This window comes from Streptomyces sp. DSM 42067, from assembly GCF_055792885.1.
Genome location: NZ_CM147706.1, coordinates 221,967 through 277,375 on the forward strand (window position 1 = coordinate 221,967; position 55,409 = coordinate 277,375).

57 protein-coding genes and 5 pseudogenes (2 of these 62 cut by a window edge) are annotated in these 55,409 nt (G+C 68.6%); 31 read left to right on the forward strand and 31 right to left on the reverse strand.

Features of this window, described 5'->3' with window-relative positions:
* The 3 genes from ACSMXV_RS01195 to ACSMXV_RS01205 form a co-directional block, all read right to left on the reverse strand.
* Positions 1–239, reverse strand: the 5' portion of a protein-coding gene (locus tag ACSMXV_RS01195; RefSeq protein WP_473175825.1) for a DUF1062 domain-containing protein. It extends 310 nt beyond the left edge of the window; the window shows 239 of its 549 coding nt (coding positions 1–239); the start codon lies at positions 237–239; its stop codon lies off the left edge, out of view.
* A 286-nt stretch (positions 240–525) separates the two neighbouring features.
* A complete protein-coding gene (locus ACSMXV_RS01200; protein WP_473175826.1) occupies positions 526–822 on the reverse strand; it encodes a transposase in 297 nt (98 codons plus the stop codon).
* Positions 823–1,254: 432 nt separating this feature from the next.
* Positions 1,255–2,433, reverse strand: coding sequence for a M14 family zinc carboxypeptidase (locus tag ACSMXV_RS01205; RefSeq protein ID WP_473175827.1), 1,179 nt, complete (start codon positions 2,431–2,433; stop codon positions 1,255–1,257).
* A gap of 516 nt (positions 2,434–2,949) precedes the next feature.
* Here ACSMXV_RS01205 and ACSMXV_RS01210 point away from each other — a divergent pair.
* From ACSMXV_RS01210 to ACSMXV_RS01230, 5 genes are all read left to right on the forward strand, one after another.
* Positions 2,950–4,845, forward strand: coding sequence for a CocE/NonD family hydrolase (locus tag ACSMXV_RS01210; RefSeq protein WP_473175828.1), 1,896 nt, complete (start codon positions 2,950–2,952; stop codon positions 4,843–4,845).
* Positions 4,846–5,045: 200 nt separating this feature from the next.
* Positions 5,046–6,086 (forward strand): M14 family zinc carboxypeptidase, encoded by a 1,041-nt coding sequence (locus ACSMXV_RS01215; RefSeq protein ID WP_473175829.1) that lies wholly within the window; start codon positions 5,046–5,048, stop codon positions 6,084–6,086.
* A 358-nt stretch (positions 6,087–6,444) separates the two neighbouring features.
* On the forward strand, positions 6,445–6,567 hold the full coding sequence (locus tag ACSMXV_RS01220) for a hypothetical protein (RefSeq protein WP_473175830.1): 123 nt from the start codon (positions 6,445–6,447) through the stop codon (positions 6,565–6,567).
* Between the two features lie 377 nt (positions 6,568–6,944).
* Entirely contained in the window at positions 6,945–7,580 is a 636-nt protein-coding gene (locus ACSMXV_RS01225; RefSeq protein ID WP_473175831.1) for a BlaI/MecI/CopY family transcriptional regulator, read from the forward strand.
* 1,547 nt (positions 7,581–9,127) lie between these two features.
* Complete coding sequence (locus ACSMXV_RS01230; RefSeq protein ID WP_473175832.1) at positions 9,128–9,994, forward strand: hypothetical protein; 867 nt, start codon at positions 9,128–9,130, stop codon at positions 9,992–9,994.
* A gap of 13 nt (positions 9,995–10,007) precedes the next feature.
* Here the strand turns inward: ACSMXV_RS01230 and ACSMXV_RS01235 are convergent, their stop codons facing one another.
* Both ACSMXV_RS01235 and ACSMXV_RS01240 read right to left on the reverse strand, forming a co-directional pair.
* Positions 10,008–10,421: a hypothetical protein gene (locus tag ACSMXV_RS01235; protein ID WP_473175833.1), complete on the reverse strand. Its 414-nt coding sequence runs from the start codon at positions 10,419–10,421 to the stop codon at positions 10,008–10,010.
* A 92-nt stretch (positions 10,422–10,513) separates the two neighbouring features.
* Complete coding sequence (locus tag ACSMXV_RS01240; protein WP_473175834.1) at positions 10,514–11,209, reverse strand: DUF899 domain-containing protein; 696 nt, start codon at positions 11,207–11,209, stop codon at positions 10,514–10,516.
* Between the two features lie 339 nt (positions 11,210–11,548).
* Here ACSMXV_RS01240 and ACSMXV_RS01245 point away from each other — a divergent pair, with 339 nt between their 5' ends.
* The 3 genes from ACSMXV_RS01245 (at position 11,549) to ACSMXV_RS01255 (ending at position 14,098) form a co-directional block, all read left to right on the forward strand.
* Positions 11,549–12,688 carry a protein kinase family protein gene (locus ACSMXV_RS01245; RefSeq protein WP_473175835.1) on the forward strand — a complete coding sequence of 380 codons (1,140 nt, stop codon included), beginning with the start codon at positions 11,549–11,551 and terminating at the stop codon, positions 12,686–12,688.
* Positions 12,689–12,830: 142 nt separating this feature from the next.
* Positions 12,831–13,511: a helix-turn-helix transcriptional regulator gene (locus tag ACSMXV_RS01250; protein WP_473175836.1), complete on the forward strand. Its 681-nt coding sequence runs from the start codon at positions 12,831–12,833 to the stop codon at positions 13,509–13,511.
* A 32-nt stretch (positions 13,512–13,543) separates the two neighbouring features.
* Positions 13,544–14,098, forward strand: coding sequence for a DUF3291 domain-containing protein (locus tag ACSMXV_RS01255; RefSeq protein WP_473175837.1), 555 nt, complete (start codon positions 13,544–13,546; stop codon positions 14,096–14,098).
* Positions 14,099–14,496: 398 nt separating this feature from the next.
* On the opposite strand, the gene ACSMXV_RS01260 is transcribed toward ACSMXV_RS01255, so the two are convergent.
* The 13 genes from ACSMXV_RS01260 to ACSMXV_RS01320 all read right to left on the reverse strand — a co-directional run bounded on the left by ACSMXV_RS01260 (position 14,497) and on the right by ACSMXV_RS01320 (position 25,047).
* Positions 14,497–14,637 carry a hypothetical protein gene (locus ACSMXV_RS01260; protein ID WP_473175838.1) on the reverse strand — a complete coding sequence of 47 codons (141 nt, stop codon included), beginning with the start codon at positions 14,635–14,637 and terminating at the stop codon, positions 14,497–14,499.
* A gap of 150 nt (positions 14,638–14,787) precedes the next feature.
* Positions 14,788–15,288, reverse strand: a complete 501-nt coding sequence (locus tag ACSMXV_RS01265; protein ID WP_473175839.1) for a flavin reductase family protein — start codon at positions 15,286–15,288, stop codon at positions 14,788–14,790.
* Positions 15,285–15,785 (reverse strand): NADPH-dependent FMN reductase, encoded by a 501-nt coding sequence (locus tag ACSMXV_RS01270; RefSeq protein ID WP_473175840.1) that lies wholly within the window; start codon positions 15,783–15,785, stop codon positions 15,285–15,287. Before ACSMXV_RS01270 ends, ACSMXV_RS01265 begins: the two co-directional genes overlap by 4 nt.
* The gene (locus ACSMXV_RS01275) at positions 15,785–17,191 is read right to left on the reverse strand and encodes an MFS transporter (RefSeq protein WP_473175841.1); all 1,407 of its coding nucleotides are present in this window, start codon (positions 17,189–17,191) and stop codon (positions 15,785–15,787) included. The genes ACSMXV_RS01270 and ACSMXV_RS01275 overlap by 1 nt, the downstream gene beginning before the upstream one ends.
* Before the next feature lies 1 nt (position 17,192).
* A complete protein-coding gene (locus ACSMXV_RS01280) occupies positions 17,193–18,518 on the reverse strand; it encodes an NtaA/DmoA family FMN-dependent monooxygenase (RefSeq protein ID WP_473179205.1) in 1,326 nt (441 codons plus the stop codon).
* A gap of 5 nt (positions 18,519–18,523) precedes the next feature.
* Positions 18,524–19,183: a cysteine hydrolase family protein gene (locus tag ACSMXV_RS01285; protein ID WP_473175842.1), complete on the reverse strand. Its 660-nt coding sequence runs from the start codon at positions 19,181–19,183 to the stop codon at positions 18,524–18,526.
* Complete coding sequence (locus tag ACSMXV_RS01290) at positions 19,183–20,244, reverse strand: LLM class flavin-dependent oxidoreductase (RefSeq protein WP_473175843.1); 1,062 nt, start codon at positions 20,242–20,244, stop codon at positions 19,183–19,185. The genes ACSMXV_RS01285 and ACSMXV_RS01290 overlap by 1 nt, the downstream gene beginning before the upstream one ends.
* Positions 20,245–20,433: 189 nt before the next feature.
* Positions 20,434–21,558 carry an ABC transporter substrate-binding protein gene (locus ACSMXV_RS01295; protein ID WP_473175844.1) on the reverse strand — a complete coding sequence of 375 codons (1,125 nt, stop codon included), beginning with the start codon at positions 21,556–21,558 and terminating at the stop codon, positions 20,434–20,436.
* Positions 21,559–21,684: 126 nt separating this feature from the next.
* A complete protein-coding gene (locus ACSMXV_RS01300; RefSeq protein ID WP_473175845.1) occupies positions 21,685–22,539 on the reverse strand; it encodes an ABC transporter permease in 855 nt (284 codons plus the stop codon).
* A gap of 14 nt (positions 22,540–22,553) precedes the next feature.
* On the reverse strand, positions 22,554–23,384 hold the full coding sequence (locus tag ACSMXV_RS01305; protein ID WP_473175846.1) for an ABC transporter ATP-binding protein: 831 nt from the start codon (positions 23,382–23,384) through the stop codon (positions 22,554–22,556).
* Positions 23,385–23,550: 166 nt separating this feature from the next.
* The gene (locus ACSMXV_RS01310) at positions 23,551–23,970 is read right to left on the reverse strand and encodes a hypothetical protein (RefSeq protein WP_473175847.1); all 420 of its coding nucleotides are present in this window, start codon (positions 23,968–23,970) and stop codon (positions 23,551–23,553) included.
* Positions 23,971–24,338: 368 nt separating this feature from the next.
* Positions 24,339–24,548 (reverse strand): proprotein convertase P-domain-containing protein, encoded by a 210-nt coding sequence (locus ACSMXV_RS01315; protein WP_473175848.1) that lies wholly within the window; start codon positions 24,546–24,548, stop codon positions 24,339–24,341.
* A gap of 97 nt (positions 24,549–24,645) precedes the next feature.
* Positions 24,646–25,047 (reverse strand): DUF2267 domain-containing protein, encoded by a 402-nt coding sequence (locus ACSMXV_RS01320; RefSeq protein ID WP_473175849.1) that lies wholly within the window; start codon positions 25,045–25,047, stop codon positions 24,646–24,648.
* Positions 25,048–25,418: 371 nt separating this feature from the next.
* Between ACSMXV_RS01320 and ACSMXV_RS01325 the strand changes: the two genes are divergently transcribed.
* A complete protein-coding gene (locus ACSMXV_RS01325) occupies positions 25,419–25,694 on the forward strand; it encodes a hypothetical protein (protein ID WP_473179252.1) in 276 nt (91 codons plus the stop codon).
* On the opposite strand, the gene ACSMXV_RS01330 is transcribed toward ACSMXV_RS01325, so the two are convergent.
* Both ACSMXV_RS01330 and ACSMXV_RS01335 read right to left on the reverse strand, forming a co-directional pair.
* Positions 25,582–25,881, reverse strand: coding sequence for a transposase family protein (locus ACSMXV_RS01330; RefSeq protein WP_473175850.1), 300 nt, complete (start codon positions 25,879–25,881; stop codon positions 25,582–25,584). The two genes, ACSMXV_RS01325 and ACSMXV_RS01330, sit on opposite strands and share 113 nt — an antisense overlap.
* Before the next feature lie 251 nt (positions 25,882–26,132).
* Entirely contained in the window at positions 26,133–27,047 is a 915-nt protein-coding gene (locus tag ACSMXV_RS01335; RefSeq protein WP_473175851.1) for an SDR family NAD(P)-dependent oxidoreductase, read from the reverse strand.
* 147 nt (positions 27,048–27,194) lie between these two features.
* On the opposite strand from ACSMXV_RS01335, the gene ACSMXV_RS01340 reads away from it, so the two are divergent.
* A complete protein-coding gene (locus ACSMXV_RS01340; RefSeq protein ID WP_473175852.1) occupies positions 27,195–28,073 on the forward strand; it encodes a helix-turn-helix transcriptional regulator in 879 nt (292 codons plus the stop codon).
* A gap of 197 nt (positions 28,074–28,270) precedes the next feature.
* Positions 28,271–28,684 (forward strand): hypothetical protein, encoded by a 414-nt coding sequence (locus tag ACSMXV_RS01345; RefSeq protein ID WP_473175853.1) that lies wholly within the window; start codon positions 28,271–28,273, stop codon positions 28,682–28,684.
* 215 nt (positions 28,685–28,899) lie between these two features.
* On the opposite strand, the pseudogene ACSMXV_RS01350 reads toward ACSMXV_RS01345, so the two are convergent.
* Both ACSMXV_RS01350 and ACSMXV_RS01355 read right to left on the reverse strand, forming a co-directional pair.
* Positions 28,900–29,100 (reverse strand): annotated as a pseudogene (locus ACSMXV_RS01350) (ISKra4 family transposase); the annotation flags it as partial.
* Positions 29,101–29,522: 422 nt separating this feature from the next.
* Entirely contained in the window at positions 29,523–29,945 is a 423-nt protein-coding gene (locus tag ACSMXV_RS01355) for a hypothetical protein (protein ID WP_473175854.1), read from the reverse strand.
* Positions 29,946–30,155: 210 nt separating this feature from the next.
* Between ACSMXV_RS01355 and ACSMXV_RS01360 the strand changes: the two genes are divergently transcribed.
* Complete coding sequence (locus tag ACSMXV_RS01360) at positions 30,156–30,452, forward strand: hypothetical protein (RefSeq protein ID WP_473175855.1); 297 nt, start codon at positions 30,156–30,158, stop codon at positions 30,450–30,452.
* A gap of 430 nt (positions 30,453–30,882) precedes the next feature.
* Here ACSMXV_RS01360 and ACSMXV_RS01365 read toward each other — a convergent pair whose 3' ends face one another.
* Positions 30,883–31,398: a YceI family protein gene (locus tag ACSMXV_RS01365; RefSeq protein WP_473175856.1), complete on the reverse strand. Its 516-nt coding sequence runs from the start codon at positions 31,396–31,398 to the stop codon at positions 30,883–30,885.
* A gap of 131 nt (positions 31,399–31,529) precedes the next feature.
* Between ACSMXV_RS01365 and ACSMXV_RS01370 the strand changes: the two genes are divergently transcribed.
* The 8 genes and pseudogenes from ACSMXV_RS01370 to ACSMXV_RS01405 all read left to right on the forward strand — a co-directional run bounded on the left by ACSMXV_RS01370 (position 31,530) and on the right by ACSMXV_RS01405 (position 37,570).
* Entirely contained in the window at positions 31,530–32,030 is a 501-nt protein-coding gene (locus ACSMXV_RS01370) for a MarR family winged helix-turn-helix transcriptional regulator (protein ID WP_473175857.1), read from the forward strand.
* A gap of 250 nt (positions 32,031–32,280) precedes the next feature.
* Positions 32,281–32,641: pseudogene (locus tag ACSMXV_RS01375) on the forward strand (transposase); the annotation flags it as partial.
* Between the two features lie 320 nt (positions 32,642–32,961).
* Entirely contained in the window at positions 32,962–34,011 is a 1,050-nt protein-coding gene (locus ACSMXV_RS01380) for an endonuclease/exonuclease/phosphatase family protein (protein WP_473175858.1), read from the forward strand.
* 384 nt (positions 34,012–34,395) lie between these two features.
* The gene (locus ACSMXV_RS01385; protein ID WP_473175859.1) at positions 34,396–34,647 is read left to right on the forward strand and encodes a hypothetical protein; all 252 of its coding nucleotides are present in this window, start codon (positions 34,396–34,398) and stop codon (positions 34,645–34,647) included.
* 3 nt (positions 34,648–34,650) lie between these two features.
* A complete protein-coding gene (locus tag ACSMXV_RS01390; RefSeq protein WP_473175860.1) occupies positions 34,651–35,028 on the forward strand; it encodes a toxin Doc in 378 nt (125 codons plus the stop codon).
* Between the two features lie 55 nt (positions 35,029–35,083).
* Positions 35,084–35,767 (forward strand): hypothetical protein, encoded by a 684-nt coding sequence (locus ACSMXV_RS01395; RefSeq protein WP_473175861.1) that lies wholly within the window; start codon positions 35,084–35,086, stop codon positions 35,765–35,767.
* The gene (locus ACSMXV_RS01400) at positions 35,731–36,021 is read left to right on the forward strand and encodes a DUF1232 domain-containing protein (protein ID WP_473175862.1); all 291 of its coding nucleotides are present in this window, start codon (positions 35,731–35,733) and stop codon (positions 36,019–36,021) included. The genes ACSMXV_RS01395 and ACSMXV_RS01400 overlap by 37 nt, the downstream gene beginning before the upstream one ends.
* A gap of 40 nt (positions 36,022–36,061) precedes the next feature.
* Entirely contained in the window at positions 36,062–37,570 is a 1,509-nt protein-coding gene (locus ACSMXV_RS01405) for a CAP domain-containing protein (RefSeq protein ID WP_473175863.1), read from the forward strand.
* Between the two features lie 1,108 nt (positions 37,571–38,678).
* On the opposite strand, the gene ACSMXV_RS01410 is transcribed toward ACSMXV_RS01405, so the two are convergent.
* The 4 genes from ACSMXV_RS01410 to ACSMXV_RS01425 form a co-directional block, all read right to left on the reverse strand.
* The gene (locus ACSMXV_RS01410) at positions 38,679–39,212 is read right to left on the reverse strand and encodes a DUF4396 domain-containing protein (protein WP_473175864.1); all 534 of its coding nucleotides are present in this window, start codon (positions 39,210–39,212) and stop codon (positions 38,679–38,681) included.
* 486 nt (positions 39,213–39,698) lie between these two features.
* The gene (locus ACSMXV_RS01415; protein ID WP_473175865.1) at positions 39,699–40,325 is read right to left on the reverse strand and encodes a DUF305 domain-containing protein; all 627 of its coding nucleotides are present in this window, start codon (positions 40,323–40,325) and stop codon (positions 39,699–39,701) included.
* A gap of 122 nt (positions 40,326–40,447) precedes the next feature.
* The gene (locus tag ACSMXV_RS01420; protein WP_473175866.1) at positions 40,448–40,849 is read right to left on the reverse strand and encodes a DUF6153 family protein; all 402 of its coding nucleotides are present in this window, start codon (positions 40,847–40,849) and stop codon (positions 40,448–40,450) included.
* Positions 40,850–41,023: 174 nt separating this feature from the next.
* On the reverse strand, positions 41,024–41,533 hold the full coding sequence (locus ACSMXV_RS01425) for an aspartate carbamoyltransferase (RefSeq protein ID WP_473175867.1): 510 nt from the start codon (positions 41,531–41,533) through the stop codon (positions 41,024–41,026).
* A gap of 124 nt (positions 41,534–41,657) precedes the next feature.
* Here ACSMXV_RS01425 and ACSMXV_RS01430 point away from each other — a divergent pair.
* Both ACSMXV_RS01430 and ACSMXV_RS01435 read left to right on the forward strand, forming a co-directional pair.
* A pseudogene (locus ACSMXV_RS01430) lies at positions 41,658–42,109 on the forward strand (RNA-guided endonuclease InsQ/TnpB family protein); the annotation flags it as partial.
* Positions 42,110–42,458: 349 nt separating this feature from the next.
* Positions 42,459–42,560: pseudogene (locus ACSMXV_RS01435) on the forward strand (VOC family protein); the annotation flags it as partial.
* Positions 42,561–42,616: 56 nt separating this feature from the next.
* Here ACSMXV_RS01435 and ACSMXV_RS01440 read toward each other — a convergent pair.
* The 3 genes from ACSMXV_RS01440 to ACSMXV_RS01450 form a co-directional block, all read right to left on the reverse strand.
* The gene (locus ACSMXV_RS01440; protein ID WP_473175868.1) at positions 42,617–43,576 is read right to left on the reverse strand and encodes a DUF5996 family protein; all 960 of its coding nucleotides are present in this window, start codon (positions 43,574–43,576) and stop codon (positions 42,617–42,619) included.
* A 621-nt stretch (positions 43,577–44,197) separates the two neighbouring features.
* Positions 44,198–45,136 (reverse strand): MerR family transcriptional regulator, encoded by a 939-nt coding sequence (locus ACSMXV_RS01445; protein ID WP_473175869.1) that lies wholly within the window; start codon positions 45,134–45,136, stop codon positions 44,198–44,200.
* A 325-nt stretch (positions 45,137–45,461) separates the two neighbouring features.
* On the reverse strand, positions 45,462–45,833 hold the full coding sequence (locus ACSMXV_RS01450; RefSeq protein ID WP_473175870.1) for an iron chaperone: 372 nt from the start codon (positions 45,831–45,833) through the stop codon (positions 45,462–45,464).
* Between the two features lie 377 nt (positions 45,834–46,210).
* Here ACSMXV_RS01450 and ACSMXV_RS01455 point away from each other — a divergent pair, with 377 nt between their 5' ends.
* Together ACSMXV_RS01455 and ACSMXV_RS01460 are read left to right on the forward strand one after the other, a co-directional pair.
* Positions 46,211–47,452, forward strand: a complete 1,242-nt coding sequence (locus ACSMXV_RS01455; RefSeq protein ID WP_473175871.1) for a PP2C family protein-serine/threonine phosphatase — start codon at positions 46,211–46,213, stop codon at positions 47,450–47,452.
* Between the two features lie 523 nt (positions 47,453–47,975).
* On the forward strand, positions 47,976–48,956 hold the full coding sequence (locus ACSMXV_RS01460) for a phosphotransferase family protein (RefSeq protein WP_473179206.1): 981 nt from the start codon (positions 47,976–47,978) through the stop codon (positions 48,954–48,956).
* Positions 48,957–49,198: 242 nt separating this feature from the next.
* Here the strand turns inward: ACSMXV_RS01460 and ACSMXV_RS01465 are convergent, their stop codons facing one another.
* A complete protein-coding gene (locus ACSMXV_RS01465) occupies positions 49,199–50,128 on the reverse strand; it encodes a helix-turn-helix transcriptional regulator (RefSeq protein WP_473175872.1) in 930 nt (309 codons plus the stop codon).
* Positions 50,129–50,280: 152 nt separating this feature from the next.
* Here ACSMXV_RS01465 and ACSMXV_RS01470 point away from each other — a divergent pair, with 152 nt between their 5' ends.
* The 7 genes and pseudogenes from ACSMXV_RS01470 to ACSMXV_RS01500 all read left to right on the forward strand — a co-directional run.
* Positions 50,281–51,162 (forward strand): aldo/keto reductase, encoded by an 882-nt coding sequence (locus tag ACSMXV_RS01470; RefSeq protein ID WP_473175873.1) that lies wholly within the window; start codon positions 50,281–50,283, stop codon positions 51,160–51,162.
* A 13-nt stretch (positions 51,163–51,175) separates the two neighbouring features.
* Entirely contained in the window at positions 51,176–51,376 is a 201-nt protein-coding gene (locus tag ACSMXV_RS01475) for a hypothetical protein (protein WP_473175874.1), read from the forward strand.
* A 53-nt stretch (positions 51,377–51,429) separates the two neighbouring features.
* Complete coding sequence (locus ACSMXV_RS01480; protein WP_473175875.1) at positions 51,430–52,464, forward strand: zinc-binding dehydrogenase; 1,035 nt, start codon at positions 51,430–51,432, stop codon at positions 52,462–52,464.
* Between the two features lie 42 nt (positions 52,465–52,506).
* Entirely contained in the window at positions 52,507–53,358 is an 852-nt protein-coding gene (locus ACSMXV_RS01485) for an aldo/keto reductase (RefSeq protein ID WP_473175876.1), read from the forward strand.
* A gap of 137 nt (positions 53,359–53,495) precedes the next feature.
* The gene (locus ACSMXV_RS01490) at positions 53,496–54,482 is read left to right on the forward strand and encodes an aldo/keto reductase (protein WP_473175877.1); all 987 of its coding nucleotides are present in this window, start codon (positions 53,496–53,498) and stop codon (positions 54,480–54,482) included.
* A gap of 100 nt (positions 54,483–54,582) precedes the next feature.
* Positions 54,583–55,206: a flavodoxin gene (locus tag ACSMXV_RS01495; protein ID WP_473175878.1), complete on the forward strand. Its 624-nt coding sequence runs from the start codon at positions 54,583–54,585 to the stop codon at positions 55,204–55,206.
* A gap of 179 nt (positions 55,207–55,385) precedes the next feature.
* Positions 55,386–55,409: pseudogene (locus tag ACSMXV_RS01500) on the forward strand (2Fe-2S iron-sulfur cluster-binding protein) (its annotated part continues 85 nt past the right edge of the window); the annotation flags it as partial.

Consider the following 55,409-nt stretch of genomic DNA (forward strand, 5'->3'; position numbering starts at 1 on the left):
TCATGCAGCCGGTCCAGCAGCTCAGGTCGTACGGAGCGCACATTCATCCGCTCCAGGACCGTGAGCTTTGCAGTTTCCCCGCAAGCGGTACAGAGCGCGAGGAGCCAGGCGTCGATGAGCTTGTGGTTTGCGTTGACGCGAAATTTGCCGCTTGCCCGGAAGCGCTCGGACGCGCACGCGTGGCAACGGCGGAGAACGAGCGGCAGGCAGGTGGGCACGACCACCCAGTTTTCGAGCACAGAAGTACACCGGTTTCAGTGAGAAGTCCGCAGCAAAAGGAGCGCGGCGCACACGCGCGACGCGCGACAAATCAGCGCTCGGGAGGTCTCACAGGGTGTACAACGGCCCGTCCTTGACTAGACGACTTGGTTCGGCAGCACGGTAGTGGCGCACAGCGGCGCTGCTCCACTGGTTTTCGAGCGCCTCACCGCCGGGTTCCATCCGGCGGATCATGGACGAAGCCAGAGCCAGATCGCGGCGACGGTGACGGTGCCGTGGAAGACGCAGGGCCCGCTTGATGCGATGTCAACTTGTTGTGTTCTGCCCTGCACTTGGCTGGCGTGATCGTCTGGTAGATCTCTCGTGCGACGTAGCGCGTGAGGCAGCGGATGGCTTCACCGCGGGTCTTGCCCTCGGCGATGCGACGCTCGACGTAGCCGCGGGTGCGGGTGTCCCACGCAGGCGGGCCAGCACGATGGCGTAGAGGGCGGAGTTGGCCTGGCGGTCGCCGCCTCGGTTCAGCCTGCGTCGCTGGGTCTTGCCAGAGGATGCCTCTACCGGACTGACGCCGCAGAGTGCGGCGAAGGATGCCTCGCTGCCCATCCGGGCCGGGTTGTCGCCGGCCGCTATCAGCGAGGCGGCCGGGTGTCCGGGCCGACGTCGTAGCGGTTCAGCAGCCGCGGTGCGCAGGCGGCGATTGCGGTGGTGATCCGCGCGGTGAGGTCGTTGATCTCCTCGGTGAGTAGCTGGATTCGTCTGGCCAGCAGCCGAAGTGTGTGACAGGCCGCCGCTGCCGGGACAGTGTCGTCGGCGATTTCCAGCTCGGAGCACTTCCGGATGCGTTTGGGATTGCTCAGGCCGGTCAGCGCCTCGCGCAGGGCGGGGTCGGAGGCGACCAGACGGCCTTGAGCTGGTTGATCGCCTGCGAACGGGACTTGACCGCGGAGGCCTTGGCCACTGTGAACATGCAGGGGCTTCGATGCGGGCTCCGCAGCCCGCGGGCTGCGGAGCCCGACGGGTTCGGGCTTCGATGCCTCAGTCGGCGGGCAGGTAGACCCGCTGCGGGATGGTGTCGTACAGGCTCTCGTCAAGGGCGTCGATCGAGCTGTCCGCGACGGCGTCCACGAGACCGCCGAGGCCGGTCTCGATCTGCTGGGTGAGCATGCCGTTGCGCTTCATGCCGTCGTACTGGGTCTGGGAAGAGGTCTCGAACAGGACGACGGCGGAGCCGCGCAGCTGGTAGGAACCCAGCGCGGTGCCCGGCAGGTTGGTGTCCTGCGGGTACAGGGTCAGGTCACCGAAGCCGGACTCACCCCGCTCCTGCAGGGCCTGGTGGACGGCCACGTTCGCCCGTTTTGATGCGTTCATGTCAAACTTGGGCCAGTTGCCGAACTCGGCGGGGTTGTCGATGAACTTCGCCGATATCGACAGGGGAGACATATTCTCCAGGTCGTCGGTGGCGTAGCAGGACCACTGGTTGTGGAGGTCCACGAAGTAGTCGACGGTGCCGAACTCCTCCTCGAGCGCCTTGTAGACGTCCCGGGAGGTCTGCGCCTCGGGGGTGATGTACCAGCCGGTGTCCGCGCTGGTGCCGGGGAAGTCCTCCGGGGCGGGGATGTAGTCCAGGTCGGGGTTGAAGTCGCGGTTGACGTCGAAGCCGCCGACGCGCGTGTTGTAGTTCCACGCCGGGGCCACGCCCTCGAGCTGCGGGAAGTCGGCGACGGCTTCGTCCCACGTCATCGCGTTCTGCCGCTGGTCGAGCTCGCCGCCGTCGACGTTCAGACGGGGGATGACGACCACGGTGACGTTCTGGCGCAGCTCGCGCGCGGCCGGGCTGTCTGAGCCCCACTGCTTGAGCAGTTCGAGGGCGGCCTCGGTGCCGTGCATCTCGTTGCCGTGGATCTGCGTCTGCACGAACACGACCTTGTCGCCCTCGCCGACGCGCGCGATATGGATCTCACGGCCCTGGTTGGAGTACCCGGCGACGTCGACGTCGACGGTGCCGCCAGTGCTGGTCTCCAACTGCTGTAGTGCAGTGGTCAGTTGGTCGTGGTTCACGAACCCGTTACTGCCGGAGCCCGAGGCTTCGGTGCCGCAGTGGGAGACGGGCGGGATCGCGGCCGCGCTGGTGGCGGTAGCGGTGACGGCGGCGGTAGCGAGTCCGGCTGTCAGAGCCGTACTCGCCAGCGTGGCGATCCATCTGCGTGCAGACAATTCACTACTCCTCAGGTGTCGCTCAGAACTTCCCAGGGGTGGTGCATGCGTCACCCTAGATGCCCGTGGGACACCTGTGAACAGCGCTGTTCCGAAACCGCATACCGCCCTCACCACGGAATCCGGCGCGCTCGCCGGTACGCACACGCGCAGTTCACGCGGTGGTAGCCGGGCGCCGGCCACCCCTCTCGCCCGGGTTCCCATGCCTTCCGGTCGGACATACGCGCATCCCTCACGCCCACAAGGACCGCCCCGACCATCATCTGCCGCGAAGCCCGGTCCCACCCCATGAGTAACACGCCTGTCACGCGGCGGCGTTGACGCGCTTTCATGATGATCATAGGCTCGCCCGCCATCGGCTCCAGCCCGCGCCCGTGGTCAAGCTGCTGCCCCTGCTACTCCAGCGCTCCGCGGGCGCGCGACCGCCCGTCGTCACCCTCGGCGGCGGCAGGCGCACAGCTGCTGCTCGACCGGCACCACCTGCACCACCCCGCACCGACCACTTCGGAGGAGCATGTGAGAGCACGCCGCTCGGCCACCCGGGCCGCCTTAGTCCTCGTCACCACCCTCGCGTTGACCGGCACGCTCGCCGGCCCCGTCGCCGCGGCGCCCGACGCGGGGTCCGAACCCGCCGCCGCGGCGCAGTCCCAGACGGGGGCGGTCGCCACCGCGACCGACCCCGTCACGCACGAGGAGAACGACCGCGTCCCCAAGGGCTCGGTCTGGACGCAGCACTACTTCCCGTCCTCGGACGACTCCGGCACCGAACTCCACGCCGACGTCCTGCTGCCCGAGGGACTGGGCGAGGGCGAGCGGGTACCCGTCATCCTGTCGGTCGGCCCCTACTTCGGACACGCGGGGCAGACCGGTCCCGAGGATTGGACGCACACCGGCCCCTCGTCCCGCTTCCAGGACTTCATCGAGGGCACCGATCTGTTCGACCAGGGCTACGCCTTCGTCATGGTGGACCTGCGCGGTTTCGGCGGCTCCACCGGCTGCCTCGACTGGGCAGGGCCCGGCGAGCAGGCCGACGTCAAGGCCGCGGTCGACTGGGCCGCGAGCCGTCCGTGGTCGACCGGCGCGGTGGGCATGTACGGCAAGTCGTACGACGCCGTCACTGGCCTCATCGGCAACAACCTGGACCAGGACGCGCTCAAGGCCGTCGTCGCCCAGGAGCCCGTCTGGGACATGTACCAGTACATCTACTCCAACGGCGTGCCCCGCCCGAATGTCACCGGCACGGCGAACGCGTACAACGGCATCGCCACGTTCGACCAGCTGCCGGACGACGACGCGCACTACCTGGCCAACGCCGCGTACGAGGACGCCCACCCGGAGTGCCTCACCGAGAACTCGGCCGGGTACCGGATAGCCGACCAGTGGGGCGAGCACTGGGCCTCCCGCGACCTGGCGAAGATGGCCGAGGGATCCGACACCCCGCTGTTCGTCACCCAGGGCTTCATCGAGAACAACACCAAGCCCGAGGAGATGCAGGAGTACCTCGACAACCACACGGGTCCCGAGCGCGGGTGGCTCGGCCAGTGGGACCACGTGCGCGGCGGCGACCGCGTCTCCGACGGGCGCCTGGCCATGGGCCGCGAGGGCTGGTACGAGGAGACCCTCTCCTTCTACGACCAGTACCTCAAGGGCATCGAGCCGACGGTCGACTACCCGGCCTACTCCATGGAGGACAACACCGGCGCCTGGCGTGCCCAGGACACCTGGCCGGTCGTGGAGCGTTCCGTCACCCTTCCCCTCGGCGGGGGCAGTTACGTGGACGACGGCGGCGCCTTGGCCCGCGCGGCCCTGACCGCCTCCGGCGAGCTCGCCCCGCAGGCTCCCGCGCAACCGTCCGGCGAGTGGGACATGGAGAACGCGCCCGCGACCGAGCAGCCCGCCCCGAAGGGCCTGGCCAAGGGCATTGCGAAGCAGCAGGCTTCCGGTGAGGTCACGTCGAGCTTCTTCCTCTGGTCGAAGCCGGTCGAGCAGGCTGTGCGCATCACCGGGACCCCGCAGGTCTCCCTGACCGCCCAGGGTCAGGGCAATGTCATGCTCAAGCTGTACGACGTCACCCCCGACGGCACCGCCGTCATGTTCGACGAGCAGGTCTCCCTGCTGGACTCGGGCCGGCTGACCGTCGACCTCAAGTCGACCGACTGGACCCTGGCGGCCGGACACGTCCTGGCCGTGGAGATCGGCTCCATCCAGACCGGCTCGTGGCGCGACACGCCGTCCGGCGAGACGATCGAGGTGAAGGGCGCGCAGCTCAAGCTGGCCCTGGACGACCCGGCCGACGACGTCCCCACCGCCGGTGCCCGTTCGCCGTTCCTGGACACCTACCTGCGCCAGTACACGGTGAACCTGCCGGCCGGGCCTGCGACGTTCACGGTGAGCCCCGGCTCCCACATCTGACCCCCGCGCGCCGGCACCGGCCACCGGGCTTTTCGGGCACACCCCCGGACGCCGGCCGGTGCCGGACCACCCACCGGCCGCGCGGACCAGGCCAAGCATCTGTCAGGTGCATGATCGTGACGGGGGGCACTTTTCCAGTCCTCTGAAGGAAGATCGGCCCGCGGCCGCCGCGGGCCGACATGACGAGACAAGGATTCGAAATGCGCAGCATCGCCAGATCCGCTTGTACCACCGCCCTCGCCGGGGCGCTTCTGCTGACCGGCACCGTGTTCACCGGTAACGCCGCGGCCGTCGGCGAAGGCCCCGACTATCAGGGCAACGAGACGATCAGGACGTCGATCCTGTCGACCTACGACGAGGTCGTGGACTTCCTGGAGACCCAGGACGCCCGGCAGGACGCCATGGAGCTCGAGGTCATCGGCCAGACCGTCAAGGGCCGCGACATCCACCTCGTCAAGTACGTGAGCGATCCCGGGAACCCGACGATCCTGTACCTGGCACAGCAGCACGGCAACGAGCAGCTGACCACCGAGGCGATGCTGCACACCATCAAGTCGCTCGGCTCGCCCTCCGAGGAGTCGCTCCTCGAGGACGTCAACGTCCTGTTCATCCCCATGTTCAACGCCGACGGCGCCATGGGCGACGTCAACTTCCCCCTCGACGACTACCTCGCCGCCGGGGAGCGTCACCTGACCCGCTACAACGCCAACGAGGTCGACCTCAACCGCGACCACGTCGCCAAGGCCGAGCCCGAGACGCGGGCGCTGCACGAGAACGTGCTGAGCGTATACGACATCGACTACGCGATCGACCTGCACCACCAGGGCACCCAGTCCCGCGTGAACGGGGACCTGGTGTCCGGCTCCATCCTGTACCCGACGACCCCGGACGTCTCGCCCGAACTCGTGGAAAAGTCCAAGCAGTTGGGCGCCGTCGTCTACCAGAACGTCGACCGTACCGGATGGGGCCACATCGGCCGGTACGACGGCGGTTCGGCCAACACGATCGGCCGCAACGGCATGGCCGCCGAGTACGGGATCGCCACTCTCCTCTTCGAGATGCGGGGCATGAGCGACCACGAGTACGCGCCCTATGTGCTCGGCCAGAAGTCCAACGGGTACCTGATCCACCAGTCCGTCGTCACCATGGAGGCCACGATCGCAGCCGTCGCCGACGGATCGATCAGCAAGGCCGACACCTCCTTCTGGGACACCCTGCCCCAGCAGTGCGACACCTGCTGATTCCGGCGTCTCACCGAGTCCCGGGTCGCCGTCCTGCACAGGACGCCGACCCGGGGTTTCTCACACGCCCCCGAAACGCACAGGCGGCCCTGGCAACAGCCGAGTTCACCGTGCCGATGCTGGCCGCCCGAACGGCACGCGGATCAGCTGAGTGAAAAGCCGCTGGGCCGCGTCCCCAAGGATCCGGGGCGGGTCGGCAGCCGGTCGACGGCCAGTCCGAAGAAGAAGCCTTCCCCAGCAGGAAATCCACGCGTCCGACTCCTCCTACTGGTCGAGTTCGTGGACGGCGTCAAACAGGTCGGCACACAGGTCGACGCGGCTGCGCAGCGTAACCCCGTCCGGGGACCACCTGATCAACGTGCCCACCCAGCTGGCCCGTTCGGCGCAGAGACTCACCCTCCACCTGCCCGAACGCTGGCCCTGGCAGGACGCCTTCGAGTCCCTGTTCGCCACTCTGCACGCGCCGCCACCTGCCGCCTGAGCCGTCATCCGACCCGCCCGCGCGGGCCCGAGACCTGTGGCCACGTGGAAAAACTGGGCAGACCAGCGGCCACCCCATGCCCGCAACCGGAACCATCGACCCGACTACCGAAAACGATCACTCACGAAACGAACCGGTGGATCCAGGTTCAGACTGCCCGTAATACTCACCCTGAAGATGGGATTGAGACACCACTCGATAGGGGCATGCCAACGCCACTCGACGCAGTCGTCTCGAGGCTTATACAGCACGGAATTTACGGTCCGGGCGGCAAAACTCCCAGACAGCAGCCTGGGTATACGCATAGCTCATGGCCAGCTGATGTGGGTACGATCCGCCCCCAGTACTACACCGTGCACCAAGGAGAGGTAACCGCCATGACCGAAGTCCAGTCAGAGACCACGGAGCTGAAATCGCACTACGCCGCTCAATTGGCAGCGGACCTCGAGCGGAACGCCAAGGAACAGGAACGTATCGGTGCCGAGGTAGTCGACCTCACGGAGCAGCTGCGCGCCCTGCAGCATGACCAGGCCCTGCTGGTGAGCATGCAGCAGGCCCTCGGCGGCGTGAGTCCCGCAGCGACCGGTCCCGATCAGGAATCGAGTGATACCGCGGTTGCGTCGGTGCCCCGGCAAGCCGTGGCCGAACCCAAGCCGGCCAAGCAGAATAAAGCCGCTGCAACAAAACCGAAGGCCAAGAAGACCGCCGCCAAGGCGGCGGACAGTAAGGCGGCCACAGCAGCCGCAGCGCCCACGCTCGTCGAGCTCATCCGCAACCACCTCGGCCAGCAGTCCGAACCCCGCTCCGCCGCGGACATCGCCACCGCACTCGCCGAGGCTCATCCCGACCGCACTATCAAGGCCACGGTCGTGCGGACCACCGTGGAAGGGCTGGTCGCCAAGGGCGTCGCCGAACGTGTCAAGCGGGGCGCATCCGTGTTCTACACAGCAGCTGCCAGCCAGGACGAGCTGCCGACTCAGCCCACCTCACATCAGGACGACACTGCGAATTGAACCATTCCCTGGAGCAGCACAAACCGTCAGCGATTTAAGGGTGATGTGCTGAGAAGAAATAGAGCCGCTCGTCGGCCAACTGGGCCGCGCAGTCCCATGAGTTGGGATTGCGCGCTTCAGATGGCGGGCTCCGCCAACGACAGCGCTCGGTAATATGCGAGTTTTGGATCTACCCTGGATCGGCTCAAGCCGAGCCATACGCCCCCCGCCGCCTTCAACCGCTGCATGGCCGTCAACCGGACAACGAAGCGCACCACGGCCGCCGCCGCGGCGTGTCTTAGGATGTCGGCCACCATCACCTGGAGCACGGCGTCCCGGACCTCTCCGAGGGGTTCGGCGTACTCGTAACGCTGCCCGGCGCGCCGGTTCCGCCACCCGCTCAGCACTCCAGCTGTAGATCGCTGCCCGCAGTTTCGGGTTGCCGCCCGTAGACCTGGTCCCCGGCGATCCCTCAGGCCATCGAACGCCTCCCTCCAACGGGCGGGATCCATGCTGTGGCCTGCGGCCACCGTCTCATCGTCAGTCCACACAGCTCATGATGATCAACGGTGGCCGCAGGCCTTCCGTACCGGCTCCCGCCAGCAAGATCACGCTCTAGGCGGGTTCCGTGAGCAACTTCGCCAGGCGGTCAGCGAATTCGGTGAGCCAGTCCAACCGTGATCCACTGCGGGCAATCCGGATGGCCATCTCGCACGAGGCGTGATGGCTCCGGCTCCGGTCCCGGAGGCCACAACCATCGCAGCCCGCCATGGACGGTTCCTGTGCATAGCTGTCAACCAACCAATGCTCCTCTGGCATGGGGCGACACCTGCAACGACACCTGCAACGACACCCCCGTCGCTTCCCCCGCGTCCCGACTCGGCGAAAGCGCGATTCCCCGGGCCGCACGCAACCGATGAAATCGGCGCACAGAGCAGGCAGCGATATCCACGAACCGTGGTTCCTCCGCGATCCAGGTGGCTCCCGGCACAGCGGCATCCGCCTTCATGGAGCAGCGGCCCAACAGTCCACATTCGACAAACAGGTGGTGAACGTGTGAGTCGGCAACGCAGACCTTCGATGCTTCGCGCCGCACATCGTCATGGTCTTCTTGTTCCGCTGGCAGTGGCCGCAGGGTTGGTCATGCCCCTGGTTGCGGCGCAGGAGACCACGGCCGCAGATATCGTCGTGCATCCGGACGACTTGGGGCCTGCCGGCCCCTGGTACCGGCTCCAGGACGATCCTTCCAACGCGGGCAAGGCATACGGAACGCAAGAGGTCGCCCCGTTCGCCGATGCCGAATGGCTCGACGGCAGTCTTCACCTGGGTCTTGAGGCGGGCGAGCAGTCGCAGGCCGCGCATCCCTTCTCGGCTCCGATCCCGTTGAGCACCCTGCTGTCCACGGGCATCTCCTATTCCGCGTACCAGAACTCGGCGGCTTCCACGGCGGGGAACACGGGGGCCAACCTGCAGTTCCCCATGATCTGCGGGGGAACCTTCACCACCATCTCTTTCGAGCCCGGCCGCAATGTCGACTCCGAGGGGAGGACCGGCGTCGTACCGGATACGTGGCAGCATTTCGTGGCCACAGCATCCAGCTCCTGGCGGACCTCACAAGCGGCGGCGGGGTCCCGGCCCAGGGCGACGCCACGTTGCAGACGTTCGCCGACGCATGCGCGGCTCCGAGGGACGGGGCTCTCGGTGTCATCGCCAAAATCGGTCAGTTGGGCTCCCCCACGGCAACCCTGGACACCTACGTGGATGGCATCACCGTCGCTGGGAACACCTACAACTTCGCCGTCACAGGGAAAGCGACAGCGAAACTGTCGGCTCCGGCGAACCTCGTCGCCGGCGGACCCGCGGGGCAGGGCACGGTCACCTTTACCAATCCGGCCGACGGTCCGGAGTACCCCGATATCGGCACCGAGCTGACGCTGACAGGCCCCTCCGGACTGCGTCCCGAGGACGTTACCGTGATGGTGGCCGGTCGACGCGTGCCGCTCACACTCAAGGCCGACGGCACGCTGGTGGGGGCCCTCCCGAAGGGGACCACTCTGGCGCCGGCCGACTCGTCCACGACTCAGTTCTCGATCGCCATGGCAGCAGGTGCGCCTCCGGGCCGGCTGACGCTCAACGCCGAACTCACCGCGGCCGCGTCCGGCGGTTCCCGCAAGCCGGTCGGCGTCGTGGCCCTCGGCGCCTTGGAGATCAAGGCTCAGCCGTCACCGAGCCCGTCTCCGACCGAGCCGTCCCCTTCCCCGTCCACCGAGCCGACGCCGACTCCCTCCCGCACGGCCCCGCCGCCTGCGCCGACGGGACCAGAGCTTGCCGACACTGGAGTGGCGGATCACCGCCTCGCGCTGGGTGTGACCGCGCTTCTCGGCATGGCAGGGGGCTTTGGATCGCTGCTGTGGGCAAGGCGGAGGCGCGTGTGAACGGATGATCTGGCTACCGCGTCAGTGGGCCAAGGTCGACACGACACCGCGCGGCTGGTTCCTGTGCTCCGACGACGACCTGGCCGCTACTGCCCACCAACTGCACCCAGTGGCGCAACGCGGTACGGCACTCCCACAGAGTCTGCGGGTCGCCCGACGGCTCAGTGCACTGCGCGCGTTGTTCCCGTGCGCGCTGTACCGCCGCCGAGTGGATCGCGGCATCCTGCGCCCGGGCTCGCGAGTTCTTCGCCCGCAGCTCATCGACGACCTCGTCGGCGAACGCCTTTTCCCTCTGCCGCAGCAGGGCACGGGTCTGCCGGTCGTAGGCCGCCTGGATCGAAGGGGCCGCAGGATGTCCGCGCCGGGCGGCCTGGTGCGCGGCAAGTGCCCGGCAGTAGCCGGCCGAGGCGGTCTCGGGCGTCTTCACCCGCGTCTCGCCCTCCCGGCCGCCTGCACCGGGCCCGCCGGCGGGCCGCGCCGCCCGGCGCCGCCGGCGAGGTGCCAGGCCATGCAGGTCGTTCAGCCGCCGCCAGAGCCCGAGCCATAGAGCGCCGCGATGTCTTTGGACGTCGCCCACCGGCTGTAGGTGGGCGACTGAGGCCAGCCCTCGGGCGAGTCCTGCCACTCCTCCTGCCGTCCGTACGGCAGGACATCGATCAGCGCGAAGGTGTGACTGAGCTGCTCGGTACCCCGACCGTTGGTGTGCCAGGTGCGATAGACAGTGTCGCCGTCGCGCAGGAACACATTGACCGCGAATCCTCCGCCGGGCGGTGCGCCGACATCGGCCCCGAATGAGCTGTTGGCAGTCGAGTACCACGTCATCCGGTTGCCGACCCGCTGCTTGTAGGCGAGGACCTCTTTGATCGGGCCCTGGGTGATGATGACGAATCGCGCATCGTAGTTGTCCAAGAACTCCAGGCGGGTGTAGTGCGAGGTGAACCCCGTGCAGCCCGGGCACTGCCATTCCTTGCCCTCGAACCACATGTGGTTGTAGACGATCAGTTGCCTCTTGCCTTCGAAGACGTCCGCCAGCCGAACGGGGCCGTCCTCGCCCTCGAGGGTGTAGTCGGGCATCTCGACCATCGGCAGGCGACGACGCTCGGCGGCGATGGCGTCAAGCTCCCGCGTCGCGGCCTTCTCCCGGGCTCGCAGCGCCTGGAGTTGGCGCTCCCACGTTGCGGCGTCGACGACGGGTGGTAGTGCGTGGGTGGTCATGGTCCCCTCACAGAACTCGTGCGCAGCTTTCGCTTGTGCAGAGGCAGACCCCACCGGGCCCCGGAACTCATCGGTCGCCACAGGGGAATGCGGCTGACGTGGTGGACCCGCCGACGCACTCTCGCCGAGATCAGCACTGGGGTTGTAGCGTCAGCCAGCCGGCACCGCCTCCAGGCCACGCAGCCTCGCCGTACCAGTGGCGGCCTCAGCCGCACCACGTTGATGCCGGATCATCGCCCTCAACGTGAGAGGGTGGCGGCAGCTCCTGCCCGGGTGTTCGTTGAAGTGGTTGCACGGGAGGCGGGTGCCCGGCTGGAGGCATAGGTGAAGAGCCCTGACATGTCCCGCGGTGCTCGTCTGGCCTCCCACGGTGCCGTTTCCACATCGCTGGCGCTATGCAGTGATCGCAGACTGCACGAGCTCGTGGACGCCGCCACACCGATCGGTTCCGGCATCGGCGGGAAGACAGTACTGCTGGAGGTCGACGGAACCTCGGTCTTCGTCAAGCAGGTACGCCTGACCGATCTGGAGCGACGGCCGCAGAACGTTCACTCCACGGCGAATCTGTTCGGACTGCCCGTCTTCTGCCAGTACGGTATCGGCAGTATCGGCGGCCCGGGGTTCGGAGCCTGGCGGGAGCTGGCCGTGCACACCATGACGACGAACTGGGTGATCGCGGGAGGCTACGAGGGTTTCCCCCTGATGTACCACTGGCGGGTGCTACAAGACCCTGGCCAGCCACTTCCCGAGGAACTGGCCGATGTGGAACGAGCTTTCGCCTACTGGGGAGGCGGATCGGGGATACGCCGCCGGATCGAGGCTCTCCAGCAGTCCTCGGCGAGCCTCATGCTGTTCCTGGAGTACATCCCGCAGAACCTGCACGACTGGTTGGCCGTCCAGATCGGGGCCGGTGACGAGGTGGCCGAGCGGGCCTGCGCCATGGTGGACAACGAATTGAAAGCCGGCATCTCGTTCATGAACGCCCGCGGGCTGCTGCACTTCGACGCCCACTTCGAGAACATCCTGACCGACGGCCGGCGGCTCTTCTTCGCCGACTACGGCCTCGCGATTTCCTCGCGCTTCGAGCTCACACAGGACGAGGCCGACTTCTTCGACGAGCACCGCACCTACGACCGGTGCTACACCGTCACGCATCTGGTGAACTGGCTGGCCGTCGCTCTGTACGGGTACGAACCGGAAGAACGCAAGGCGTTTGTGCGCGCATGCGCCCAGGGGGTGTCCCCGGAGGAGATTCCAGCGGCGGTCGCGGCAGTCCTGATCCGTTACGCGCCGGTCGCCGCAGTGATGGGGGACTTCTATCGCCAATTCCAGCAGGAGAGCCGGGCAACCCCCTACCCGCTGGAGGCGATCCGCCGGATCGGACAGCAGGACAGCCCGCCTGATGCGGCGACGGGGTCATCGGGAGGCAAGCCGCGCGACTCGTGCACAGGCTCGCGTCTCACTCGAACGTGCGAGTGAGGAAGTTCGAAAGCTGGTGGAGCTGCTGGACGGGGTCTTCGACGAGGGTCAGGGCGCGGCTGGGGGGTGTTCTCGGGGTGCACTAGCCGGGGCCGCGGCCCGCACTTCTATCTCCAACCTGTGTTGTTCCTAGAATGGCCGGGTGGAGGACATCGACGCGATCGCGGCGTTGCAGGATCCGGTGCGGCGCCGCCTGTACGAGTACGTGGCGGCGCAGGGCCGCGAGGTCGGCCGTAACGAGGCCGCCGAGGCGGCCGGGGTGGCGCGCACGCTCGCTGCGCACCATCTGGACAGGCTGGCCGAGGCCGGGCTGCTGGAGAGCGGCAGCCGCCGCCTGACGGGCCGCTCGGGGCCGGGGGCGGGCCGCCCCGCCAAGGTGTACACGCGGGCGCGGGCCGAGCGGGCGGTGTCGTTGCCCGCCCGCGACTACCGCACCGCCGCCGAGCTGCTCGCCGAGGCCGCCGAGCAGGCCGGGCTGGACGCCGGGCTCCGCGCAGCCGCGCTCCGCCGGGGCGAGGCCCTGCGCGGCTCGGCGGCGCCCTGCGGCGGCCTCGAAGAGGCCATGGAGATGCTCGCCGCCCGCGGCTACGAACCGCACCTGGAAGGCGCCGAGGGGACGACCGGGGCAGCCGCGCGCGTGGTCCGTATGCGCAACTGCCCCTTCCATGCCGTCGCCGAACGCTTTCCGCCGCTCGTCTGCGGCATGAATCTCGCGCTGCTGGAGGGGCTGCTCGGCACGGACGGTCCCGTCCGCGCCCGCATGGACGCCCGGCCTGGGGAGTGCTGCGTGGTGGTCGAGACTTCTAAAAACCATCTTGATTGACATAGAAAAGCGGGCCGTGCTGGGATGTGGCCATGACCGCATCCGCGCATGCCGCCCACCTCGCCCAGCTCAACGTCGCCACGCTCCGCCACCCCCTCGACGACCCGCGCATGGCGCCGTTCGTCGAGATGCTCGACCCGGTCAACGCTGACGCCGACGGCGCGCCCGGCTTCGTGTGGCGGCTCGTGGAGGAAGGGGCGGCCGACGCCACCGGCCTGCGCCCGGCCGGCGAGGACGTCATCGTCAACCTGACGGTGTGGGAGACCCAGGAGACCCTGTGGGACTTCGCCTACCGCAGCCGACACCTGGAGGTGATGCGGCGGCGCCGCGAATGGTTCGAGCGGCACGCCGAGGCGCACCTGGTGCTCTGGTGGGTCCCCGCCGGTCACCTCCCGACCGTCGGCGAGGCCCTGGAGCGGCTGGCGGACCTGCGGGCGCACGGGCCGTCCCCGCGCGCGTTCACCTTCACCTCCTCCTACACCGCCGCCGAGGCCGCCGAGCACCTTCAGGCCGTGCCGCCGGCGCAGCCTGAGCCGACCGCCCGCAGCACGCGGCCGACGCCGGCTGGGGACGCGGCGGCGATGTAGGGGATGGGATGCTCAGCCCGGCAGGGCGGCGCGGCGGCAGCGCTCCTTTGCGTGACTGCCCGGCCCCGGCGGCTCCGGGGCACTCCGAGCCCCGGGCCGCTGCCCGGCCCAGCACGGCTGGTGAGCGGAGGGCACAATCATTCCACGCCCCCCGGAAGGCTCACCTCCTCCGCGGGCGGCCCGGATAGGACCCTGCAGGTCGGAGCTGAGCACCGTTCTTCAGCAGTGCGAGACGGACGGGTGGCGAGGCTGGCTCTCTCTCCGTTCGCGATGGCCTGCAGCGATAGGCCGCCCCGTTCATACCAAGTGCGCCACTGCCCCACGCGGGTGGCGATGTGCTGAGTGCGACGGAATCGTGGCGGGCTCCAGTCGACGGGCTGCTGGGCGTTCATGCGGACCTAGCCGAGCATGCGCCAGTTCTCGAGGTCTGCGAAGCCGTGCTCGACGGCATCCCGTTCGCAATGGACCAGCCGGATGGCTTCCTTCTGGGTGACGGTCAGCGGCTTGCTGCGGGCCACCCGGCGACCGGTGATGATCACGGGTCGTTGTCGGGTTCGTCGTCCAACTTCAACCAGCCGCGCCAACTGCCGAACCCGCAGCCCGGGGAACACCTCGACCCACACCGGGTCAGCCCGTAAGGCCCCAGCCATACAAGGAAAGTGCCCAAGCCACAGCTTCTGGAACAGGCTTTAGTCGGCCAGCATCTTGAACGTCCGTTGGTGCCAGACGAGCGGATTGCGGTCGTCGTCGGTCATCATGGCGAGCACACGCAGCACGATGATGTCGTGATCGCCGGCTGGATAGGTGTGCTCGATCGTGCACTCGAGCCAGACCGGCGCGCCCTCCAGGAAGATCGCGCCGGATGCCCCTTCCACCGTCCCGATGCCGGTGAACCGGCCTTCCTTGCTGGGGGACGCGAGTTGTCTGGCCTTGTCGCTGTGTTCCTCGCCCAGGACGGACACTCCGATCGTCTGAGCGCGGGACAGGACCGGCCAGGTCGTCGACGTGTGCTGCACGGCGAAAGAGACCAGGGGCGGGTCGGCGGAGATCCCGACGGCGAACGACGAGGCGATCAGGACGGTCGGGTCGCCGTGGACGCGTGCCGAGAGGGCGGCGACTCCTGACGGGAATGCGGCGAACGCCCTCTTCAGCTCGCCGAGGTCCGAGGTGAGGGCTTCCATGGTCGTCATCGTGTGGTCCTCGTCTTCGCGGTGTCGAGCACGGTCTGACCCCACCGCCCGACCCAGCGGGCGAGTGAGTCATCCGTCGTGTAGGTGGAGTCGAGGTGGTAGAGACCCTGCGCGGGGCAGGTCGCGCCCAGTTCGACGAGTACTGGTTTGAGGGTGAGTTCGGGTGCGAGCGCGTGCGCGGGTCCTGCGCCGAGCATGAGGGGCAGCGCCACTTGGTCGGCAAGGCCGGTCGCCGTGGGGAACTGGTCGAGGAAGATTTTGAGCAGGCCGGTGTAGGTGCCCTTGTAGGTGGGGGATGCGGCGATCACGATGTCGGCGGACCGCACCCGCTCGACAGCCGCGGTGACGTCCGGGTCGCCCCAGCCGAGCAGGCCGGCGCCGAGCGGGGCTACTTCGATGACCTCGCAGTCCAGATCGAGGGCTGCGGCGAGGCGTTCGGCGGCATCGCGGGTGCGCGAGCCGGCCTTGGGGTTTCCGATGACGGCGACAGCCTTCATCAGGCGACTCCTGTGGGTAGCTGGGGCGGGGCGGCGGATGCCGCGGGAGATCCGGCCCCGGGACGGTCGACTCGGAGGGACACGGAGGCGAGGAGACAGAGCAGTCCGACGGCGGCGAGTCCGCCGAGGGTGGCCGCGTAGCCGAATCCGGCCAGGAGAACGGCACAGACCGCGCTGCCCAGCACCGCGCCGAGTTGCTTTATGGCGTTGAAGGTTCCCGACGCTGCCCCGGCCTCGTCCGGAGCGATGGCGGTCATCGCCGCGATCGACAGGGGTGACCAGACGAACGAGCTGGCCACTCCGTACATCGCGAAGGCGGCGGTCAGGGCGGGGATCGGCGCGCCCGTCGCGACGAGCACAGCTGACGCTCCGATGGACAGGACGAGCGCGGACGAGCCGATGGCGGCGACGGCACGGGAGCCGATTGTGTTGTTGAGCCGGGCCGAGACCGGAGCGCCGAGCAGGCACACCACGCCCATGGGTACGAGGGTGAGCGCCGCCGCGCCGGGAGCGAGCCCGCGCTCCTGCTGGAGGTAGAGCATCAAAGGGATCGTGGCCGAGCCTGAACAGAAGGCCGCGGCGGCGGCACCCCAGGCCGCAGTGACGAACCCGCGGCTGTGCAGCAACGCGATCGGCACGAGCGCGCGCTGCCCGTCGCGACGCTGCAGCCAGACGACGGCTGCCACAACCAGCGCGCCGGCGACAGTGAGCAGCCAGCGTGGTACGCCCAACGCGGTGGCGCTCGCGGCATCCGTGCCCTGGATGCCGAGGACCAGTGCGCCGACGCCGGTCGCGTTCGCGCAGATCGCCCACACCGGGATGCCCGCCTTCTGACGGGGGATGCCGGGTACGAACGCGGCCACGGCGACCATCGCCGCGACGCCGACCGGGACGTTGACCCAGAACACCGCGGGCCAGCCGCCGACGGCGACGAGCAAGCCGCCGACCAGCGGCCCGGCGGCCACCGCGGCTCCGCCGACCGCGCCCCAGGTGCCGAGCGCGACGGCGAGACGCGGCGGCTGGAACAGCGCTTTGATGATGGTGAGGCACTGCGGCGTCATCAGCGCGGCACCGATGCCCTGGGCCACCCGCCATCCGATGAGTGCCGTGATGGTGGGGGCCAGCGCGCACAGCAGCGACCCGAGGGTGAAGGCCGCGAGTCCGATCAGGTGGACACGCCGGTGGCCGTAGCGGTCGCCCAGCCGTCCCGCGACGATCAGGGGCACGGCGTAGGCGATGAGGTAGCCGCTGTTGACCCAGATCGCGAGGGTCTCGCTGGTGTGCAGGCCGGTGATCAGCGCGGGCAGCGCGACGGAGGTGACGGTGCTGTCCAGCAGCAGCATGAAGAACCCCGCGCACAGGCTGCCGAGGGCGAGCCAGTGGCGTCGCTCGCTCCCTGCGGTCATCTCACACCGCCAGGTTCTCGCGGAGCGTGGCGCCGGAGTAGGCCGGTGCGAGCGCACCGCGGCGGCGCAGCTCGGGCAGCAGCAGCTCGCTGATTTCGCCGAAGCCCGAGGGCATGGCCAGCGGGCAGGAGATCATGTAGCCGCCGCGTGCTCCGGTCGCGGCGAAGTTCTCCTCCAGTACGTCGGCGACGGTGGTGGGGTCGCCGACGACGCTGTGGTCGAGGCCCGTCGCCCTGCTGCGGCCCTGCTCGAAGAACTCGCTGCGGCTCATGGTGTGTTCCTCGCCGAACTCCGCGATGAGCGAGCCGATGAGGCCCGCGGGGCTTGCGTTGGCCGCGACGATCTCGTCGCGCAACTCGGCCAGGCGGAAGGACTGCGGCAGCGTCGAGAAGTCGTAACCGGCGTTGTGCGACAGGTAGGTGGCGACGGCCTCCTCGTTCCAGAACTCCAGCACCGACTCGCAGCGTGCCCGTGCCTCGGCCGTCGTGCGGCCGACGATGACCTGCGTGGCCCAGAGGATGCCCATACGGGCGGGGTCGCGGCCCTCGGCGAGGAGTGCCTCGTCGAGCAGCTTGCGGTGGCGTTGCTGGGCCGTGAGGTTGCCGCCGAAGCCGAAGATGAGATCGGCGAACCGTGCGGATGCGGCGATGCCGCGGGGCGAGTTGCCCGCCTGGACGATGAGCGGGTGGTGCTGCGGACTGGGCACCGAGGCCAAAGGACCCTTGACGCTGAAGAACCGCCCCTTGTGATCGATCGGGCGCACCTTCGCCGGGTCGGCGAACCGGCCCGTGTCCCGCTCGCGCACGATGGCGTCGGGTGCCACCGAGTCCCACAGTGCGCGGCAGACCGCGACGAACTCCTCCATCCGCTCGTAGCGCAGGTCGTGGTCCATCAGCTCGCCGAATCCGTAGTTCGCCGCGTCCGCGCCGCGCGTCGACGCCACCACGTTGAAGGCGATGCGCCCGCTCGTCACGTGGTCGAGCGAGTTCAGCAACCGGGCGACGTAGAACGGGTGCATGAACGTCGAGGAGTACGTCAGCCCGAAGCCGATCTTCTCGGTAACGGTGGACATTGCCGCGATGACCGGGGACATGTCGTGGCGCGGCCATTGGATACCCCACTCCACGGCCGGTTCGATGCTCCCCCGCCAGGTGCTGGGTATGCCGCTGCCGTCGCCGAAGAACAGCAGGCCAACGCCGGCGCGCTCGGCCGTCCGCGCCACTTCCATGAACATGCGTACGTCCGGGAAGTCCAGCCCGACCCAGGAGCCCTGCCGGGCCCACGCACCCTCGGTGTGGGAGAAGGAGAGGTCGAAGCCGATGTGCATGCCGTTCACCGCACGCCCTTCTTCCACAGTTCGACGACCTCGTCGGTGTCACTGAGCACGGCCACGTTGAGTCCCAGCTGCACGAGTGCCGCGGCGCCCACGTCGAGGTCGTAGGCGGCCGTGGCGTCCCGGGGGACGACGACGGGCCAGTCCAGCTGCACGGCGTCCTGGGCGGTCGCATCCACGCAGCACTCGCTCGTCAGGCCCACGACGGTGAGCCAGTCGCAGCCGGCAGCGTGCAGCCGCGCGTCGAGATCGGTACCGAGGAAGCCGCTGTACCCGCGCTTGACCACGCGCAGTTCGCCCTCGGCCGGCCGCACCCGGTACCACTCGGCGCCCGGCGTACCGAGGACACACGGCTCGGCCGGGCTCATGCGTGCGTCGTAGTCACCTCCCCGCAGCCAGTTGCTCGCCCGCCACGGACGGGCGGGGTCACTGCCCAACTCGACCCAGACGACGGGCACGTCGGCCGCACGCGCGGCGTCGACTAGGTCGCCGATGCGGGTGATGGCCTGGTCAAGCGCCGAAAGTGCGGCATCCGTCAGGCCGTATTCCTCCAGGCGGTCCGGATCGGCGAAGTCGCGCTGCACGTCGACGACGACGAGCGCGGCTCTGCTGCCGGGCCGGGTGAGGTGGGCGAGTTGTCTGTCACGCAGGTCGGACATCAGGCCGCCACCTCGTCATGGGCGCGCAGGGCCGGCAGCACCGTCTCGCCGAACAGCAGCATGTCCTTGTCGTACTCCGGGAAGATCAGCATGAGTCCGTCCAGGGCGGCCTCGCGCACGATGTACTCGATGTGCTCGGTGACCGTCCGCGCCGATCCGGCGACGTACGGGGCCTGGAACGCAGCCTCACCGCCCGCGCCCTCGGCCCAGGCGCGGGCCTGTTCCTCGGGTACGCCCCAGGTGCGGCGCATGGTGGTGAGCGCCTCGCGGTCGAGGCCCGCGCCCCACTGCTTGACCTTCTTGGCGGCCAGTTCGTCGGTCTCGTCCTGGACGACGGTGAGCATCGAGTAGGTCTTGCAGACCCGGCCGCCCGCCTTCGCCCGCTCGTGGACGTCTGCCGAGAGCATCCGCATCTCGTCGAGGGAATCGGCTGCGAGGAAGGCACCGTCGGCGTACTTGGCCTGGAAGCGGCGGGCGCCCTCCGACCTGCCCGCGTTGATGATGGTCGGGCGGGTGGCCGGATGCGGGCGGGACTCGCAGCCGACGAGATCGAAGTACGGGGTGTGCATGGTGACGGAGTCCTCGGTCCACAGCCGGGTGACCGCCTCCGTCCACAGCTCCGTCATCCGGTAGCGCTCCGCGTGGCTGAGCTGCGGGTCCCACTCGCCGAACTGCTCGAACTCCCCCGCGTAGGCGCCGTTGACGATGTTCATGCCGGCGCGGCCGCCGGAGATGTCCTGGAGGGTGGCGAACATCTTCGCCGCGACAGCGGGGTTGTGGACGTTGGCGTGCATGGTCGCCCAGATCTTGACCCGGCTGGTCGCCTCGGCGAGCGCCGACATCATCGTCATCGATTCGAGTGAGCGGCCCCAGTGGTCGGTGCTGCCGCCGAAGCCGCGCCACTTCGCCATCGACATGATGAAGTCGAGGCCGATGGTCTCCGCGTGCAGGGCCGCGCGCTTGTTCCACTCGTAGGTCGCCTCGGGGTGGGGCGCGGTCGTGGACAGCATCCATCCCCCGTTACCGATGGGGAGGAAGATTCCGTACTCTTTCGCGGTCACGTTGGGCCTTTCAGTGAGATTTCGGATGCCGCGTGGGAAGGCCGGGGGCGGCTAGGGCCTGTGTCGGAAGTGGCGTCGTCCGCCCGAAGGGCGGGCCGGGCGGCGTCATGGGGGTCCCCCCTGTTCGAGCGAAGTCGAGAACTTGGGGGAGCGTGCTCTGCCCTAGCGGGGCTGCCCGGCGCGATGCGGCTACGGGGCGGGCCAGACGAGCTTGTCGTCGGCGTAGATGTTCTTGACGAAGGAAGTGTCGAACCATCCCTTGGCCTGGGCGGCGGTCAGGCTGTCGGGCACGATCTTGAACTGGTGCAGCACGCCGAGGAGCTTCGCGACGTTCCCCAGGTCGATGCCGCCCAACGGCTGTCCGGGCGTCGGGTTGTCCTTGACGACCTGCGTCTCGGTCTTCCAGATGGTCGCGTTCAGTTTCTTCGCGTACGTCGGTCCGGACAGCTCGGCCGCCCACCCGACGCACTCGGCGATGTGCTTGTCGCTGGAGTTGCAGTACTCATAGGCGTGCAGTGCGGCGCGCAGGATGTCCTCGACGGCGTGCGGGTGCGCCTTGGCGAACGCGGGGTTCACCGCCATCGCGCCGAGCGAGCTCGGGATGCCGTAATCGATCGGCTTCCACACGGTGACGTCGTCGCCGGCCGCCTTGAGCTGGTTGGGCTCGTTCGAGATGAACCCCGTGAGCGCTTCGAGGCCGCCCTGCCTGCGCGGCAGTACCGAGGGGTCGTAGCCCTGCTTGACCAGCTCGAGCGAGTCCCACTTGACTCCGGCCTTGACCATCATCGCCCTGACGGTGGCGGGTACGTAGCCCTTGTGACCGACGACCTTGCCGTCGAGCTGGGTCAGGTTGGTGATGTCCTTGTTCGTCATCAGGATCTCGAGGCCGGCGTTCGAGTACGAGGAGATACCCGTGATGTCGATCCCGTTGGCCCGGGCCTGGATGACGTCCTGCTCGGAGAGCGAACCCACGGTCGCCTGTCCGCTGGCGAGCAGCTTGGTGTTCTGCGCAGTGTCGCCGGTACCGGGCTTGAGGGCGACGTCCAGGCAGAGGTCCTTGAAGTAGCCGAGCTTGCTGGCGGCGACGTACTCGAGGATCGACACCGACGACTGGAACTGGTAGTTCGTCAGGTAGGTGATCCTGCCGGCAGCCTTGTTCTCGGCGCAACGCTTCGCGGAGATCGCGGAACCTTCCGAGCCCGTCGAGGTGCCGGCGGCGGAGTCCGCGCCGCATCCCGCGACGCCGGCCGTCAACGCGACAGCGGCGAGGGAGGCGAGGCCGGATCTGATGAGGCGGGACTGCATGGGTGACATGGGGTGACTCCAAACTGGCGATGGCCGCCGGGGAACGGTGCGGATCAGGGCATGGGTCGCCGAGCGCCCCGCCATCGCGGGCCACGGGCTGAGGGAGCTGAGGGAGCTGAGAGAGGGGAAGCCGAGTCAGTCGCGCGCGCTGTCGTGCCAGTGGAGCACGCGGCGTTCGACCAGCGTCACGGCGAGCAGCATCAGCACGCCCATGACCGCGAGGACGAGAATCGAGGCGTATACGACCGGCAGCTGGTTCATGGACGAGGCCACATAGATCGCGGTGCCGAGCCCGCGGGTCGACCCCGACGCCGACATCTCGGCCACCACAGCGCCAACGATCGACAGCGGGAAGACAATACGCAGCGCCGCGAACAGGAACGGCAGCGCATTGGGGATGCGCACGTGCCGCAGCAACTCGATACGGCCGGCATCCATCGTCTGGTACACCTGCAGCACCTGCTGCGGCACGGACCGCAGACCGGCCGCGGTGTTGATGAGGATCGGGAAGAAGCAGATCAGGCCGGCGATGATGAGTTTGGGCAGCGGGCCGAACCCGAAGGCCACGACCAAGGCAGGTGCGATCGCCACGAGCGGAGTGACGTTGAGCACGACGGCCACCGGCATGACAGCCCGGCGCAGCAGCGGGAGCTCACTCGTCAGCACCGCGACGGCGAAAGCGGCGACAAACCCCATCGCCAGGCCGGCTGCCGCCTCGCCCAGGGTGACCAGGGCGTTGTCGATGTAGTAGCCGAACTGTGTGGCGAGCGAGCTGCCGATCTTCGGTAGCGGCGGCAGCAGGTAAGGCAGTTTTTCGGCTCCCCACTGCCACAGGGCGGCGAGGAACGCCAGCATCACAACGAGGGGCATCCACACGGACGGGCGGATCCACGCGACCCTGGACTTCGGATGCTTGAGGCTGAAGCGCGACGGTTCGAAGGGCAGCTCCGTCTCGGCCGCCAGGGTGGTGCGTTCGTCGGCTATGGTCATCTCTCGCGCCCCACTCACGCGGCTTCGCCGCGCCAGGCACGACGCAGTCGGTCTCGGATCAGGTCCTCGTACTCGTGGAAGCGACGCTCCCCAAAGAGGCGATCACCGCGCGGCCGGGGCAGGTCGACGTCGATGACGTCCACGATGCGGCCGGGGCGCGGGGCCATGACGACCACGGTGTCGGAGAGCCGGACGGCCTCGGACACGGAGTGGGTGATGAACAAGACCGTCGTCTTCAGTTCGTCCCACAGATCGAGCAGCTGGTCCTGCAGGCTCTCGCGAGTGAATTCGTCGAGCGCCGAGAACGGTTCGTCCATGACCAGCACGTCGGGCCGCAGGCCGAAGGCGCGCACGATCGCGGCACGCTGCTGCATACCGCCGGACAGCTGCGCCGGGAGCTTGTCCATGGCTTCGCCGAGACCCGCCTTGACGAGGAGCTCTCGCATGTCGGGGCCGGACGGCGCGACCTCCCGCTCGGCGAAGCCGGCGATGCCTTCGCGGCGGCTGGCGGCACCCTTGTTGATCTTCTGCGGCAGCGTGACGTTCCGCAGCACGGACAGCCACGGCAGCAGGGCCGGGCTCTGCGGCACGAGCCCGATCATCTTGGCGGCGCACGCCTTCGCCGGCGGGACGCCGTGCACCCGGACCTCGCCGCGATCGGGTTGCTCAAGACCGGCCACGAGGCGCAGCAGTGTCGACTTGCCGCAGCCGCTGGGCCCGATGAGGCTGACGAAGCGGCCCGGCGGCACCGTCAGACGGACGCTGTCGAGGGCATTCGTCGCGGACGGCCCGAATCCGTAGACCCGGTGCACCGACCGCAGTTCAAGTGCTGGCGTACCAGTCACCTTCACGCTCCCATCCATGTTGCGAGCACGAAGGCCCGATCCTGGAAGTGGGAGAGCGTGCGTAGCGAGTGCGAAACTGCGACGCGGAACTCCGCTTAAGGTGTCTCCGAGCGTAGGAGCCTTGTGTTTCGCTCCATCGCCGCGGTTTGTTTCGCGGGCTTTACGTTCAGGGCTGCAGTGTTACGACCGTGCTGCCGTCGAAGACGTACACCTCGATCCCGAGGTCCGCCGCCGCGCATCCCACCCAGCCGCCGAGCGCCTGCACGATCAGCTCAGTGACCACGAGCACCATGCGCTCGGCAGTCGGCACCGAGTCGCGCAACCAGAGCAACTTGAACATGTCCGCCATGACCTTGTTGCGGTAAGCGGGCTTGTAGGCGCCCTGATTGCTGACCAGCTGGACAAGCACCCGGCCCGCAGCGTCGATCCCCTCCACCTCGACACGACTACCGTCGGGCAGCATGAGCGGCTTCGGACGCAGCCGGGTGCCGAGCCGGTCGCCGAGGGCCAGCAGCATTCGGCGTTCTATGGAACCCTCGGCGAACCGGCTCCACTCGCTGGGGGCTTCAAGTACTGTCAGGCGCACGTGCCGGAGTCTAGGAACCGCCCGTTTCTTACGTGTTTCACGTTGTCGGTGCCGACTGGCGAGGCCCACAACGCTGTCCTTCGCGGCGAGCATTTCTCCCCCGCCGGGCCGGCGGCATACCCCCACGGGGTGCGCATCACCGCGCTCAATCCGACTCAGGCCGGGAACACGGTCGAGCTCGGCGGTCGACTTCGGCAAGGGCGGCTTCTCGCACGGCTCCCTGCAGACGGTGACCGTCAAGGACTTCCGCGGCGGGTCGCGGGCTGACCCCTGACTGGGCGAGGTCACCATCGGCCGGGCGGGGCGGCGATCGACGCGGCCAAGCAGGACGCCCTCCTTCTAGTGGGTGCGGGCTTGGAGCAGCGCGATCAGAAGGTGAGGCTCCAGCTGTCGAGGTAGCCGGGGTCGACGGTGAAGATGTCGGGCGTGTTGTCCGTGACGCGGAGTTTCCAGGTGCCGTTGGCAGGGAGTGCCGAGGCGTCGACGGTGTAGGTGTCGTGCGGTTCTGTGCCGGTGCCCCAGATGAAGTCCTTCACGAGCAGCACGGTGCCGTCGTCGCTGACCAGGAAGATGACCATGCGGGGACACCGAGCGGCCCCTGGAGGCAGGGGCCGCAGTTCACCCGCCTCTGCCATGCCAGAGGCGGGTGAGGGCAACGGGCTCGACAGCCGCTGCTCAGCTCTCTGCGGGATGTGGCCGGCCGAAGAGAAGGTCGTAGCCGGGAGGCAGCTGCAGGAGGACCCTGCTCATCAGGTCTTCGCCTGCGGCGTCGGCCGCAACGCTGAGTACCGCACTGACGTCCCAGGTGGCCGTCCGTTCGGTGGCCCCTTCGATCCATGCCGCCGTGGCCCGGATGAACCGCTCGGGCGGGAGCGGTTCATGCGCCTGGAGAGGGTTGAGCAGCACCAGCGCACACGTTTCGGGAAGCCGGTCCGCCAGTTCGGCACGTGCCTCACCCACCAGGTGTGCACCCAGGAGTGCCAGCACGACGCGGGTGGCCCGCTCGGCCTCTTCCCGTGTGCGGTATTCACCTCGCTCCTGGACCGCTGCCAGGAACGCGTCCCACAGCATGCGCATGAGTTCCTCCGCGTTCGAAGCTGGTGAACCCCGTGCGGCAGGGTCTGCGCCGCGCGCCGACCGCGCCGACCGCGCCGACACGATGGTCAGCCACCGCTGATCTGCTTGTGTGCCGAGTCCCCGCTGCTGAAGTGATCGTGCAGGTTTAGCTTGATCGGTTACCGAGATACGCGGCCACAGGACGCAGGCCTCACGTGCGGGCCCGATCTGCTGGTTACCCAAGAGGACCTGATCAACGTGGACCCCACCGCCCCACCGACGGCAGCGTGGAAATGCGCCGGGTTCATCGGCACGAACTCGCCGGTACCGGCAGTCATGTGCTTCTACCTGTGATTATTGTGAGCTGGGTACCGCGCCGCTGGCCTGTCGGCATGGGAGCATTGAATGTGGAATTCTCCGACGGGGAGCTCGAGGAGATCCGCGAGATCGCCCGCGCGCGGGGGATGCCGATGAAGGCCTTCGCCAGCTGCAGCGGCGCCGGTGTCGGTGCGGAAGCCGCACACGGTCTTGCCGTCGATAGCCAGGCCGACCAGCCTATCGCCCGGTTCGTCGACCGGGTCGGCGGTGTACCGGGCGAGCCGGGCGCCCACCGCGTCGTCCAAGGCGTCGCCGTCCAAGCAGGCCAGGAGCCGACCGACCCAGCGTGAAGGCGTTCGGTGTGCCGGCAGTCAACCCGAGCCGTCCACGCAGGTCGCAGTCGGTATCAGCGGCGAAGCGGGCGATGACGGCCAGGGACGTGGCTCCACCGAGGACGGCGATCAGGCACAGCGCGAGCAGAGAGCCCAGGCGGTAGCGGCAGCCTCGGACGCGGCGGGGATCGGGTATCCGGCCCATCCCGTCCGCCAGGCAAGTGAGCTACGGCAGCTCACCGGGCAGGTGGAGTCGATGTCTGCACAGTGGCACCGCCGGACACCGATCACGGATCATGACACGCGAACGCGACCCCTGTTCATGATCAAAGACTTCGACAACCTTGATCATCAGGGGTCGCGTTCACTGCTGCCAGTCAGGCCGTTCAGTCACTGCTCGATCCATCGGGGAGAACCGCTCACCACGTCACCTGAGAGAGCATCCGTCCTGGCTGATCACGCCGCGGTGAACCGTTCGGCGGCATCCCAGAGTTCGCCTTCGCGCCATGGGTCGTAGGACTCCTCCGACGAGCGGTCCACACGGCTGCGGTCGACGTAGGAGCCTGTCGGCGCCCGGGTCGTGCCGAGGACGACATCGGCGAGGTAGCGGCCCGCGACGTTGCGGCTGGTGGCGAACGGGGTAAGTGCCATCACCGGCAGGATGCGCCGCATCGCGAAGCGGGAGACGGGGTCGGCGTTGCGGGCGAGGCCGGTGCCGGGGACGAAGCCCGGGTTGTAGGCGACGGCGTCGATTCCGGCTGGCAGGCGGCGCGCGTACTCGTGCACGAGGTAGATGGCGGCCAGCTTGCTCGTCGAGTACGCAGTGCGCCCGGCGACCGTGGTGTCCGGGTTGGGGAAGGCGCCGGTGTGGGCGAGGACGTCCGGGGACCTCCAGGCCGGGCCGGGCACCATGCCCATGTTGTGCTTGAAGTCGCCGAAGTGGGTGTCACTGACGGTGATCACGATCCGGGCGGGAGCGGCGAAGCGGTCCTGTAACAGGCGGACGAACAGGTGGTTGGCGAGCACGTTGACCGTGAAGGTGGACTCGAGCCCGTCGGGTCCCTCGGTGAGGGCGTTCGTGTACTGGATGCCCGCGTTGCCCACGAAGCCGCGCAGCGGCGGCAGTTCACCGCGATCGAGCCGGTCGCGGATCTCGGTGGCGGCCGAGCGGACGCTGTCCAGGGAGCCGAGGTCCGCCGAGACGTGCGAGACCGTGTGCCCGCCCGTAGCGAGTTCCTCAGCGAGCTGTGCGCCGGAGGATCCGCGGGCGACGACGAGGAGGTGCGCGTCCGGCGACCGGTGCAGGATGTGCTCCGCGGCGACGCGGCCGATCCCGCGGCTCGCGCCCGTCATCACGACGGTGTGCTTCATGCAAGCTCCTTCACTGGTCAGCCGATGGCGCCCGTCTCGGGCACATCTCCACGCTCGCCGCTCGCGCCACCGCCAACCAGTGCCGTCCCCGTCACTAGGACCGGCAGTACCCAGGCTGATACGGCGCCGCGTGGCGAGAATGAACCCATGGCTTCCTCCCGCTCCGATTTCGCAGCGCTCCTGCGCGCCTGGCGCGACCGCCTCTCCCCGACCGACGCCGGCTTCACCGTGACGGACGGCCGTCGTGCCCCGGGACTGCGCCGCGAGGAGCTGGCGCAGCTGGCCGGGCTTTCCGTCGACTACGTCCTGCGCCTGGAACAGGGACGCGCGAAGAACCCATCGGCCCAGGTCGTCGGCGCCCTCGCCCGGGCCCTTCAGCTCTCCCGCGCCGAACGCGACCAGCTGTACCGCAGCGCCGGGCTCCTGCCGCCGCAGGACGGGACGGTCAGCACCCATGTGCCCGCGGGGATCCAACGGCTCGCCGCGCGCCTGGGCGACGTCCCGATCGGGGTGTTCACCGCCGACTGGACCCTGGTGTGGTGGAACACCATATGGAGCGCACTGCACGGTGATCCCGCCGTCCTCCCGATCGCCGAACGCAACCTCGCCCGTGCGCTCTTCGGCAACGGCGCCGCACACGCCTCGATGCGTCCCGTCCGGTCCGAGCGTGGACCAGACGCCTTCGCGGCGTCGATCGTCGCCGACCTCAAGGACGCTGTGTCCCGCTATCCCGCGGACACCCAGCTCGATCGTCTCGTGCAGGAACTGCGAGAAACATCCGACGCCTTCGCTCATCACTGGGTCAGGCAGACGGCCGCCGCCCAGCACACGACTGACCGCAAGACGATCCGGCATCCGGAGATCGGCGACATCCTGCTCGACTGCGACGTCCTCATCGTCCCCGGCGCCGACCTGCGCATGGTCACCTATACGGCAGCGACCGGAAGCAGCGACGCGGGGAAACTGGACCTTCTTCGGGTCACAGGTGGCCATACCGGTGGCCATACCACCACCGCACTCCCCTGACCGGCGGCTGCTGGGTTGTTTCACCAAGCCGACCGGGGCGAACCTCAAGGCTGCCGCCAACTACTATCGGTCACAGCCCGAGCACACGCTCGACCTGCTTCATCTCGGAGCCTGAGAACGCATCAGCCCTGCCCTGTGCCCAACTTCCGTGATACACCGGGAAGATCACCGTGACGGGAGCAGAGAGGGAACAGCCCATGGGCCGACCGACGACCTCGACTCCGCTGCCGGGCGACACGAAGGTGCTGTCCATCGGGCTGCATCCGAGTGCGCTCGACTACAGCCGGATGCCCGACGGTGTCGACGAGGCGGTACTCACTGCCCGGATCGACGCGGCCAACGCGGCGCTGCGCGAAGCGGGGTTCGATGCTGTTCCGTGCCTGATCGACACCTCTCCGGACCGCGCCGAGGCGACCGTCCGGAAGCAGCTCCAGGAGCATGCGTTCGGCTTGGCGATGATCGGCGGTGGCGTACGGATGCTGCCGGAGAACACCCTGCTCTTCGAGCGGCTGGTCAACGTCCTCACCGAGGCGGCGCCCGGCATCCGGCTGTGCTTCAACACCACGCCGGAGGACACCAATGAGGCGCTGAGGCGGTGGATCCAGGCGTAGACGAAGCGTGGGCAACTGAGGGCCGTCCGCATACCTGTCGAACGGTATGCGGACGGCCTCTCATGTTCAGCGTGGGTTTCCGGGCGAGGATTGGATCCCTGTTGACTCATGCCCGTTCATGGTGGGGTCGCGATGGTCCCAGGTGTCGATGGTTTCGAACCCGGCGAGCAGGGTGGACAACCGCTCGCGAGAGTGATGACGGCAGACCGCACCGTCACCGGTGGTGCGGCCGCCTGGACGAGCTGTTCGAGCTTCCGCTTGCCGAGCACTTTTCCGCAGCGCCGCTCGAGGGCCGATAACGCCTGGTCGTATGAGCGGCGCACGGCCTCAGTGACCGCAAGGCGCCGCAGCCTCATGGAGTGCCAGCCTGCGGGCAGGGACTATAGCGCGTCGGCGGGATACACGTTGCGCAGCCCATTCCGTCGCCAGCCCGGGCACCTGGGCGCCGTCAGCACCCCCACCACCTGCGTCTCCACCCCGGCGAACGGCGACGCCCCGCCCTCGACCGCAACCCGACGAGACGCCTCGTCTGCTCCGGCTCTCGCACACCAGCCTCCGCCACCAGCTCAGCTACGGTCTCCCGCGTGATCACAAGCCGCGACAGCTTTTCGCGCTAGGCCTCCAGCCGTACGGTCAACTCGGCGATTTCCGACTCGAGTTCCTCGACCCGGGCGCGGGCCGCCACCTCCCGGGACTCCAACTCTTCGAACAATGAGCCCATCGACGCCCCTCTGCCGCCACGGTAGAAAGACACCGCCCCGCCCACCCCCCGATCAGCGTTCCGCCAGCTCAGCCCTTCCCGGGAGAGGAAGTGCACCCATCATGGATGAGCCAGGAACTACAGCCGGTCGTTATAGCCGCCACGAGCCCAGACTTCCCGCTGGAACCGGGCGGGCGACATGACGTCCGCTCCGCTTTCGCGGCGCCAGACCACGTCACAGCGATAGCAGTACCAGGCGTCTCTCCATAGGTGATACGCGCGGGCCGCGCCCGCATCGATCTGCGCACGGATCTGTCGTCTCCGCAGGCCCACCAGCACAAGCACGACTACATCGGCACCAGCCAGCACCAGCCAGATGAGAGGTCCGAAGAGCGCGAAGAAGGCGAACCAGGGCAGCGTCCCGGCAGCCACAATCATGATGCCCGGCACCTCGGGAGGCTCTGGCGCCAGCGCGAGCCGCCCGGCGAGCGGGGAGTACGCGGGGCCGCCCTCTCGCCGCTGTTCGCGCGGTATCCGGCCCTCGTCGACGATGCGGGGCACAGACTGCGCCCAGTCGCCCCCGCAGCGCGGGCACAGTGGCGTCCTGGGCCCCCGTTGACGGGCAGACGGATCCGGGCCCATCCCCCACCTCCCTGCATCGGCGCAGCTGGATCTTCCCGGCCTTCAGGGCTCTCCTGCCCTGGTTCCATCTGGGCGGTCCTGGAGGGGAATTGCCCGGTGAGACTCGTCGGAACCTGGACTTCGAAACGTGTGCGAGGAAAGTACGACGAACGCCGCAGGCGGGTTCACTACCCCACCGCTTTCGAAAACAGGTCGTCGATCGACATCGCTGCGATCGAGGGCGCCTGCCGCCACCTGATCGCCGCCCCCCTCGACATCACTGGAGCCCGCTGGGGTCTTCAGGGCGCCGAAGCCGTCCTCCATCTGCGCACCGTGACCGCCAACGGCGACCGCGACGCCTACCGGCGCTTTGACTCGACCCGCGAGCACTATCGCCAGCGCCTCTATCCCACCCCCGGCCAGGACGACTGCGACCTGACCACTTGATCAGTGGGCCAACCATACGAAGGGCTCGCCCGGTCCCGAAGGAGAACGTAGGGAAGTTGGACCGGCCGTGATGGGCGGGTCATACCCGGGAGGGTTCTAAGGCCCAAAGCCTCCATGACCGAGGTCAGTTCGGAGCCACACCTGGCCTCGAACGGGGGACGCGGGCAGGACGGTCTCCGCCGATCCGGGCGGGGCGGTCTATGCCGATCGCGGGCGGGCCGCCCTGCCGGGGACCCCCTGTTCGAGGCCGGACCTCCGGGACTCGGCAGACGTGGAGTGCAGTCAGAGCGCCACCGTCACCGGGGCGAATCGCACCTCTGCCCGACGGGCGGCCGCGTCCTTACGCATCCTCGGCACGCCGACGTAGCACGCCGTCCCGGCAGCCGACTTGATACGCCGACAGCAGCGCCCAGGCCTGGCGGGCCCCCTCTCAGGACGTCGCGCGGACGAAGCGGAGGGATGCGGTGACGGTGGTGTGGCCGCGCATCATGCCCATCTGGTTCCAGCCCATGCCGAACTGCTCCCGATCCACGGTGAACTCCACCGTAAGCGTGACCGCGCCGGCGCTCGCCTCGGTGAGGTGCGCGGTGAAGGACTGCGGACGGCTGATGCCCCGCACGGTCAGCTGACCGGCGACCTGGACCGTCTTGTCGTCCCCGGGAGTGGCACTGCGTACGGCGAAGGTGATCTCGGGGTGCCGGTCGGCGTCGAAGAAGTCGGCGGACCGCAGGTGCGTGTCGCGCTTGGCGTTCTTGGTGTCCAGGGAGGCGGCGTCCAGGGTGATCGAACCGCTGGCGGAACCGTCGGGGCCGACCTCACCCCCGCCCGTGAGACCGGTGAAGGTGCCCTTCACGGTGACCATGCCCCACATCGTCTTGTGCCGGATGCCGACGGTGGAACGGGCGGGGTCGAGTTGCCAGATGCCGGTTTCGACTGCCACAGACATGAAGCCCTCCTGAGGGGATGGGTGGGAGAGTGGTGTGGAGGCGGGAGTGCGCCGCACCCTAGTAGTCCAAATTTGGATTACCGCAGGCTAGCTGATACTCCAAATTTGGACAACAGGTAGACTGGGACACCATGGCCGACTCCTCCTCCCCCGCCGACCCGCCCGGACGTGACGCAACACGCGAGTCCGGCCTGCTGCCACCCGAACTGCGCGCCTGGATGGGACTGCTGGCCGCGGCCGGCGCGATCGAGCAGCAGCTGCGCGTCCGGGTGAAGGAGACACTCGGCGTCTCCCACGACGAGTTCCTGGTGCTGTGCCTCCTGGCCGACGGGCCCGTCACCGGCCTGCGCATGACGCAGATCGCCGAGCGCCTGGGCCGCCCCAAGACCCGGCTCACCTATCAGGTCGCCTGCCTCCAGCACGCCGGACTGATCACCCGCAGCACCGCGTGCGGCGACCGGCGCGGCATCCAGGTGACACTCACCGACAAGGCACGGCAGATTCTTCGAGAAGCCTCCGACACGCTGGCCGAAGCCGTCACCCGAGCCATCGAGGGCCTGGAGGGCCAGCACGATTGCGCGATGATGCACAGCCTGCTGCTGAAGTCGGCGGACGCCGAGGACAGCATGTAGGTCCCCTACGGGCCCAGGTTTGGAGCCCGACCCTCTTCATCAAGACTCTCCGGACCTGACCCGCCCATCACGGCCGGTCCAACTTCCCTACGTTGCTCTGCGGGGCGTGGTGAGCCCTTCGTATGGTTCATCCACCAGGGGCGTGGGGTATGGCATTCCAACTTCTGCCGTTTGAGGCCCCCATCGAGTGGCCGCCCGACGCCCCACGACGACTCGGCTGCCCATTAGGGAGTGCGAATGATCGCTCCGCCTGGGCGCCGAGTTCCTGGCTGCCACCGGCGGCGAGATGACCGTCTTCGGCACTCCCGACCGGCTTGCCGACCTCGGCGGCGTCGCTCCGGCTCCACGGGACTCCGGCAAGATCAGCGGAAACCTGCGACGTTCTCAGCGATACAACCGCAGACTCCAACGGGTCTTCTACATCTCCGCGTTGTTCAGCATCCGCCACTGCGAGGAGTCCCGCCGGTTTTGCGTCCGCAAGCGCGCCGAAGGCAAGCGTCACACGCAGGCCGTCCTCGCCCTGGCTCGTCGCCGCGTCAACGTCCTCTGGGCCCTACTTCACGACCGGACGGCGCTACGAGCTCACGCCGCCTACCGCTCTCGCGGCTTGACAAACGGCATGAGGAATCGATGGCAACCGGTCCAAGTTCCTTGTCGTAGGACACCCATGAACAACTGCCTTCACGAGACAGGCAGTCGAGGACGGGGCGGGTCCCGGCGGCCAGTTGGCGGGTGAGGGCGCTCACCTTGGCAGCCATGCCTGCCTGGCTGGCGATCAAGTGCTCCACGCAGGCGCGGAGCCGCCCGGCCAGACCGTGCCGTGGTTCGGGAAGTCGTGTGGGGGGAATTTCCAGGGGAATCCGGTGCGGTTGAGGCACATAATCGCGTCAGGTGGCCCGTCTTGGCAGCGAGGTCAAACGGATGGGAAGCAATGGTGGAGCGGGCGGGCAACGGTGCGACATCGACGGTGAAGGCAGCAGCGCTCCGACGAGCTCGGCGCCGGGCGGGGCGGTGCGCTCCAGGCGACGACACGAAGGGGGACGCCAGGAGCCGGTCGGACTGGACGCGGGGGCGGGTACTCGCCGCGCTGGCGGTGCTGACAGCGGGGCTGCTGGCGTTCCACCGGGCCGTGCCGAACTCCGTGGGCCGCCTGGGCAGTTTGCTGGAAGCGTTCCTGCCCTGGCTCGGCTTGGTGGTCCTGGTGCTGCTCGGCCTGGCGCTGCTGCGCCGTTCGGCCACCGCGCTGGTGGCCTTGCTCCTGCCGGTTGCGGCCTGGACGTACCTCTTCGGTGGGCTGCTGCTGCCCGCGGCGAAGACCAGCGCGCACGACTTGGTCGTGGTGCAGCACAACGTCAGCGACGACAACACCGACCCGGCGGGCACGGCCCGCGCCCTCGCTGACGCCGAGCCCGATCTCATCGCGCTTCAGGAGCTGGTACCCCCGGCGCTGCCCGTCTACGAAAAGACTCTCCACCCGCACTACCCGCACCACACAGTCCAGGGCACCGTCGGACTGTGGTCGAAGCATCCGCTCACCGATGCCCGGCTGGTGGACATCAAACCCCAGGGGATCGCGGGGGCCTGGAACCGCGGACTGCGGACCGTGGTCCACACGCCGCACGGCGAAATCGCAGCGTACGTCGCTCACCTGCCCTCCGTCCGCATCCGGGCCAGCGGCCTCGCATCCTCCTGGCGCGACGAGAGCGCCCGGCTGCTGGGCAAGACCATCGCCGCCGAAAAGCTGAAGACGGTGATCGTGCTGGGCGATCTCAACGGCACGGTGGACGACCGTGGGCTGGCCCCGCTGACCTCACGGATGAATGTGGCGGAACGGGGCTTCGCCTTCAGCTTTCCCGCCGCCTTCCCACTGGCCCGGATCGACCAGGTCATGGCCCGCTCGGCAACCATCGGCCACATCGGCACCCTGCCCGCCACCGGCAGCGACCACCTACCCGTCACCGCCCGCATCACACTGGCCTGAAGAGGCGTTCCCCGGCTCTCCCTGGTCATCTGTGGGCCGCAGCGCTTGTAGATGGTCCATGGTGGTGCCGTCGGGCTTCCGCCCGACGGCGGCCGCAAGAACGGCGGGGAGGTCTGCCTCGGGGACTGCGGCGCACACATCCGCCAGGACGTGAGGAAAGTCGTCATCATCGATGGCACCCATGTGCTCCTGGCGTGCCCCACTAGGAGGAATCGGATTCGTCCGCGGCCTGAAGGCCGGGGCGTCCTCCGGCTATCCGGTGCAACATCCGCTCGCTGGGAATGCGCGGATGCCACCGGGGGCTCAAACGGCTCCGGTACCGATTCTCAACGCTGCTGAGCTGCGATGATTGAGCCTGAGGTACCGGGGCGGTAGCCTGGTGGCATGCCAGCACTCAACGTGGATTACGACGATGGAGAGCTCCAGGAACTCCGTGAGATCGCCCGTGAGCTTGGGATGCCGATGAAGGCATTCGTGAAAGCCTCCACGGCCGAAAAAATCGCTCATCACCGCGCCCTGAAGGCAGGGGCCGCCGAGTTCCAGCGCGTCTTCGCCGACCCGGAGCTCGCTAGCGCGATCGCGGACGCGGGCATCGAAGACGGCCCCCAGTCTCGTGCAGCGGGCAGGGCTGCCTGATCCATGCCTCGCGTCGTACACGTCGACGTGCGCTGGCTGCTGCAGCAGCACGAAGCGGCGCTCCCTGACCAGCCGCAGGTGAATGACTTCTCCGCCCTCATGGCGGCCGTCGCGCGACACCGTGTGGACCCACCCCGGCTCGGAATCGACTCCGACGCCTCCTGGCGCGCCGCCGCGCTCCTGCAGACGCTGCTCCTGCTCAAGCCGCTGCCCGCCTACAACGTCCGATACGCGTGCGCGATCACCATCGCCTACATGCACGCCAGCGGCGAGGGACTCGACGCGCCGTACGGCGAAGTCGTCGACCTCGCTAAGGACCTGCTCACCGGCAAAGACCATGTGTTCGGTGCGGCCGACCGGATCCGCTCCTGGCGCGTCTGAAAACCTAAGATCTGCCAGCCGTGGGACTGCGCCGGGGCGAGGCGCGCGACCCAGGGTGGTCCCCGAGCGGCTGCTGCTCGGGCTGGTCGGCTACAAGTGGATCCTGTTCACCCGGCTCGGTGAGGCGCTCCTGCCCCGCTACCACGATCCTGCCTGCATCCGTCCGATCGACCGCATCGACGAGCGGGTCAAGCGGGCTCTGTGGTGGCTCATCACCCGCGACATGCTGATTTCCACCGGGCTGTACCGGCTGCCGAGGCAGCTGCGGCCCGCTCACGCGCTCCCCTTCCACCTGGCCCACGCGGGAGTGATGCCACGCGGCTACGCGCGGGCCGTCCGCCGCGGCCAGATCGCCCCCAAGGTCAGTGCTGTCGAGGCGTATACCGACAAGGGGCTGCGACTGGCGTACCGGCTGGGGTTCGTCGGCTTCCGGCTGGTCTTCAACAACATCATGGGCATGGAACTCACCGCGCACTGGCTGACCTGCTATTTCCGGGAGACGCTGCGCACCACCCCGGGCGAGCAGGAGATGCGGGAGGCCATCGACGCTCGCCTGGCCTGGCAGGAACAGGTGCTGCCAGGCTCCGGCGGCTACGCCCGCGTCGTGCGTCTCATCGGATGCGCCGCGATACCGTCGGCCAGGGCGGGAAGAGGAACAGGAAGCGAAGGTCGCGCGGTCGGCGAGAGCGATGGGCAGGGTTCATGGATACCTGGACGTGGGTGGTCGTCGCCGCCGTGATGCTCGCGGCCGTCGTACTCGGCGTGGCGGTCGTGCTGTTGCTGCGGCTTGTCCGTACGCGCCGTGAGCTACGACGCGCCGGGCTCCCGACCGGCCCGCGTTGGGTGTTCTGGGGCGCCGTGCTGTATCTCGTCCTGCCGGCCGACCTGTTGCCCGATCCCGTCTACATGGACGACATCGGGGTCCTGCTGCTGGCCCTGAAGTCGATGCGGGCCCCGCACAGCGAGGACGCGGGAACTCCTTTGAGCAGGTGAGACGTTGTCCGACTGACGGTCACTTCGACAGGCGGCAGCGATGAGCGAGCTGGTTCCCGGGGGCAATCTGCCCCTGCCGGGCGGCACCCTGACCATCCGGGTGCCGGGGCCCTTCGACATGTCCGCGATCATCACCGACGACAGCGGGAAGGTGCGCGGGGACGGCGACTTCGTGTTCTACAACCAGCCGGCCGCGCCCGGGGCCCGGCTGCTCGGCGAGGAGCTCGTCGTCGATCCGACCGCGCTGCGGGCCGGGGCGAGCCGCGTCACCGTGGTCATCAGCCCCACCGAGCCCGGTATGCCCCTCGGGCACCTGCCCGCACCCACGCTGCACGTCAGCGGGCCGGGCGGGCTCGTGGTCGCCCGGTTCACCCCGCCCCGCCCGCAGCGCGAAACCGTGTTCCTGCTCGCGGAGGTCTACCGCCGCGGTCCGGCATGGAAGCTCAAGGCACTGGGGCAGGGGTACGCCGAGGGACTGGCCGGTGTCGCGCGGGACTTCGGGGTCGACGTCGTGGAGGATGCCGTGCCGTCGCTGGGCGGGGCTGGCGCGGGCGGGGCTGGCGTGGGCGGGGCTGTCGTGGGCGGGTCACCGCGTCCGGTCGCGCCGCCCGGGAGGGACGGCTCCCGAATGCCGAGCACCGCACCCGGCTCGCGCGGCTTCCGCCCTCCCGGCCCCCGCGGTCTCCGCCTGTCCGGCGCGTTTTCCAGGGGCAATGGTCCACGCGTGCCGGCGTCCGGCTCCAGCGGTTCCCCGGTGTCGGGGGGCGCGCCCGATCCGGACGACTACCTGAGCCTGGTGAACTCGGCGCGTGCCAGGAGTGGTTCACCTCCGGTGGTCCTCGACGCGCGGCTCACGGCGGCGGCTCGGGACCATGCCGCCGGGATGGCCGCGCGGGGCCAGCTGGCCTCCACAGGGCCGGACGGAGTCTCGGTCCATCAGCGGATCACCGGGAGTGGATACGCGTACCTGGCGGTGGGTGAGCACCTGGTCTCCGGGCCGCGGACGCCGGCCGAATTCGTGGAGTACTGCCTCTCGGCCGAACGGTCACGGAGCACTCTGTGCGAACCGGCGTTCACTGAGGCCGGGTTGGCGTACGCCGCCGACCGGCGCTCCGGGGACATGTTCTGGACGGCGTTGTGGGCCCGGCCCTTCACTCCGGCCGGGCTGGCACAGACGGCCGCCGACGTCGTCGCCCTCACCAACACCGAGCGGGCCAGGGCCGGGCTGACACCGCTGTCCGGTGACCCGCACCTCACCGCGGCCGCCCAGGGCCACAGCGCCGACATGGTGGCGCGCGCGTTCTACTCCCACACCTCCCCCGACGGAAGCGAACCCTGGGACCGGGCCGCCGCCGCGGGCTGCACCCGGCGGTCCATCGGCGAGAACATCGCCTGCGGGCAGCGCTCCCCCGCCGAGGTCGTCGACGGCTGGATGAACAGCCCCGGCCACCGCGCCAACATCCTCAAGCCGAGCTTCACCCACATTGGCGTCGGCTTCGCCGGTGGCGGTGCGGCGGGCACGTACTGGACGCAACTATTCGGCGGTTGAGTACCTGTTCTCGAGCCGTCTCCACGACATCCTGGGGCGGAGGTGAGTCGGTGGCCCTCTGCCAGTAGTGCTCCGTCGGATCCGGGCCGCTGCACCGGGATCCACGGTTCGCCGATTCGAGACCGGCGGCTGCCAGGTAGCCCGAGCCGCAGCGGCCGATGCCGTCGGGCAGCCGGACGATGACCTCGGCGACACGCCCGATATCCACTCCGCTGCGGCGGCCTTCCGTGTCTGCTCAGCGCTCCCCGTCGGCCCCGCCACCCGCGATCAGGACGGAACTCACTCGCCGTACCCTGCGGCGTGATGACCTTCGGTTGAAGGGTGAGGGTGATTCGCTGGGTCCGGCACTGCGCCAGTCCGCCGTCGCCGCCCGCCTCCACGATCCAGAACCGGATCCTCCCCTGGCCGCCGGCCTCCCGGCCTACGGCGGGGTGCGCCCTGGAGGAACTCGACTGCCCCGTCGGCGCGATCGCCAACAGCTTGGTCTTCTCCGCCGATGGTGAGCCCTACTCGTACTCACCAGCGGAGCCCATCGAGTGGGCACCCGCCGTGTAACCCGTTTCCTGAGCGTGCGCCTTGGCAAGATCCGCCGCGCCGATCCGGAGTTCGTCCCCGTAGTGAGGGGGAGAGCCAGACGCGTTGCCTGGTCAGCCGTGGCTGTTCCGCCACCGGTATTGACCGCAGGGTGAGCGGTCTCGGATTCGACGCGGGTGAGCTTCTCGGGGTTGCGGACGTAGCCGAGGCCGGTGATGCGGGCGTCCTCGACACGGATCGCCATGACGCCGTCGATCTCGCCGTCCAGGCCTACAACGAATGCCGGGTTGCGTTTGACCACAGTGGGGTCACAGGTGATCGTGCCTTCGGGGCCGGGCGGCAGGTGGACCGTCATGATCAGGTGACAGGTTTCGGTGCCCGCAGGTGGCGAGCATGTCCTTGACCGTGGTCATCACTGGTTGCCTCCTTATCGCTGCCGGAGGCCAGCGGGCCGGGCGGCCGCACTTCTTCCACCCTGGCCCTTGGCGGGCTGACCATGGCGCGGCGACGCAAACGCGCCCTGGACACCCCCCGATCGGTGAAGGGGCGTTCCCGAGCGCGTACGGGTTCGGCGTCAGTGGTAGGCGTGGACGACGGCGTGGCCCTTGCCGCGGCCGATCATCCACTTGTTCACGGGCGTGGTGATCAGGAAGGCGACCGCGAACCCGCCCAGCAGGGCCGACCAGAACAGCCCGTCCGACAGGTGGGCGTCCATCGCGCCCGGCGTGAGGGCGATGATGGCGTTGTCGACCAGCTCCATCACCGCGATCGAAACGGTGTCGGCGGCCAGCGCCACCTTGATCGCTGCCTTGAAGTCCAGGCCGGCCCTGAGCACCGCGAACAGCGTGAACGAGTAGCCGAACAGGAACGCGAGCGCGATCGCGAGGACCATGGTCGGCACGTTGCCCCACAGCAGGGCCGTACCGATGACCATGCCAAGGATCTCGCCGATGGCGCACCCGGTCAGGCAGTGCAACGTCGCCTTCGCAGCCGTCGCCCAGGAGGCCCCGACGTGCCCGTGCCCGCCGTGGTGAGTGGCGTGACCGTGGTGAGCCTCGTGAGTGGTGTGGTCGTGCGCGGCGTCGGCGTGTCGAGCATTGTGGTCCATGGCCGTCATCCCCCATTCCCGTCCAGCGTGGCCCGTATTCCGAGCCCCACACCCCGAACCATATACCCCTAGGGGGTATTCCTCTATGGCTGTTCCCCATTTCTGTTGAGGGCCGCTGGAGGAACGTCCAGGTGCGACCGGCGCCCACGCCCAGAGTCGGCCACCCGGACCCCTTCCCGCCGCTCAGCCGGAAGACATGTGTGGCCCGCGGCATAGACGGTGTTGTCGGCCAGGTCGACGCCGAGGCCGTGCAGGGTCGCCGGTTCCCGGATCGGCGGGCGTGGCGTCCTGGCCGGTGTCGGTGCTTAAGCAGGCGGCGAGCAGCACGGCGGCCGCCGCCAGGAAACCAGCGGCGCGCCCGCGGCGCCGCAGTATGCGGCGCCGCGGTGATCACGTGCGGATCCGAGCTGTCGGAGGAAGGCAGATCGGCCGATATGCCGGGGCGGGGCGGGCAGCGGTGGCGCCCGCCCCTCTCCGGCGGTCCGGTCAGTCCGTGCCGAGCAGCTTGTTCATCTGCGTGATCTCGGCGGTCTGGGAGGTGATGATCGCTCCGGCCATTTTCTTGGCGGGCTCGTAGGCGCCGTCGGCCTGCTCGGTCTTGGCCATCTCCACCGCGCCTTCGTGGTGTTTGATCATCATCTCCATGAAGGCGGTGTCGAACGCCTGACCCGAGGAGTCCTTGAGCTGCTCCATCTCCTCGGCCGACATCATCCCGTCCGCGCCGTGCATGGAGTGGTCCATTGCGCTCTCGGCGGGCACCTCCTCGCCCCAGGAGGTCAGCCAGCCGGACATCGTCTTGATCTCCGGGTCCTGGGCCTTCTTGATGTCCTCGGCGAGCTTCTTCACCTCCGCCGACTCCGCCCGGCTGGGCGCGAGGTCGGCCATCTCCACGGCCTGGCGGTGGTGAGGGATCATCCCTTTCGCGAAGGCGACGTCGGCAGCGTTGTGCCGGCCCTGGGAGGCCGGCGCCGAGGCGGAGGGGGACGTCGCGGTGTGGCCGTTGTGTCCGGCCGAGCCGTCGCCACTTCCGCCGCAGGCGGCCAGGGCGAGCGCGGCCGCCGCTGCGGCAGCCACGGCGGCGGTACGGCGGACGAGGGAACGCTTGCTGCTCATCGGTGTGCAACTCCTTACGCGCAGCCACGGCAGGGCGCGCGGGTTTCGCGGACATGAGGGTGTGCGCAGGCGCGGCACCGGTCACCGGGAACATCCGGGCAAGGGGTGCCGTGCGGGCCGCTCTATATCCGTAGAAGTTGCAGCTCAGAAAGGTCGGGCGGTGCCCGGCCGCTCTCGGCCGATGCCGTGGCCCTTTGCGCCGCGGCATAAGCGGCGGGTGCATCCGGCACCGCGCTGGTCAGTGCGGGCGGCGCGTAAGGGGAGCCGATACCGGCCGCCGCACACGTCCCGTCGGCATGATCAAGATGATCCGACCCGCCATCCGTGTGCGAGCATCCCCCGCTCACGTGCGGTGCGCCCGCCGTCTGGGCCATCACCATGGCGTGCCCGGCATCCGACTGCCCAGTCGGCGCCCCACCGGGGCCCAGGGCATGCATCCCCAGCACACCGGCCAGCACCGCCATCACCAGCAGCACAAACAACCGCCCGGCAGGGCGGCGGCTCGATGCGGTGCTGCTGATCACGAGATCATCGTACGGTCCACGCACGGGAACTGCGCCAGACCGCTTCCGGCATTCAGCGTTTATCCGGCGTTCAGCGTTCAAGGGCAGTCCCGCAAAGATCCGGGTGGACCTTGTTTCGATGGCCGCAGAGCCGGGCGGAATGATGACCTCCTGGGTCGAGGGGCTCGGTTTGGTTCAGTGGCCCGGCTCGGCGTGCGCGCCGTGGTCGCCGAGCTGGGCTTCGAACCAGTCGTGCAGGGCATCGACCAGCGCGGGATCCTTGGTCGCGTACGTCAGGGTGGCCCCGTCCGCACGTTTCTCGTACTGCACGTCGATGTGGTCATGACCGTCCCGGAGTGCGGCGAGGCCGGGCATCTCGTTTCCGTGGATCCGGGCGGGGTCGGCGAAGTCACCCCGGGCGAACGCTTCCGCCTCCTTGCGCAGGTGCCCGTGGATCAGATCGATCTGCTCAGCGTCGCCGGGCCGGTCCGCCACGACGTCTTGGACTCCGCCCGTCGGGGTGGGGGTGAAGCGGTGGGTGGTCTCCTCGAGGTCGAAGGGCATCACGCTCCGGCCCCGCTCCGCCACCGTCTTGTGCCGGTCGGTTCGCCCTTCACCCGCGTCCTGCGGCGAGCCGCAGGACACCAGGGCGAGGGCGGCCACCACAGCGGCGGCGAGTGTCCTCGTCGCGTGGGCCCGCCGCATGCTGCTGTGGGAAACGGACTCCTGCGGAGCAGGGCAGGGAAAGCCGATCCGCCGCCAGCGCGGATCGGCGTCCGCCACCAACTACCCGCAGATGGCTACAAGTTGCTGTGATCATTTGTGAGCTGTGACCACTCCTGTGAAGCGGGCATTCAAGTTCCGCTTCTATCCGACTGATGCGCAGGCAGTCCGACTGATGCGCAGGCAGCTGAGCTGTCGCGCACGTTCGGGTGTGTGCGGAAGGTCTACAACCTGGCGCTTGCGGCCCGTACGGAGGCGTGGGCGCGGCAGGAACGGGTCAACTACAACCAGTCCTCCGCGATGCTGACGGCGTGGAAGAAGACTGAGGAACTGGCATTCCTCAATGAGGTCTCCTCGGTTCCGTTGCAGCAGGCGCTGCGGCATTTGCAGGCCGCTTTCGCCGGCTTCTTCGCCAAGCGGGCCAAGTACCCGCGCTTCAAGTCCAAGAAGAAGTCTCGTGCCAGCGCGGAGTACACCACATCGGCGTTCCGGTTCCATGACGGCCGCCTGCACCTGGCGAAGATGGCCGACCCCTTGAACATGAGCCAGCACCTCCCCGGCCGGCTCTCTACTCGCTCCTGGCCGGGATCAGCCCGTCCGCGACCACGGCTGACACCGCGGCCACCCCAGTGGCGACCAAGAACGCAGTGTCGAAGCCGGACGCCGACGCGGCACCGACGCCGATGCTTGCGGCAGCGGCGCTGGAGGCGACGGCGGCACCGCCCGAGGCGCCGAACTCGTGGAAGGTACTGACGATCCCGGAGGCCACCCCGGCCTCGTGCGGCGCCACACTCCCCAGCGCGGTCGCCGACGCCACCACGAACAGGCCGCCCGGACCCGCCGCGGACACACTCACCCCGACGACCATCGCGATCGTGCCCGACCACAGCACCGGCACGCCGAACCCGCGGAGCTGCGCCGCTACATGCGCGATCCGGACGGCTACCTCATCGAGGTGGGCCAGGCGACGGGGCTGATCCAGGGCCTGCTGGCGCGCACGGACACCTGACCGGGGCGGTGCCGCCGTTACCACGCCGACGGCCGGGCCGCCGCGGTGTGCGGGCCTCAGCCGGACGCGGCACCGGGCCCGTGGGCCCATGGCTGCGGGTCCGTCACCCCGCCAGGGCATGCCATTCGCTCGATCTCCCAGCCGGCGCGCCCTGCGCCGGCCCGGTAGGCGCTCTCGTAGAACGCGAGTACGGCAGCACGCGCGTCGGCCTCGGTACGGACCTCGTCGTACCGCAGCAAGGCCAAGTGGCTGTTACCCCGGGCGATCCAGCGTGCCGCCGCGGGCCGGAGCGGCTCCTCCGCCAGGTGCGCGGGCTCCGGAGCGGTGTAGGAGTAGAACGCGGGCTCGGGGAAAGTGTCGTCCCCGAACCAGAAGCCGAAGCTGATCACCTCCCGGGAGTACGCCTCCCGGGTCACAGGGTCGATCTGCTGAGGCTGCTCGATGTGACGCCCGGAGAACCGGCTGTGGGCGATGTCGAAGGTGTGCCAGAAATGGTGCACCGGGCTGACCTTCCCCGCATACCCTGCGGCGAATTCCTCCAGTACTGACGCCACCTGGCTGAGGACCCGCCAGTAGCGGTTGGCTTGTGGGGGATCGTAGGTCGCGTGCTCGGTGTCCTCGGCGAACGGCCGGCCGGCGTCGGGCAGGTCGAAGGGCCTGGATACGTCGAGCCGCACCCGGACGCCCAGCGCCGCCAGCGAGCCCATGACCGCGTCGTGGAAGGACGCCACGGACTGGCCGATGAGCGGGAGGGAGATCTCCCGGCCGTCCAGAGTCGAAACAGCCAGCTGATGTCCGACGAAGTCGAAGTCCATCGTGAAGATCGGATTGCCGTCGACCTGTCCCATCGGGCGAGTGGTGATGCCGCGCCCCGTGAGATGGAACGGGACATTCCACCAGTGATTACGCCGGACGCTGGCAGCGAGGCGGACCTTCCCGACGATCTGCGCGAAGCGATGGAGCGTGTCTTTGGTGTCGCGCCACTCGGCCAGCGGGATCGGCGGGAACAGTTCCATTGTCATCACCTTCCCTCCCGCCCAACGCTCCTGATGGTCGGACGGGCCCTGGATGACCATGATGACCACACCGGACAGGTGCGGCACCTCGTCGAACCCGGGAGGCGCATCAGCGTGCGTTCACGGCGCTGCCCCGGTCGCCTGGGCGTGTCTTCGTATCGGCCCGGATCGGCCCGCGGCGTTTGGTGCCCTCCACTCGCTGCTCTCGCTCCGCCTCGGCCCCTTGACTCATCCTTCGGATGCCGGGCTGCACCGCAGGGCGGAAGGGTGTCCCCGTACAAGTCCCTTTGGTCGGCGTCCCAAAGCACACGGCCTACGCCGTGCTTGGGAAGTGCTGGTCACAGTCACGGCCCCGTACAGCACGATGACCCATGGCCCACATCGCGTTGTTCCACTCCGTTCTGGGCCTGCGCCCCGCCGAACTCCTCGCCGCCGAGCGACTGGGTCGCTCCGGGCATGAGGTCGTCACGCCTGACCTCTTCGACGGCGCGACCGTCTCCACTCTCGACGACAGGTTCCTTCCCGCCGTTCGCCCCGGTCTCAGGGTGCAGTTGCACGCCGCGGAACCGGATGACTTCGCGCCGCCCGAGCGCGTTGCCGCCCTCTGCCCGGGCGGCGCGTTCATCGCTGTGTCCGGACGCGCAGAGCCTGGACGGACCAGTCGAGCACCGGCGCCAGACTCTCCGGGACCGGCCAGCCGTTGACCACCGCGAGCAACTGAAAGTACCGCTCCCTGCGGGGGTCGTTCACGCTCTCCAGCCGCGTCGCCAGTCGGCGGCGAAGCTCGACGTCATCCGGACGGCCAAGAAGGTGCGCGTAGCGCGCCGTGAACGCCGCGACGATCGGATCGGCTTGGGGCGAGGCCGGGTCGATGCCGGCCGTCAGGGCCGGGCCTACCTGGTCACGGACGGCGGCGGCAATGTCGCGGCGCGGGCCCGCCATGTCGCTTTGGGCCTGCTCAGCTGCCTGGTCCTCGGCCATCCGCCGCACGCCGGCACGGAAATCCGGATCCAGGGAATGTTCGGCCAACTCCACCCACGCCTGGACTTGTTCCGCCTCGGGGTTGTCGGGCAACTCGGGGGTCATCGAGGGCATGACCCCCGCGAATGCGGGGGCGGCGTCAGGACCGCCGAAGACAGCCTCGAGAAAATCGCCGATCAGACGTCGACGTTCGTCCTCGGCAAGCTGGGCCAACTGATGCATGAGTTCCGTCTCCTCAGGGGTGGACCCGCGCTCGGCCACCGCCATCAGTACCGCGCGCCGCAGGCGCAGGACGCGGATCTGCACTGCCAGTGCTTCGGCGTGCGCCGAGGCGACCTCGGGAAGCGACAGCTCCCGGTCTACGATCTTGCGGATCGTGGGAAGGTCCAGTCCCAGCTCGCGCAGGGTCCGCACGAGGTTCAGGCGTGCGACGGCGTCGATGTTGTAGAGGCGGTGGCCGGCCGGACTGCGGTTCGTCGGCGCCACGATTCCGCGATCGGAGTAGAACCGAATGGTCTTGATTGTGAGACCGGTCCGCCGAGCGAGCTCGCCGATCGAGTAGAGCGTGTCGCCGTCCATGCCCCCACCTTTGCGTCTCCCCCTACTGGAGACTCAAGCCCCGGTGCCTGCCAGCCAACACTCCTCATCCACAAGTATCGACAATTCCTCCGCTCGGTGGCGGCGAAACCGTAAACCATTTCTCCCGACCAGTCGCGGTGGGAGAAACTCGCCACGGGGTAACGATCTGCGGACGCCGCACCGGCACTGGCGGAGGAAGGTCATGGCGAGACCCGCGGTCGGGGCAGCTTTACGCCGCTGTACGGAATGCGGCGGATACGAGTACAGCGGTGCGCTGGTGACGGCCGTGGTGACAACCCGTGCCAGGAGGGGCGTACCACGGTCGTCACATCCACAGCACGCCGTCGTTCTCGTGTTCACGCACACGGAACGCAATCATCTGGCGCAGCAGGTCGCCCGGCACGGGCTGGCCGTACGGGAGCTTGACGGAGCCCTTGCCGGTGGCGAAGCCGGCGAGATCGACGTCGAACTCCTCGCGGGTGCTGGGCGTGAACGCGACGTTCGCGTGCTTCGCGTGGCCGCTAACCATAAACAGGATCGTCCCCGACGGGTGCACCCACGCAGGATAGCCCCACTTGATCGCCTCGCTCGCCTCGGGGACCGCCTCGTGGGCCAGCACCCGCATCTGCTCAAGCATCTCGCGGCCCTGCCCGGCGAAGCCCTCGATGTACTCATCGATCGTCTGCGGTCTCCCCATGGCGCCAGTATGGCCTGCCCCACCCCGGCCGCCACAGGCGGACCCAGGAGCTCGGGCTTCGACTGACTCGGAAACGTGCCCACCGGCATTCGAGTCGCTCACTTACTCTGCGTGGTGACTGTGTGGCCGTGCGGCACCGTGCAGCTCCGGCATGGATGGCTACAGGCAGTGACGAGATGGTCAGCATGGCGGGACACCATGAGGCAGAGCGGGATGCTCGATAACCGCCGACTGGATGACCTGCAAGGCGCTCAGCCGCGCGGGGAGCGGCTGGCTTTCCCATGGGCCAGAGCTGCACCGTACCGGCTCCAGGCAGCCGAACCCGAGAGAGCCGGGCAGCCCGCTGAACTACTCTTGAGACGGAAAGGGCGCGGACCATGACGGATGCTGAGCGGCAGTTCGACAAGGTCATGCTGGACCGGTCGGAAGGGTTCGGTGAGCGGCTGCTGGGGCTGCTGCTGGACCGGGAGCAGCAGATGCCGCCGCAGCTTATCGCGCCGCTGGTCGCGGAAGAGATTGCCCGGATCGGTGGCCGGGAGGTCTCGATTCTCCTGCAGGATTACGGCCAAGAGGTGCTGGCGCCCTTGCCGGGCAGGCGGCTGGCGGTCGGCGAGGCCGAGCCGATTGATGCCTCCGACGCTGGTGTGGCCTTCCTGCGCGCAACCCCTGTCGAGGTACCTCAGGCCGACGGCGTCCGTATGTTCCTGCCGTTGCTGGACGGCAGCGATCAGGTGGGGGTGATGGCTCTCACCCTGGACGCCGTCGATGACGATGACCGGCGTCTATTGCACAGGCTCGCCAGCTTGGTCGCCGACATGCTGGTCACCAAGAACAGCTACACCGACCAGTTCTTCTTGGTCCGGCGACGCGAACCGATGAGCGTGGCTGCCGAAATGCAGTGGTCCCTGCTGCCGCCGCTGATGATGGACGTGCCCCAGGTCGCGGTGGCCGGAATCCTGGAGCCCGCCTATGACGTCGCCGGTGACAGCTTCGACTATGCCCTCAACGACGACATCCTGCACGTGGCCGTGGTCGACGCGATGGGACACGGCCTGGACGCCGCCACCATGGCGACCGTCACTATCGGTGCCTACCGACACGCCCGACGCGGCGACATCGACCTGGGCAAGATCTATGCGTTCATGGACCGGGCCATCGCCAAGCAGTTCGGCCCCGAGCATTTCGTCACCGCTGAGATGATGCGTCTGGACATCACAACAGGTCACCTGCAATGGGTCAACGCGGGCCATCCCGCACCGCTGCTCATCCGGAACGGCGAGGTCATCCAGCAACTCCAGAGCCCGACTACCTTGCCGGTCGGCTTGGGCGGTGAAGCGCCCCAGATCAGCGAGCTGATGCTCCAGCGCGGCGACCGTGTGCTGTGCTTCACCGACGGGGTGGTCGAGGAGCACGAAGTCGGCGAGGATCAGTTCGGTTTGGAACAACTCGTCGACTGTGTCAACCGCACCGAGCAGGCCGATGCAGGAGTACGCGCGGTGGTGCGTGCCCTCTCCCATACGCTGAAGCAGGAACGGGGCGGCAGGACCAGCGACGACGCGACGCTCTTCCTCATCGAGTGGCGCGGGGGCGCCGCCGACCACCTCGCCAGCCTGGATTGAATCGACAAGGTCGAGCCTGGACTCCTTGCGCCGGGGTCTCTTCCGTGGCTGCGGCCACTGCCCATCCAGGGTCCGGCTGACCGTTCTGGTGATCGCGACGATGCGGCGTACAGCTCGACCTTGGACTCCGAGTTGCCCATGAGGCCCCTTGCGGGAGAAGCACACCCCCCAGAGCCTCAGAATTGGTGTCACTGGGTTCCTGTGGCAGTCCGTCACGGCAGCCGCGGCGGGAGGGTGTTGACGCGAGCGTGAGCGTCGTGGGTCGTTACGCGTAGGGATCGTGCATCCGCCGCGAGGCGGTCGGCGGCGGACGTGAACGGTGCGGCCGATGCTCGCGGCTTCAGCAGGAGACTCTGGAGGACGTCGAATGCCGCCTCGGGCTCCTGAGGGCCTTTTCCTGAAGCGTGCACGGTCGAGCGTTGAGGTTCTGGGACAAATCGTTCGGCATTGAGCGGTCGATCACGTAGGGTGCCCCGGTTGTATCGAGCTGGAAAGGCGAGTGGTGGACGTGGCACCCCGGAAAGTGACGCGAGACCAGTTGGCGGGGGCCGCGAGGGCCGCGCTGGGTGGCGGTCGGCGGCTGGATGCGCTCGAGCGGCTCGCGGGCGGCAGCAGGAAGGGCGTGTACCGCCTGACGATGGACGACGCTACGACGGCGATCGCCTACCTGTGGGAGGAGTCGGAGAACTACTGGCCAGCGGCCGAGGGCGACGACGACCTCACCGACCCGTTCTCGCCCGGTGCCGGGCTCGACCTGTTCGAGGCCGCCCACGCGCGGCTGGACTCGCTGGGCCTGCGGGTTCCCGAGGTCCACCTGGTCGACCGCGAGCGCACCCACTACCCTGCCGACCTCGCGATCGTGGAGGACTTCGCCGGCGAGGACCTGCTGGACCTGCTCAACCGCGACCCGCGCGCGGCGGAGCCGACAATGGCACGTCTCGCCGATGCCCTGACGGCGATGCGCAGTCATCGGGCGCCGTCTTTCGGCAAAGTAGCCCTGATCGACGCAGGAGGAACCTCGGGGGCGACGTCATGCGAGCAAGCCGCGCTCGACTTCGCGCTGCGCTGCCTGGTCGAAGCGGCTTCGCGGGACCGGAGGATCGCGGACGCCCACGACCGGCTGGAGGAACGACTGCGAGAGTACGCCGCAGCTGTGCGGCCGCGTGCCGAGTACTCAGTCGTCCATGGCGAGCTGGGGCTGGACCACGTGCTGGTGGACCGGGACGGCAATCCCGTTCTGATCGACATCGAGGATCTGCTGTATTTCGACATCGAGTGGGAGCACGTGTTCCTGCAGCTCCGGCATCCCGGCAGCCACTATCAGCGGTTGGCGGTGGAGGGCCTCGACGAAGACCGGCTCGCGCTCTACACGCTCACCCAGCGGCTGTCACTGACGGCGGGTCCGCTCCGGCTGCTCGACGGGGACTTCCCCGACCGGGATTTCATGCAGGGAATCGCCGAGCACCACTTGAACGAGGCGCTGGCGCTGGTCTCGGTAGTTTAGAGCGTGCTTTGCGGTTCACCCCCCGAGAGGATGCTGTCCTGGCCTTCGATCGAATCCCAGGATCTCCCGTCTGCAGGGGCCGCCCGCGCCGTCATGATGAGAGCGAGCTGTTCCGCATCACCGGTGCATCGCCATGGTCTGCGCATCACACCGCAGCGATCCTCCTGCCAGCGGCAGCGAAGGCTCCTGACTCACGCTTTCAGTAGCAGCCGACGGCGTGGCCTTCCCTTTGACGCCAGCGACTACGGGTTCGGGGTACGACGCGGCGGAGCCTGCCTGCGGGCGGGCGTGCTTGCCGAGGAGTGCTCGTCTTCGGCGGGCGGGTGTGTGGTCGCGGTCCAGCTGCGAAGGAGGTCGAGGGCGTCGGCCGAGGGGGTGCCCGGGTCGGCGAGGTAGGTGACGATGCGCACGTCGGGGGCGGAGCCCAGGATCAGGGTTTCGTAGGCCACGGTGAGTTCGCCGACGACGGGGTGGCGGATGGCCTTTGTTCCGGCTGCGTGGACGGTCACTGTGTGGCCTGCCCACCAGGTGCGGAACTCGGGGCTGTGGGTGGCGAGCTCTCCTATGAGAGCCATGAGGGCGGGGTCGGAGGGGTCGCGGCCGGCGATCAGGCGCAGGACTGAGACGACGTGGCGGGCGTCGTGTTCCCAGTTGACGTAGAAGTCGCGGGCGCGGTCGTCGAGGAAGAGGTAGCGCGTGTGGTTGAGGGGTTGGCCGTTGTCGGGGAAGAGGTGTGGGAACAGTGCTCGTCCCAGGGCGTTGGCTGTGAGCACGTCGCCGAGGGGTCCGAGGGCGATGGTCGGAACGTCGGGCATGCTGTCGATCAGGTGCGCCGCCCGCTGGGGCAGCCGCACCGGCCGGGGCTTGGCACGGCGCGCCCTGGTGCCTTCGGAGGCTGCGCGGGCGAGGTCGAACAGGTGCTGGGTCTCGGCGTCGCTCATGTGCAGGGTGCGGGCCAGCGAGCGCAGCACGCTCTCGGAGACCCCGCGCAGGTTTCCGCGTTCCATGCGGGTGTAGTACGCCGTGCTGACGCCCGCGAGCTGGGCTACCTCCTCGCGGCGCAGCCCGGGGACGCGGCGCTCGCCGCCGAAGACGGTCACGCCGGCTTCTTCGGGGGTCAGGCGGGCGCGCATCTCGGTGAGGAATTGCTGCACGTCGCGGCCAAGGTCCATGCTTCAAACGTAATGCCCGCGTCCCCTGTGTGGGGCCCGCGTGGGGGTGCCTGCCTGTATCCCCCAGGGCCGGTGGTGACTGCCTCCGGGGGAAGGTGGGGGATAACAGCAGTGACTCTCACTCGTGCCGTCCGCGTGCTTACGGTCGAGGCATGGCCAAGCACACCATCACTTTGAACAACGGTGTGGAGATGCCCCCGCTCGGGCTCGGCGTCTTCCAGACCCCGCCCGATGTGACGACCGCCGCGGTCCACGAGGCCCTGCGCGTCGGCTACCGCCACATCGACACGGCCGCCGCGTACGGCAACGAGCGTGAGGTCGGCGAGGGCATCCGCCGCTCCGGCCTCGACCGCGACGAGGTGTTCGTCGAGACGAAGATCTGGATCAGCGACTACGGCTACGACGCCACGCTGCACGCCTTCGACAAGAGCGCCGGCAAGCTCGGCGTCGACCAGCTCGACTTGCTGCTCCTCCACCAGCCCCTGCCCACGGCCTTCGAGCGCACCCTCGACGCCTACCGCGCGCTGGAGAAGCTCCTCGCCGACGGCAAGGTCCGCGCCATCGGCGTGAGCAACTTCATGCCCGACCACCTCGACCGCCTCCTGAACGAGACGTCCGTCGTCCCGGCGGTGAACCAGATCGAGGTCCACCCCTACTTCCAGCAGACCGCGCTGCAGCGGGTGCACGCCGAGCACGGCATCCTGACGCAGGCGTGGTCGCCCATCGGCGGCGTCACGTCCTACGGCGGCGGCGCCAAGAGCACCTTCGACGACCCCACGCTGCGGGAGATCGCGGGCCGGCACGGCACGTCGGCCGCTCAGGTGATGCTGCGCTGGCACGTACAGGAAGGCCGCTCCGCCATCCCGAAGTCGACCAAGCCCGCTCGCATCGCCGAGAATTTCGACGTCTTCGACTTCGAACTCACCGCCGAGCAGATCGCCGCGATCGACGCGCTGGACACGGGGGTGCGCGGCGGTCCCGAGCCGGCCGACATCACCCTTGAGAACTACGGCATGGAGATCCCCGAGGCGTAGGACCACTCGGAGCATGCAGGTCGCCTCGCATCGCTGCTCACGCAGGGCGACGACATCGCCCGGACCCGGCACCACGGGCGTGCACCGGGTCGAGGAGAACACCGCAGCCGACGGCATCCGGCTGACCGCCCAGCAGATCGACCAGCTCAGCAGCTGGCCCCCGGCAGCGAACGAGGCCCATACCGAAGCCGGATTGCAGATGCTCGCACGCTGACCGGCGCCGCCGCCCCGCGACTGAAACACCCTGTCCAGGAAGAGGAGAACCCTGTGCGTGCCGCCATGATGTACGGCGCCGGTGACGTCCGGATCGAGGACCGTCCCGACCCGAAGATCCAGCAGCCCACCGACGCCGTCGTCCGCACCGTCCTGTCGTGTGTGTGCGGCAGCGACCTGTGGCCCTACAAGTCCATGCCCGCCACCGACACTGGCCGCCCGATGGGACACGAGTTCCTCGGCGTGGTGGAGGAGACCGGCTCCGGCGTGTCCGAGATCAAGGTCGGTGACCTGGTCGTCGCTCCGTTCACGTACTGCGACAACACCTGCGACTACTGCGCCAGGGGCCTGCACATCTCGTGCCGGCGAGGTGGCCGGTACGGCTTCGACGGCGTGGACGGCGGCCAGGGCGAGGCGGTGCGCGTTCCCCAGGCCGACGGCACCCTGGTCAGGCTCCCCGTCGACGCCGACTCCGCGCTGCTGCCCTCGTTGCTGACCCTTTCGGACGTGATGGGCACCGGCCATCACGGCGCTGTCACCGCGGGCGTCGGCCGCGGCGACGCGGTCCTGGTCATCGGGGACGGCGCGGTGGGCCTGTGCGCGGTCATCGCCGCCAGGCGGCTGGGCGCCGAGCAGGTCGTCCTCATGGGCCGGCACACCGCCCGCACCGACCTGGGCCGTGATTTCGGCGCCACCGACGTGGTCGCGGAGCGCGGTGAGGAAGGCGTCGCCCGCGTGCGCGAGCTGACCGGCGGCGACGGTGTCGCGAAGGTCATCGAGGCCGTCGGCACCCGCCAGACGCTTCAGACCGCCCTTGCAGCGGTCATGGACGGGGGCACCATCAGCCGGCTGGGCGTCCCGCAGTACGAGGAAGGCCCCGTCGGCCCGTCCATGATCATGCGGAACATCACCCTCACCGGCGGCGCCAGCCCGGCCCGCGCCTACATCGAGGAGCTGATGCCGGACGTCCTGGACGGCGCCATCGAACCGGGCCGCGTCTTCGACCACAGCTTCTCCCTCGACCAGGTTCCGGACGCCTACCGGGCCATGACCGACCGCCGCGTCCTCAAGGCGCTCATCACCTTCTGACCCTCTCCCAGTACGACTCCCAGCACGACAAGGAAGACCCCCATGCAGACCGTCACCCTCAACAACGGCGTCGACATGCCCATCCTCGGTTTCGGCGTGTTCCAGGTCTCGCCGGAGGAGACCGAGCAGGCCGTCACAGACGCCCTCGCCGCCGGCTACCGCCTGCTCGACACGGCCGCCCTCTACCACAACGAGAAGGCCGTCGGCCGCGCCATCAAGAACAGCGGCATCGGGCGCGAGGAACTGTTCATCACCACCAAGCTGTGGGTCCAGGACGCCCCGGCCGAGGAGAACACCAAGCGGGCGTTCGACGACTCGCTGCGCAAGCTCGACCTGGACTACGTCGACCTGTACCTGATGCACCAGCCCTACGGCGACGTCTACGGCCAGTGGCGCGCCATGGAGAGCCTGCACCGCGAGGGCCGGGCCAAGGCGATCGGCGTCTCGAACTTCTACCCTGACCGGCTCCTCGACCTCGTCCTCAACAACGAGATCACGCCCGCGGTCAACCAGATCGAGGTCCACCCCTTCTTCCAGCGGGTCGCCGACCAGGAGCTGATGCGCGAGCACGGGATCCGGATTCACTCCTGGGGCGGGTTCGCCGAAGGCAAGAACAACCTGTTCACCGACCCGCTCCTGAGCGAGATCGGCCGGCAGCACGGCAAGTCCGTGGCGCAGGTCGTCCTGCGCTGGCTCATCCAACGCGGCGTCGTCACGATCCCGAAGTCCGTGCGCCCCGAGCGCATGGCGGAGAACATCGACGTCTTCGACTTCGAGCTGACCGACGAGCAGATGGCATCCATCGCCACCCTGGACACCGGCGCCTCCCTGTTCTTCGACCACCGTGACCCGGCGTGGGTCGCCCAGCTCAGCACGCTGCGCACGGATGCCTGAGCCGGTCGGCGCACCCCAACACAGCGGACGCGGATGTCCACAGCGCGCGAACCCAGAACCTCCGCAGACCCGTCGCCTGTGCCTCCCCTAGTCCGCCCTGGAACCACATCCCGCACGTCATCATGAGGAGGAGAGCGTTGATTACCCGCACTCTCGGCAACAGCGGACTGAAGGTCTCCGCGATCGGACTGGGCTGCATGGGGCTCAGCCACGGCTACGGCCCGGCAGTCGATGACCGGGACGGCATCGCCCTCATCCGCGCCGCCGTCGACCGGGGCATCACCTTCTTCGACACCGCCCAGGTGTACGGCCCGTTCACCAATGAGGAACTCGTCGGCAAGGCCCTGGCACCGGTGCGCGACGAGGTCGTCATCGCCACCAAGTTCGGCTTCTCCTTCGACGGCTCCCGATCCACCGGCCTGGACAGTCGTCCCGAGCACATCCGGGCGACCGTGGAGGACTCCCTGCGCCGGTTGGGCGTGGACAGCATCGACCTGCTCTACCAGCACCGCGTCGACCCCGACGTGCCGATCGAAGAGGTCGCCGGCACGGTGAAGGGACTCATCGAGGCGGGCAAGGTCAAGCACTTCGCCCTGTCCGAGGCAGGGGTGGACACCATCCGCCGTGCCCACGCAGTGCAGCCGGTCACGGCGCTGCAAAGCGAGTACTCCCTGTGGTGGCGCGAGCCCGAGTCGCGGATCCTGCCCACGCTGCTTGAACTCGGTATCGGCTTGGTCCCCTTCAGCCCGCTGGGCAAGGGCTTTTTGACCGGTGCGATCACCAGCACCACGTCCTTCAGCGACACTGACCTGCGAGGCAGCCTTCCGCGGTTCACCGAGGAGGCCCGCGCAGCCAACCAGGCCCTTGTCGACCTGCTGTCGGCTGTCGCCGCACGCAAGGGCACCACCACCGCGCAGATCACGCTGGCCTGGCTGCTGGCCCAGCACCCCTGGATCGTGCCGATCCCCGGCACCACGAAGATCACTCGTCTGCGGGAGAACGCCGGCGCGGTCGACGTCGTGCTCACCCCGGAGGACCTGGAGGAGATCACCGAGGCGGCCGACCGGATCGAGGTCAGCGGGGATCGCTACCCCGAACACATGCAGCGGTGGATCAACCGCTGAACCCAAAAACACCCAGCACCGAGGAACAGCATCGATGAAAGCCACTGGGCTGAGGCGCCGTACCTTCCTTCGTGGCGCACTTCTGGGAGGGGCCACCATCGTGACCGGAGTCCAGATCACCGGCTGTTCCACGTCGTCCCCGCCAAGCGGGAACGCGCCGACGTCCGCTGAGCGACCTGCCTCTGGGGCCTCATCCGGGAAGCGGGTCCTGCTCGCCTACTTCTCCCGGCCGGGAGAGAACTACTACTACGGCGGGCGTACGAACCTCAAGATCGGAAACACGGAAGTCCTCGCCCGAATGATCAGCGAGCGCATCGAGTGTGACGTACACCGCATCGAAGCCCTCGACCCCTACCCCGACGACTACGAGGAGACGGTCGCGCGCAATGTCCGCGAACAGGACGCCGACGCACGGCCGGCCATCGCCAACCCCCCGTCCTCGCTCAACCGTTACGACACGGTGCTGCTGGGCAGCCCCATCTGGAACGTCCGAGCACCCATGATCATGGCGACGTTCGCGGAGAAGTTCGACTTCCGTGGCAAGACGGTCTACCCGTTCACGACGTACGCGATGAGCGGACTGGGCACCACCGAGCGCGACTACGCGGCCTCCTGCCCGGGCGCGACCATCGGCGAAGGGTTCGCGGTACGTGGCGAGGAAGTCCGGGACGCCGATACCGAAGTGCGGTCCTGGCTACGGCGCATCGGCCTTCTGCGCGACTGACCCGTTCCTCACCGCCCAATCTCGGCAAGGCCGTGTCCCGTGAGACAGAGGTGACAGGGGCCGCATCACTACCGGGCTGTCCACACCCCCTAGACCAGGGCTTGTTACCCCTCCAGCCCGCCCGTCAGGCGGGACGAGAGCTGGAACGCAAGCGCCAAGCGGCTGCTCCGTGGCGGCTGCACACCGTCACGGTCGACAACCGG

Coding starts and splice junctions, on each gene's coding strand:
- ACSMXV_RS01200 (WP_473175826.1), bottom strand. CDS start 822: ATGGGCAGCGAGGCATCCTTCGCCGCACTCTGCGGCGTCAGTCCGGTA.
- ACSMXV_RS01215 (WP_473175829.1), top strand. CDS start 5,046: ATGCGCAGCATCGCCAGATCCGCTTGTACCACCGCCCTCGCCGGGGCG.
- ACSMXV_RS01225 (WP_473175831.1), top strand. CDS start 6,945: ATGACCGAAGTCCAGTCAGAGACCACGGAGCTGAAATCGCACTACGCC.
- ACSMXV_RS01240 (WP_473175834.1), bottom strand. CDS start 11,209: ATGACCACCCACGCACTACCACCCGTCGTCGACGCCGCAACGTGGGAG.
- ACSMXV_RS01245 (WP_473175835.1), top strand. CDS start 11,549: ATGTCCCGCGGTGCTCGTCTGGCCTCCCACGGTGCCGTTTCCACATCG.
- ACSMXV_RS01255 (WP_473175837.1), top strand. CDS start 13,544: ATGACCGCATCCGCGCATGCCGCCCACCTCGCCCAGCTCAACGTCGCC.
- ACSMXV_RS01265 (WP_473175839.1), bottom strand. CDS start 15,288: ATGACGACCATGGAAGCCCTCACCTCGGACCTCGGCGAGCTGAAGAGG.
- ACSMXV_RS01270 (WP_473175840.1), bottom strand. CDS start 15,785: ATGAAGGCTGTCGCCGTCATCGGAAACCCCAAGGCCGGCTCGCGCACC.
- ACSMXV_RS01275 (WP_473175841.1), bottom strand. CDS start 17,191: ATGACCGCAGGGAGCGAGCGACGCCACTGGCTCGCCCTCGGCAGCCTG.
- ACSMXV_RS01280 (WP_473179205.1), bottom strand. CDS start 18,518: ATGCACATCGGCTTCGACCTCTCCTTCTCCCACACCGAGGGTGCGTGG.
- ACSMXV_RS01285 (WP_473175842.1), bottom strand. CDS start 19,183: ATGTCCGACCTGCGTGACAGACAACTCGCCCACCTCACCCGGCCCGGC.
- ACSMXV_RS01295 (WP_473175844.1), bottom strand. CDS start 21,558: ATGTCACCCATGCAGTCCCGCCTCATCAGATCCGGCCTCGCCTCCCTC.
- ACSMXV_RS01300 (WP_473175845.1), bottom strand. CDS start 22,539: ATGACCATAGCCGACGAACGCACCACCCTGGCGGCCGAGACGGAGCTG.
- ACSMXV_RS01315 (WP_473175848.1), bottom strand. CDS start 24,548: ATGGTCATCTTCCTGGTCAGCGACGACGGCACCGTGCTGCTCGTGAAG.
- ACSMXV_RS01320 (WP_473175849.1), bottom strand. CDS start 25,047: ATGCGCATGCTGTGGGACGCGTTCCTGGCAGCGGTCCAGGAGCGAGGT.
- ACSMXV_RS01325 (WP_473179252.1), top strand. CDS start 25,419: ATGGGAGCATTGAATGTGGAATTCTCCGACGGGGAGCTCGAGGAGATC.
- ACSMXV_RS01330 (WP_473175850.1), bottom strand. CDS start 25,881: ATGGGCCGGATACCCGATCCCCGCCGCGTCCGAGGCTGCCGCTACCGC.
- ACSMXV_RS01335 (WP_473175851.1), bottom strand. CDS start 27,047: ATGAAGCACACCGTCGTGATGACGGGCGCGAGCCGCGGGATCGGCCGC.
- ACSMXV_RS01340 (WP_473175852.1), top strand. CDS start 27,195: ATGGCTTCCTCCCGCTCCGATTTCGCAGCGCTCCTGCGCGCCTGGCGC.
- ACSMXV_RS01345 (WP_473175853.1), top strand. CDS start 28,271: ATGGGCCGACCGACGACCTCGACTCCGCTGCCGGGCGACACGAAGGTG.
- ACSMXV_RS01365 (WP_473175856.1), bottom strand. CDS start 31,398: ATGTCTGTGGCAGTCGAAACCGGCATCTGGCAACTCGACCCCGCCCGT.
- ACSMXV_RS01370 (WP_473175857.1), top strand. CDS start 31,530: ATGGCCGACTCCTCCTCCCCCGCCGACCCGCCCGGACGTGACGCAACA.
- ACSMXV_RS01380 (WP_473175858.1), top strand. CDS start 32,962: ATGGTGGAGCGGGCGGGCAACGGTGCGACATCGACGGTGAAGGCAGCA.
- ACSMXV_RS01385 (WP_473175859.1), top strand. CDS start 34,396: ATGCCAGCACTCAACGTGGATTACGACGATGGAGAGCTCCAGGAACTC.
- ACSMXV_RS01390 (WP_473175860.1), top strand. CDS start 34,651: ATGCCTCGCGTCGTACACGTCGACGTGCGCTGGCTGCTGCAGCAGCAC.
- ACSMXV_RS01400 (WP_473175862.1), top strand. CDS start 35,731: ATGGATACCTGGACGTGGGTGGTCGTCGCCGCCGTGATGCTCGCGGCC.
- ACSMXV_RS01405 (WP_473175863.1), top strand. CDS start 36,062: ATGAGCGAGCTGGTTCCCGGGGGCAATCTGCCCCTGCCGGGCGGCACC.
- ACSMXV_RS01410 (WP_473175864.1), bottom strand. CDS start 39,212: ATGGACCACAATGCTCGACACGCCGACGCCGCGCACGACCACACCACT.
- ACSMXV_RS01415 (WP_473175865.1), bottom strand. CDS start 40,325: ATGAGCAGCAAGCGTTCCCTCGTCCGCCGTACCGCCGCCGTGGCTGCC.
- ACSMXV_RS01425 (WP_473175867.1), bottom strand. CDS start 41,533: ATGCGGCGGGCCCACGCGACGAGGACACTCGCCGCCGCTGTGGTGGCC.
- ACSMXV_RS01440 (WP_473175868.1), bottom strand. CDS start 43,576: ATGGAACTGTTCCCGCCGATCCCGCTGGCCGAGTGGCGCGACACCAAA.
- ACSMXV_RS01445 (WP_473175869.1), bottom strand. CDS start 45,136: ATGGACGGCGACACGCTCTACTCGATCGGCGAGCTCGCTCGGCGGACC.
- ACSMXV_RS01450 (WP_473175870.1), bottom strand. CDS start 45,833: ATGGGGAGACCGCAGACGATCGATGAGTACATCGAGGGCTTCGCCGGG.
- ACSMXV_RS01455 (WP_473175871.1), top strand. CDS start 46,211: ATGACGGATGCTGAGCGGCAGTTCGACAAGGTCATGCTGGACCGGTCG.
- ACSMXV_RS01465 (WP_473175872.1), bottom strand. CDS start 50,128: ATGGACCTTGGCCGCGACGTGCAGCAATTCCTCACCGAGATGCGCGCC.
- ACSMXV_RS01470 (WP_473175873.1), top strand. CDS start 50,281: ATGGCCAAGCACACCATCACTTTGAACAACGGTGTGGAGATGCCCCCG.
- ACSMXV_RS01475 (WP_473175874.1), top strand. CDS start 51,176: ATGCAGGTCGCCTCGCATCGCTGCTCACGCAGGGCGACGACATCGCCC.
- ACSMXV_RS01485 (WP_473175876.1), top strand. CDS start 52,507: ATGCAGACCGTCACCCTCAACAACGGCGTCGACATGCCCATCCTCGGT.